The organism is Streptomyces sp. NPDC002499 (genome assembly GCF_053595415.1).
Genome location: NZ_JBSFXO010000002.1, coordinates 284,225 through 341,302, shown reverse-complemented (window position 1 = coordinate 341,302; position 57,078 = coordinate 284,225). Strand labels below are relative to the sequence as shown.

51 protein-coding genes (1 of these 51 running past the window's edge) are annotated in these 57,078 nt (G+C 69.2%); 27 read left to right on the top strand and 24 right to left on the bottom strand.

The genetic code is table 11. From position 1 onward, the window contains the following. Positions 1-83: 83 nt before the first annotated feature. The 4 genes from ACWD5F_RS06185 to ACWD5F_RS06170 form a co-directional block, all read right to left on the bottom strand. Positions 84-1,118: a Gfo/Idh/MocA family protein gene (locus ACWD5F_RS06185; protein ID WP_451251572.1), complete on the bottom strand. Its 1,035-nt coding sequence runs from the start codon at positions 1,116-1,118 to the stop codon at positions 84-86. A gap of 133 nt (positions 1,119-1,251) precedes the next feature. Continuing rightward, entirely contained in the window at positions 1,252-4,938 is a 3,687-nt protein-coding gene (locus ACWD5F_RS06180) for a S8 family serine peptidase (protein WP_451251570.1), read from the bottom strand. A 379-nt stretch (positions 4,939-5,317) separates the two neighbouring features. Then, the gene (locus ACWD5F_RS06175) at positions 5,318-7,996 is read right to left on the bottom strand and encodes a glycosyl hydrolase family 95 catalytic domain-containing protein (protein WP_451251568.1); all 2,679 of its coding nucleotides are present in this window, start codon (positions 7,994-7,996) and stop codon (positions 5,318-5,320) included. Between the two features lie 314 nt (positions 7,997-8,310). Continuing rightward, positions 8,311-9,645, bottom strand: a complete 1,335-nt coding sequence (locus ACWD5F_RS06170) for a glycoside hydrolase family 16 protein (RefSeq protein ID WP_451251566.1) — start codon at positions 9,643-9,645, stop codon at positions 8,311-8,313. A gap of 320 nt (positions 9,646-9,965) precedes the next feature. Between ACWD5F_RS06170 and ACWD5F_RS06165 the strand changes: the two genes are divergently transcribed. The 4 genes from ACWD5F_RS06165 (at position 9,966) to ACWD5F_RS06150 (ending at position 14,595) form a co-directional block, all read left to right on the top strand. Then, on the top strand, positions 9,966-10,694 hold the full coding sequence (locus tag ACWD5F_RS06165) for a response regulator (protein ID WP_451251564.1): 729 nt from the start codon (positions 9,966-9,968) through the stop codon (positions 10,692-10,694). 344 nt (positions 10,695-11,038) lie between these two features. After that, positions 11,039-11,983 (top strand): alpha/beta hydrolase family esterase, encoded by a 945-nt coding sequence (locus ACWD5F_RS06160; protein ID WP_451251562.1) that lies wholly within the window; start codon positions 11,039-11,041, stop codon positions 11,981-11,983. Between the two features lie 179 nt (positions 11,984-12,162). Then, on the top strand, positions 12,163-13,674 hold the full coding sequence (locus ACWD5F_RS06155) for a carboxylesterase/lipase family protein (protein ID WP_451251560.1): 1,512 nt from the start codon (positions 12,163-12,165) through the stop codon (positions 13,672-13,674). 60 nt (positions 13,675-13,734) lie between these two features. Further along, the gene (locus ACWD5F_RS06150; RefSeq protein ID WP_451251559.1) at positions 13,735-14,595 is read left to right on the top strand and encodes a Vgb family protein; all 861 of its coding nucleotides are present in this window, start codon (positions 13,735-13,737) and stop codon (positions 14,593-14,595) included. 312 nt (positions 14,596-14,907) lie between these two features. On the opposite strand, the gene ACWD5F_RS06145 is transcribed toward ACWD5F_RS06150, so the two are convergent. Continuing rightward, a complete protein-coding gene (locus tag ACWD5F_RS06145) occupies positions 14,908-15,453 on the bottom strand; it encodes a TetR/AcrR family transcriptional regulator (protein WP_401714831.1) in 546 nt (181 codons plus the stop codon). A 327-nt stretch (positions 15,454-15,780) separates the two neighbouring features. Here ACWD5F_RS06145 and ACWD5F_RS06140 point away from each other — a divergent pair, with 327 nt between their 5' ends. From ACWD5F_RS06140 to ACWD5F_RS06125, 4 genes are all read left to right on the top strand, one after another. After that, entirely contained in the window at positions 15,781-16,932 is a 1,152-nt protein-coding gene (locus tag ACWD5F_RS06140; protein WP_451251557.1) for a serine hydrolase domain-containing protein, read from the top strand. A gap of 340 nt (positions 16,933-17,272) precedes the next feature. Next, positions 17,273-18,340, top strand: coding sequence for an aldo/keto reductase (locus ACWD5F_RS06135; protein ID WP_451251555.1), 1,068 nt, complete (start codon positions 17,273-17,275; stop codon positions 18,338-18,340). Positions 18,341-18,639: 299 nt separating this feature from the next. Next, the gene (locus ACWD5F_RS06130) at positions 18,640-19,671 is read left to right on the top strand and encodes an SDR family oxidoreductase (RefSeq protein WP_451251553.1); all 1,032 of its coding nucleotides are present in this window, start codon (positions 18,640-18,642) and stop codon (positions 19,669-19,671) included. Positions 19,672-19,758: 87 nt separating this feature from the next. Then, positions 19,759-20,130: a VOC family protein gene (locus ACWD5F_RS06125; RefSeq protein ID WP_451251551.1), complete on the top strand. Its 372-nt coding sequence runs from the start codon at positions 19,759-19,761 to the stop codon at positions 20,128-20,130. A gap of 72 nt (positions 20,131-20,202) precedes the next feature. On the opposite strand, the gene ACWD5F_RS06120 is transcribed toward ACWD5F_RS06125, so the two are convergent. From ACWD5F_RS06120 to ACWD5F_RS06100, 5 genes are all read right to left on the bottom strand, one after another. Next, positions 20,203-20,586, bottom strand: a complete 384-nt coding sequence (locus tag ACWD5F_RS06120; RefSeq protein WP_401714822.1) for a GntR family transcriptional regulator — start codon at positions 20,584-20,586, stop codon at positions 20,203-20,205. Further along, positions 20,583-21,338, bottom strand: coding sequence for a hypothetical protein (locus ACWD5F_RS06115; RefSeq protein WP_451251549.1), 756 nt, complete (start codon positions 21,336-21,338; stop codon positions 20,583-20,585). The genes ACWD5F_RS06120 and ACWD5F_RS06115 overlap by 4 nt, the downstream gene beginning before the upstream one ends. Positions 21,339-21,691: 353 nt before the next feature. Then, positions 21,692-22,210, bottom strand: a complete 519-nt coding sequence (locus ACWD5F_RS06110; RefSeq protein WP_451251547.1) for a DedA family protein — start codon at positions 22,208-22,210, stop codon at positions 21,692-21,694. Positions 22,211-22,376: 166 nt separating this feature from the next. Continuing rightward, on the bottom strand, positions 22,377-23,045 hold the full coding sequence (locus tag ACWD5F_RS06105) for an epimerase (RefSeq protein ID WP_451251545.1): 669 nt from the start codon (positions 23,043-23,045) through the stop codon (positions 22,377-22,379). A gap of 170 nt (positions 23,046-23,215) precedes the next feature. Beyond that, on the bottom strand, positions 23,216-24,256 hold the full coding sequence (locus ACWD5F_RS06100; RefSeq protein ID WP_451251543.1) for an NAD-dependent epimerase/dehydratase family protein: 1,041 nt from the start codon (positions 24,254-24,256) through the stop codon (positions 23,216-23,218). A 228-nt stretch (positions 24,257-24,484) separates the two neighbouring features. On the opposite strand from ACWD5F_RS06100, the gene ACWD5F_RS06095 reads away from it, so the two are divergent. Continuing rightward, a complete protein-coding gene (locus ACWD5F_RS06095; protein ID WP_451251541.1) occupies positions 24,485-25,069 on the top strand; it encodes a TetR/AcrR family transcriptional regulator in 585 nt (194 codons plus the stop codon). Positions 25,070-25,444: 375 nt separating this feature from the next. On the opposite strand, the gene ACWD5F_RS06090 is transcribed toward ACWD5F_RS06095, so the two are convergent. From ACWD5F_RS06090 to ACWD5F_RS06060, 7 genes are all read right to left on the bottom strand, one after another. Continuing rightward, positions 25,445-26,011 carry a TetR/AcrR family transcriptional regulator gene (locus tag ACWD5F_RS06090; RefSeq protein WP_451251539.1) on the bottom strand — a complete coding sequence of 189 codons (567 nt, stop codon included), beginning with the start codon at positions 26,009-26,011 and terminating at the stop codon, positions 25,445-25,447. A gap of 123 nt (positions 26,012-26,134) precedes the next feature. Beyond that, positions 26,135-27,337 carry a condensation domain-containing protein gene (locus tag ACWD5F_RS06085; protein ID WP_451251537.1) on the bottom strand — a complete coding sequence of 401 codons (1,203 nt, stop codon included), beginning with the start codon at positions 27,335-27,337 and terminating at the stop codon, positions 26,135-26,137. Positions 27,338-27,699: 362 nt separating this feature from the next. Continuing rightward, positions 27,700-28,740, bottom strand: coding sequence for a LacI family DNA-binding transcriptional regulator (locus tag ACWD5F_RS06080; protein ID WP_401714797.1), 1,041 nt, complete (start codon positions 28,738-28,740; stop codon positions 27,700-27,702). Between the two features lie 84 nt (positions 28,741-28,824). Then, on the bottom strand, positions 28,825-30,573 hold the full coding sequence (locus tag ACWD5F_RS06075; RefSeq protein ID WP_451251535.1) for a discoidin domain-containing protein: 1,749 nt from the start codon (positions 30,571-30,573) through the stop codon (positions 28,825-28,827). A gap of 11 nt (positions 30,574-30,584) precedes the next feature. Beyond that, complete coding sequence (locus ACWD5F_RS06070; RefSeq protein ID WP_451251533.1) at positions 30,585-31,679, bottom strand: DUF1996 domain-containing protein; 1,095 nt, start codon at positions 31,677-31,679, stop codon at positions 30,585-30,587. Positions 31,680-31,979: 300 nt separating this feature from the next. Beyond that, the gene (locus ACWD5F_RS06065; protein WP_451251531.1) at positions 31,980-32,342 is read right to left on the bottom strand and encodes a nuclear transport factor 2 family protein; all 363 of its coding nucleotides are present in this window, start codon (positions 32,340-32,342) and stop codon (positions 31,980-31,982) included. Positions 32,343-32,367: 25 nt separating this feature from the next. Next, positions 32,368-33,153: an SDR family oxidoreductase gene (locus tag ACWD5F_RS06060; protein ID WP_451251529.1), complete on the bottom strand. Its 786-nt coding sequence runs from the start codon at positions 33,151-33,153 to the stop codon at positions 32,368-32,370. Positions 33,154-33,251: 98 nt separating this feature from the next. Here ACWD5F_RS06060 and ACWD5F_RS06055 point away from each other — a divergent pair, with 98 nt between their 5' ends. Continuing rightward, on the top strand, positions 33,252-33,770 hold the full coding sequence (locus ACWD5F_RS06055) for a winged helix-turn-helix transcriptional regulator (RefSeq protein ID WP_401714789.1): 519 nt from the start codon (positions 33,252-33,254) through the stop codon (positions 33,768-33,770). Positions 33,771-33,823: 53 nt separating this feature from the next. Here the strand turns inward: ACWD5F_RS06055 and ACWD5F_RS06050 are convergent, their stop codons facing one another. From ACWD5F_RS06050 to ACWD5F_RS06040, 3 genes are all read right to left on the bottom strand, one after another. Then, complete coding sequence (locus tag ACWD5F_RS06050) at positions 33,824-35,017, bottom strand: CynX/NimT family MFS transporter (protein WP_451251527.1); 1,194 nt, start codon at positions 35,015-35,017, stop codon at positions 33,824-33,826. Positions 35,018-35,070: 53 nt separating this feature from the next. Then, positions 35,071-35,781, bottom strand: coding sequence for a FadR/GntR family transcriptional regulator (locus ACWD5F_RS06045; protein WP_451251525.1), 711 nt, complete (start codon positions 35,779-35,781; stop codon positions 35,071-35,073). Between the two features lie 136 nt (positions 35,782-35,917). Beyond that, positions 35,918-37,123, bottom strand: coding sequence for an ROK family protein (locus ACWD5F_RS06040; protein ID WP_451251523.1), 1,206 nt, complete (start codon positions 37,121-37,123; stop codon positions 35,918-35,920). Between the two features lie 167 nt (positions 37,124-37,290). Here ACWD5F_RS06040 and ACWD5F_RS06035 point away from each other — a divergent pair, with 167 nt between their 5' ends. The 5 genes from ACWD5F_RS06035 to ACWD5F_RS06015 are packed head-to-tail and all read left to right on the top strand — an operon-like array spanning position 37,291 to position 41,871. After that, positions 37,291-38,328, top strand: coding sequence for a sugar ABC transporter substrate-binding protein (locus ACWD5F_RS06035; protein ID WP_451251521.1), 1,038 nt, complete (start codon positions 37,291-37,293; stop codon positions 38,326-38,328). A gap of 34 nt (positions 38,329-38,362) precedes the next feature. Further along, positions 38,363-39,394, top strand: a complete 1,032-nt coding sequence (locus tag ACWD5F_RS06030; RefSeq protein WP_451251519.1) for an ABC transporter permease — start codon at positions 38,363-38,365, stop codon at positions 39,392-39,394. Next, positions 39,391-40,263: an ATP-binding cassette domain-containing protein gene (locus tag ACWD5F_RS06025; protein ID WP_451251517.1), complete on the top strand. Its 873-nt coding sequence runs from the start codon at positions 39,391-39,393 to the stop codon at positions 40,261-40,263. Before ACWD5F_RS06030 ends, ACWD5F_RS06025 begins: the two co-directional genes overlap by 4 nt. Before the next feature lie 13 nt (positions 40,264-40,276). Further along, positions 40,277-41,224: a sugar phosphate isomerase/epimerase family protein gene (locus ACWD5F_RS06020; RefSeq protein ID WP_451251515.1), complete on the top strand. Its 948-nt coding sequence runs from the start codon at positions 40,277-40,279 to the stop codon at positions 41,222-41,224. Beyond that, positions 41,221-41,871: a nucleoside/nucleotide kinase family protein gene (locus ACWD5F_RS06015; RefSeq protein ID WP_451251513.1), complete on the top strand. Its 651-nt coding sequence runs from the start codon at positions 41,221-41,223 to the stop codon at positions 41,869-41,871. The genes ACWD5F_RS06020 and ACWD5F_RS06015 overlap by 4 nt, the downstream gene beginning before the upstream one ends. 63 nt (positions 41,872-41,934) lie before the next feature. Here ACWD5F_RS06015 and ACWD5F_RS06010 read toward each other — a convergent pair whose 3' ends face one another. Continuing rightward, the gene (locus ACWD5F_RS06010; protein ID WP_451251511.1) at positions 41,935-42,543 is read right to left on the bottom strand and encodes a helix-turn-helix domain-containing protein; all 609 of its coding nucleotides are present in this window, start codon (positions 42,541-42,543) and stop codon (positions 41,935-41,937) included. 47 nt (positions 42,544-42,590) lie between these two features. Between ACWD5F_RS06010 and ACWD5F_RS06005 the strand changes: the two genes are divergently transcribed. The 5 genes from ACWD5F_RS06005 to ACWD5F_RS05985 all read left to right on the top strand — a co-directional run bounded on the left by ACWD5F_RS06005 (position 42,591) and on the right by ACWD5F_RS05985 (position 47,880). After that, the gene (locus tag ACWD5F_RS06005; protein WP_451251509.1) at positions 42,591-44,195 is read left to right on the top strand and encodes an MFS transporter; all 1,605 of its coding nucleotides are present in this window, start codon (positions 42,591-42,593) and stop codon (positions 44,193-44,195) included. A gap of 75 nt (positions 44,196-44,270) precedes the next feature. Continuing rightward, positions 44,271-44,780, top strand: coding sequence for an MFS transporter (locus ACWD5F_RS06000; RefSeq protein WP_451252275.1), 510 nt, complete (start codon positions 44,271-44,273; stop codon positions 44,778-44,780). A 12-nt stretch (positions 44,781-44,792) separates the two neighbouring features. After that, positions 44,793-45,275 carry a DUF302 domain-containing protein gene (locus ACWD5F_RS05995; RefSeq protein WP_451251507.1) on the top strand — a complete coding sequence of 161 codons (483 nt, stop codon included), beginning with the start codon at positions 44,793-44,795 and terminating at the stop codon, positions 45,273-45,275. Positions 45,276-45,454: 179 nt separating this feature from the next. Continuing rightward, positions 45,455-47,431 (top strand): protein-arginine deiminase family protein, encoded by a 1,977-nt coding sequence (locus tag ACWD5F_RS05990; RefSeq protein WP_451251505.1) that lies wholly within the window; start codon positions 45,455-45,457, stop codon positions 47,429-47,431. Positions 47,432-47,481: 50 nt separating this feature from the next. After that, positions 47,482-47,880 carry a hypothetical protein gene (locus ACWD5F_RS05985; protein ID WP_451251503.1) on the top strand — a complete coding sequence of 133 codons (399 nt, stop codon included), beginning with the start codon at positions 47,482-47,484 and terminating at the stop codon, positions 47,878-47,880. Between the two features lie 3 nt (positions 47,881-47,883). On the opposite strand, the gene ACWD5F_RS05980 is transcribed toward ACWD5F_RS05985, so the two are convergent. After that, positions 47,884-48,336 carry a nitroreductase family deazaflavin-dependent oxidoreductase gene (locus tag ACWD5F_RS05980; RefSeq protein ID WP_451251502.1) on the bottom strand — a complete coding sequence of 151 codons (453 nt, stop codon included), beginning with the start codon at positions 48,334-48,336 and terminating at the stop codon, positions 47,884-47,886. Between the two features lie 107 nt (positions 48,337-48,443). On the opposite strand from ACWD5F_RS05980, the gene ACWD5F_RS05975 reads away from it, so the two are divergent. Then, positions 48,444-49,802 carry a sensor domain-containing protein gene (locus ACWD5F_RS05975; RefSeq protein ID WP_451251500.1) on the top strand — a complete coding sequence of 453 codons (1,359 nt, stop codon included), beginning with the start codon at positions 48,444-48,446 and terminating at the stop codon, positions 49,800-49,802. 71 nt (positions 49,803-49,873) lie between these two features. Then, positions 49,874-50,518, top strand: a complete 645-nt coding sequence (locus tag ACWD5F_RS05970) for a response regulator transcription factor (RefSeq protein ID WP_451252273.1) — start codon at positions 49,874-49,876, stop codon at positions 50,516-50,518. A 52-nt stretch (positions 50,519-50,570) separates the two neighbouring features. Here ACWD5F_RS05970 and ACWD5F_RS05965 read toward each other — a convergent pair whose 3' ends face one another. After that, entirely contained in the window at positions 50,571-51,449 is an 879-nt protein-coding gene (locus tag ACWD5F_RS05965; protein WP_451251498.1) for a hypothetical protein, read from the bottom strand. Positions 51,450-51,675: 226 nt separating this feature from the next. Beyond that, entirely contained in the window at positions 51,676-52,110 is a 435-nt protein-coding gene (locus ACWD5F_RS05960) for an ankyrin repeat domain-containing protein (protein ID WP_451251496.1), read from the bottom strand. Positions 52,111-52,227: 117 nt separating this feature from the next. Between ACWD5F_RS05960 and ACWD5F_RS05955 the strand changes: the two genes are divergently transcribed. The 5 genes from ACWD5F_RS05955 to ACWD5F_RS05935 form a co-directional block, all read left to right on the top strand. Next, positions 52,228-52,416, top strand: a complete 189-nt coding sequence (locus ACWD5F_RS05955) for a streptamidine-related RiPP repeat protein (RefSeq protein ID WP_124003198.1) — start codon at positions 52,228-52,230, stop codon at positions 52,414-52,416. Between the two features lie 70 nt (positions 52,417-52,486). Further along, positions 52,487-53,299 carry a hypothetical protein gene (locus tag ACWD5F_RS05950; RefSeq protein ID WP_451251494.1) on the top strand — a complete coding sequence of 271 codons (813 nt, stop codon included), beginning with the start codon at positions 52,487-52,489 and terminating at the stop codon, positions 53,297-53,299. Continuing rightward, positions 53,296-54,876, top strand: a complete 1,581-nt coding sequence (locus ACWD5F_RS05945) for a CocE/NonD family hydrolase (RefSeq protein WP_451251492.1) — start codon at positions 53,296-53,298, stop codon at positions 54,874-54,876. The genes ACWD5F_RS05950 and ACWD5F_RS05945 overlap by 4 nt, the downstream gene beginning before the upstream one ends. After that, positions 54,873-56,300, top strand: coding sequence for a YcaO-like family protein (locus ACWD5F_RS05940; RefSeq protein WP_451251490.1), 1,428 nt, complete (start codon positions 54,873-54,875; stop codon positions 56,298-56,300). The genes ACWD5F_RS05945 and ACWD5F_RS05940 overlap by 4 nt, the downstream gene beginning before the upstream one ends. A gap of 12 nt (positions 56,301-56,312) precedes the next feature. Continuing rightward, on the top strand, positions 56,313-57,078 hold the 5' portion of the coding sequence (locus ACWD5F_RS05935; RefSeq protein ID WP_451251488.1) for a YcaO-like family protein. The gene runs 560 nt beyond the window's last position; 766 of the gene's 1,326 nt are visible here — the first part of the coding sequence; its start codon is at positions 56,313-56,315; its stop codon lies beyond the right edge, outside the window.

Genomic DNA, 57,078 nt, shown 5'->3' with positions numbered 1-57,078 from the left:
CGCAAGCGGAACTTGACGCCCGTAACGTAAAGGTCTATACCAAGCCCGTCAAGCGTTAAACATCACGGTGGCTCGCAGTGGTCCTAGGAGGGGCCGGACTCGCCGCGCGGTGGCAGACCGGCCGCGCGGTAGATGTCGTCGATGATGCTCATGGTCACGACGGCGTCCCTGGCCGACGTGAGCACCGGGCCACTGTCGAGGACCGCCGAGGCGAATGCGGACAACTGGCAGGCGTAGCTTGAAGGTTGCCGGGCCACCCGCTCGCGACGCAGCGTACGTCGACCGGTGTCGCGCGGACCGCGGATGGTCAACCGGTGGTAGAGCTGCGGCATCAGGAAGTTGGTGACCACCAGCTCGCCCTTCGATCCGATCGCTCGCGCCCGGATCGACAACACCCGCCGCGACCACATCGACGCGCGGAGGTGCCCGGTCGCTCCACCGGGAAAGACGAGTTCGGCCTCCATGGCGCGGTCGACACGACGGTCCTTGCGCAGCGTCGCCATCTGCGCGGCCGTCACCGTCGGGGTCTCACCTCCGAGGAGTCGGGCGACGTGCACGGTGTAGCAGCCCGCGTCCATGGTGGCGCCGCCCGCCAGGCCGTAGTCGTAGCGGATGTCGCCGAAGCGGGGGAGCGGGAAGCACACCTCCGCCTCGACATGGCGCAGTTCGCCCAACTCCCCGCTCCGCACGATCTCCTGCATGCGCGCGGCCAGCGCGTGGTGACGGTAGTGGAAGGCCTCCATCACCACCAGGCCGCTGCGCGCGTGGGCGGCGTCAGCGGCATCGGCGACCCGTTCGGCCTCGGCGCGGTTGGCGGTGAACGGCTTCTCGCACAGGACGTGTTTGCCCGCGTCGATGGCCTTGAGCATCCATTCCGCGTGCAAGCCGTTCGGCAACGGCACGTAGACGGCGTCGATCTGCGGATCGGCAAGCAGCGCTTCGTAGTTGGGATGCACTACGGGAACGTCGTGCTTGCGGGCGAAGGCCTCGGCACGTGGCCTGCTGCGGGCCGCGACAGCGGTCACCGTGATTCGGGGATGGCTGCTCGCGGGCTTGATCAGCGCACTCGGCGCGATGGCCGCTGCTCCGACGAGGCCGACACGGAGGTTGGTGGTCATGGGGGTGAGTGTGGCGCACCACCTGGATGTCTCTGTCGGCAGGTCCAGGGTGCGAGCCGCAGGTGAGCGCCGTGACCGTCCCTTCGGCAGGAGATCGGGGTCCGCCTCGCGTGGGGCGAGGCGGACCCCTTCATCACTTCAGACCCACCGCACGCGTGATTGTCTGCTCGACCTTGTTGCCCGCGGTGTCACGGGCGTTGACGCGCAGCGACACGAAGGAGGCGTGGCGAGGTGCGTCGATCCTGAAAGACCCGTCATGCCGCGACGGCAGCCGTTGCCACGTGCGGCCGTCGTCGTACGAGGCATCCACCCGGGGCGTGCCGGTGTGCCCCGCGCCCACCGCACCGGTGAGCTGCTCGATCCCGACCGTGAACCGGGTCTCGCGGCCTGCCCGGCCCGCCTTGTCCGTGGCGAGCGTCCACTTCGGCTGGAGCAGCGGCAGCACGTCCTGCCCGTCCCCGTGCGGCGCTCGCGACGTGAAGGTCCACTCCGTGGTCGTCGCCGACGAGTAAGGGCTGTACGAGGCATCCCGGCTGGTGTCCACCACCAGTCGGTACGGCAGGGCGTCCGCGGACGGGGCGGTCGCGCCGACGATCGTGCCGGTGCCCTGCGCGAGCCGTGTGGATCCCTGATACAGCGCCAGCGTCTCCTTGCTGCGGTCGTAGTCCATCGACATGCCGACGCGGTCACCGCCGCCGTAGCCCGGGATGTCGAAGCTGAGCCGGCTGCCGCTGCGCGTGGGCGGCCGGTAGTTGTCGTTGAGGTAGGGGCGGGCCACCGGCTTGAACCACTCCTGCGCGTCGGTACTGCCCGGCCGGTAGGAGGTGCGCGGTGCGATCTCGTACAACAGGCCGTCCACGTAGGCCTCTTGCCCCCATCGGTAGGCGCCCTCCGTGGAAACCCAGTCGGTGCGCTCGCTGTTGACCGGCAGTCGCATGGTCGTCCCGATGCCCCATTCGGAATACGTGGGCCAGTCGAAGCGGAACTCCCCGCCACCGCGCGTGGGATCGGGACTGACGAAGGTCTCGTCGACCCGGGCGAGGTTTCGTGCGGAGCCCTGGACGAACAGGTCACGCGGCACCTCGTTGTGCCAGGTGCGCATCAGGTCGTACACGTACGGAGTCGTCGTGGACGATTCGACCGACACCGTCGCCCCACGGGCCTGGGCCTGGCGGGCCAGGCGATCGCCCTCGTCCGGACTGAGCAGCCCCACGTCCACCGAGGCGGGCTCGGCCGGGTCGTCGCTGTAGTCGAGGTACTGGCGTCCCTTCCGGTCGTTCACCACCAGCAGCAGCCTGGCTCCGGCGCGTGCGGCGGCCGACGCCTGGGCCGCGTCGCCGACATCGGCGGTACGTCGTACCACCACCGCGGCACCGCGGGCCGACAGCCCTTGGTACGAGGCGTCCGTGCCGTCGCCCGCGTAGACCAGCGGGAGGCGGTGACGTCCCGTCGGTAGCGGGGTCACCCGGTGCTGGCGCAGGACGTCCGAGAACGCGCCGCTCCGCGTGGCGACGGTGAGCGCGGGCTTCTCCTTGCGCCAGCGGGCACCCAGGTAGAAGTCGCCGTGGCGGACCTTGCCGGCCAGGGGCTGCGCCCACAGGCTGTCGTAGGAGGTCTGCGTCTCCATGAAGTCGCGCCAACTGGCTCCGCCCATGGAGCGGTTGTACTCCAGGCGCTGATAGGTGGCCTCTGTCGGCTGCGGCGTCGTCATCTCGACCCGTGTCGCCTTCGAGGCGTCCAAGGTGACCGTGCGGTCGCGGTCGAGCGCCACGTCCGGGTCTCCGAGCAGCGCCATGCCCAGTGAACGCGGTCCGTGTACGCCTTCTACGTCCTTGAAGGACAGCACGGAGTACACGGTGTCCGGCAGGTAGGCCTGTGCGGTGCCGGAGGCGTCGACGAGGTAGAAGTCGGGCTGGTACTGACCGGACTGGAGCACCTCCACCACGCCCGACATCGGCTTTCCGTGCCCGTCCTTCAGGACGAGGGTCAGCCTGTGCGTGATGTCACCGAGGCCGACGGCGGTGTGTGCGACGGTGCTTCCGTCCGGGCGGGCCGCGAGGATCTGGGCGCTGAACCGGCCGCTGTCGACGGTCGACGGGTCGACGGCGACGGAGACCTGCGCGGTGCCGTGCGCCGGGACGACGACACGGCCGGCCGAGAGCCGGAACAGGCCGTCCGGTGCGCCGGAGGCGGCCACCGACAGGTCGAGCGCGATCGGGGCGGCGGCGAGGTTGGTGTACGTGACCGGACGGCTCACCGATCCGGCCTGCTCCCGGCCCACGGACACGGCGGCGGTGGCGAACAGAGTGGAGTCCACGGAAGCCGCCGCGTCCACCCGGCCGCTGCCCGCCTGGAACGCGTCGTACTCGGGTGTCCGCGCGGACGTGCTCGTCAGGAGGTCCTTGACCTGGGAGCCGGTCAGTTCCGGGTGGGCGGCAAGGGCCAGTGCGGCCGCACCGGCCACATGCGGAGTCGCCATCGAGGTGCCGCTGAGCGTCTGGTAGTCGCCTTCGCCTTCCGGGGCGAGGTGCGAACGCGCGGCGAGGATGTCGACACCCGGTGCCGAGATCTCGGGTTTGAGGGCGCCGTCGCCGACGCGCGGACCTTGGCTGGAGAAGAAGGCAACGTTGTCATCGCCGTCCACGGCGCCGACCGTGAGAGCCGAGTCGGCCGCACCGGGTCCGCTGATGGCGCCCGGCGCGCCGGCATTGCCCGCGGCCACCACGAACAGCGCGCCGGTCTGCGCGCTCAGCCGATTCACGGCGACGCTCTCCGGGTCGGTGCCGTCCGAGGGGGAGTCGGTGCCGAGGCTCATGTTGACGACGCTGGCGTGCTGTTCGACCGCCGCCCATTCCATGCCCGCGAGCACCCAGGAGTCCTGCCCCGAGCCGTCGTCGCCGAGGACCTTGCCGATGTGCAGCGCGGCCCCGGGCGCCACGCCCCGCTCCTTGCCGCCGGATGCCGCACCGTCGCCCGCGACGGTGGAGGCGACGTGTGTGCCGTGTCCGTTGCGGTCCTCGACGTCCTGGCCGGGAACGAAGCTCCTGGTGGTGGCGATGGAGTGGGACAGATCGGGGTGAGCGGTGTCGATTCCGGTGTCGAGCACCGCCACGTCGATGCCCTGTCCGGTGTCCCCGCCCGACCAGACCTCGGGGGCGCCGATCTGGGAGGTGCTCTCGGAGAGGTCGGCGTGGACTTTGCCGTCGAGCCAGACCCGTGTGACGCCCGCGCGGAAGTCGGGCGTGGACGGCGCACGGAGCGCGGGTCCCGGGGAGGCGGACGGCGCGGTGATGGCGGCCCAGAAGTCGCCGGCGTCCTCGTGGGACTCGGTGAGGGCGGCACCCTGGACGCTGTCGAGGCTGCGCCGCACGGTGACTCCCGGCAGCGAGGACCGTGCGCGCAACGCGGAAGCGCTGCCGTCGGTGGCCACGATCAGGGGGAGGTCGTCCCGGTGGGCGTCGTCGTAGCCGTCGCTGATGAGCTGGGTGACGTCGAACAGGCGCCGGTCCAGCACCTTTTGACCGACGTAGGGGAGGGCCGCGTCGGGATAGACGTAGAGATGACCTCCCGCCTCGATGACCCTGGCCCGTGCGGGAGAGCCGTCGGGGCCTTTCACCGTCACCGTTCCGCCGTCGCCGGTGCCGCGGGTGGTGACGACGGCACCGGTGATGAGGGTGACCGTGTGAGTGCCCTCGGGCACGTGCGGGGTGGGCGCGGGCGCCGCTGCGGCCGCCGTGCCCGAAGGGATGGACGTGGACAGGGCCAGGAGCGACAGCGCGGTGATGACCGGGCCGCGCCGAGGTCTGTGACGTGGATTCAACGGAGTGTCATGTCCGATCGTGATCTAGGGACGGTGGTCCCATGGATGAGTGGCCGCCCTGCGGAGTCTGTGGGTCCGCTGAGGGTGATCGCGATGAAGATACGGTCACGCCGCAGAGGTTGTGAGCAGTTGGTGACCCACGTCACATTGACCCACCGGCGTGCACCCGACCTGCGGTTCTCGACCGTGAACAGACCCTGTGAACCCGGGAGTTGAGGGTGCGGCACGTACCGCGCGGACAACGGGAGGGCTCCTGATTGGCGATGGTGAACCGCCACGAAAGTCCGAACGACGCGTCGGCGCGGGCGTGTTCAGGGGGCACCGGGTGGACGGCCTCCGGTCGAACCGGAGACCGTCCACGGTGGACGAGGCGGCGGACCTACGGTGTGATGCGCAGGGCGTCCACCATCCCCACCGAGGTACTTCGGTTGACGATACGGATGGTGTGCGTGCCCCGCGTCAGCCCGGTGCGCTGCCACACGGTCTGCTGCACCTGGCGCGCGCCGGTCACCCGCAGGTCCACCGTCGCCTGAAGGGTGCCGTCCAGGTAGACGTCGACGGGTCCCATGTCTCCGTTGCGTTCGGAGAGGTAGGCGACTCCCGTCCCGGTGAACGTGTACTGGGCCACGGCGTTCACCGTCGTGCTGTGGTGGGTGTCGTCGTTGTAGTCGCCGTAGCCGCGTCCGCTGGTGGCGTGCCAGTTGCTGTCGTAGGTCAACTGGGTGTTGTTCACCATGGGGTTGGGGGCCTGGGCCATGCCCAGGGTTGAGCTGGTGCCGCTGAGGCTCTTCTCGCTCTGGTTCGCGGACCCGGTGAGTCGTACGGGGGTGTAGGAGGACAGCGGCTTCGCGGTGCGCTCCACCACGTACACCGCGCCGGAGGTCGTCGCGAGGTCGAACTCGGCGGCGCTGGTGGTGAGTACGGTGGCGCCGTCGGAGACCCGACGGACCCTGAGCTGTTGGGTGCCCCACGGGTTCACGACCCGTGTCGAGTTGCCAAACTGGCTCTTGATCCCGATGTACTTCACCTCGCCGGCCTCACGCTCCGAACTGACCGTGAAACCACCCTTGGCCAGCAGGGTGAACCGCCCGACGAAAGAGGAGTCGGTCGGCGGTGCGGGGAAGACCCGGATCTTGTCGTTGTAGGACTGGAGGAGCGACTCGTTGAGGGCCGTGAGATGCACCCCGAGGTACTCGAAGACGCCGTTGGTGTTGTCGGTCATGCCGTTGGGATAGGTCTGGTACTTGCGGAGCATCGTCTTCATGCCCTGGTAGGCCTGGTCACCGAGCCCCAACCGGGCTGCCTGCACGGCGTCGTTGGCCCACACGTTGTCGTACGGGAAGGGCCGCGCGTTGAAGGTGTTCACGGCCTTCTGCTGGTCCGGGAAGCCGATGCCGGTCCGGTCGTAGGGCCAGATGATCTCGCTGGCGACGTTCTCCCCGTTGCGGGTCTGCGCGAGCGGCGGGGTATGCGGCAGGTAGACGTCCGCGGTGGACGGATACGCGATCAGGTTGTCCACGATCCGCTGCCACTGGGGGCGCAAGTCGGCGTCCACACCGAGGGATTGGGACGTTCGGATGGCGAGGGGGAACAGCGTGCGCACCGCCGCGAGGTCGGTGATCGCGTTCGGCACGTTCCAGTACGTCTCGTGCGCGTTCGAGGTCGCCACGTAGTACTTGCCCGCCGAGTCGACGGAGAGCTTCGCCGCGTAGAACTTCACCACGTCCCGCATGAAGGGGTAGACGGTGTCCCGCAGATAGGCGGAGTCATTGGTGTACGCGTACTGGAGATACATGTTGTACGCGGCCTCGGTGCCCGTCGACCAGATGTTCTTGGTGTAGTCGCTGTTGACCGTGCCGCGGGCGTTGCCGTCCCAGCCCATGGTCTCCGGCACCCACAGTCCGTCGACGTTGTACCGGGTTCGCGTGTACGCCTTGAGCGCCGTCGCGTTGCGGCTGTAGAGCCGGTTGAAGCCGGCCAGCAGGTCGGCGTGGTTGGAGGCGAGGAAGGAGTTGTACACATCGCGCTGGTTCCAGTACCAGTAGGCGTTGCTCCACTTGGTCTGGTCACCCGTGGCGCGGAAGACGCCGTTGATGAAGTGGAACGGGTTCGTCCCGTACCCGCCGGCGGCGATCATGTAGGTGCTCAGGTAGTAGACGTTCTCCAGGTAGTCCGCGTCGCCGGACAAGCCCGAGTACTGCACGAACGACTTGCCCCAGAAGTCGTGCCACCAATTGCGGAAGTCGCTGAGCGTCGCGCTGTAGCCACGGCTCTTGGCCGCTGCCAGCGCGCGTTTGGCCTGGGCCACCGAGTCGTGCGAGGGCGCGTTGAGCCGGCTGCTCGCGGTGAACCAGATGGTGTAGCTGCTGGAGGGTGTGATCGTCAGCCGGACGGTACGGCCGTCGACGACTCGTGCGGTGTACGGCGTGCCCTCCACCGACGCGGCGAGCGTGTAGCCGAAGTTCTGTGCGTCGGTCTGCCCGCGGCTCAGTCCGGCCCCCGTGGAATCGGCGTAAGTCGCCACCGTCTTCCAGGTGTTGAGATCGGGGACATCCCCGCTGTTGCCCAACTGCGAGGTGTCCCACAGGCTCAGGTCGAGGGTGACCGCGGAGACTCCGGAGCGTGAGTCCTCCACGTGGACACCCATCACCTCGGAGTTCGGCGCGCCCATCACGGTCACCGTGCGGTTGGCGTCGTACTTGGTGGTCAGAGTGCCGTCGTACAGCGACAGGCGTTGCTGGTAGGTGCTGTAGCCGCTCTCCAGGGCGGGGGAGGTGGAGAGGTTGAGCAACCCCGCGCCGAACGCGGTCTGTTGTGAGGTGTCCACTCCGGAGACCTGCATGGTCAGCCCATTGTTCTGCCACGCCATGGCCCCTGTGCGGCCGTTGCCCACGGTCAACCCGTGGAGCGGGTTGGTGGTGGGCCGGTTGTAGACGAGGTCGTGCTTGGACAGGTAGGCGGCGCGGTCCACGTTCAGTTCTCCGGTGGTGGAGTTGAACGCTGCGTCCGTCGGAGCCGCCACAGCGGGGGTCGAGAGACCTACCGCCGTTCCGCTCATGATGCAGACGGCTGCGAGTAAAGCTCGGACGAGTCTTCGTTGTCTCATCGAGTGCCCTCCCTGTTGGTCATGGGTCTTGAATGATCCGATGACTTGCAGCGGGACAGGTCGTTGAGTCGCAGACCTTGGATACCGCAAAATCTGCGCCTGGCAGGGGTGATCCGTTATCGACATGTCCGCGTCACTTGCAGTGAACATCGGATGTCTGGCTCGGTCAACACTCTCTGCGGGATCTGGTCATCAGGGGTGCGCGGGGGAGGGACTGATGAGGATTCAGGTTCCCGGGCCGGTATGGGGGGCCGGCCCGGGGGGTCTCACTGAACGTACGTGTAGTGCGGACTGTCGTACTGAGGGCCGTTCTTCTCGTAGGTGAACCAGTACGTCAGGGTGGAGCCGGTGGCGATGCTGACGTTCTGTGTCCAGGTGCCACCGTTGTTGGTCATGCGGAAGTTCTGCTGGTTGGCGCCGTTGATGAGGTAGTGCACATCGACATAGGCAGCGGGCGTTGTCGGGTGGAACGTGATCTGCGCCTGACTGGCGCTCACCCGCGTCACGCCCGCGGTGTAGTCCGGCGTCTGGGTGCTCCCGCCGGTGGTTCCGCCGGTCGTGGTTCCGCCGGTCGTCGTACTGCCGGTGGTACCGCCGGTCGTCGTGCCGCCGGTCGTGGTCCCGCCCGGACTCTGCTGGTAGACCGCGAACCAGTCGACGCTCATGGCGGCACCGGAAGTGATGCTGCCCGCCTGGGCGGCAGAGTTGCAGCCGCAGACCTTGTCGGGGTAGGAACCGGCGATCGCGAGGTCGAAGATGGCCATGAAACCGTGGTCGATCGCGGCCTGCCAGGTGGGTACGGAGACCTGGTTCTCATTGACGGTGAAGGTCAGATTGCCGTCGAGGTAGAAGCGCAGCTGCTCCGCGGAGGTGTTGGTGCGGTCGATGATCGCCGAGTAGGTGTGGTAGCTGGTCTGGCAGCCCGCGCACGGCTGAAGATCGCTGGTGATGCCGTCGGGATCGTGGCACTCGCCCGCCCACACTCCGCAGTGGAAGGTGGTGGAGTGCTTGCTCAGGGCATTGACGTCCTCCATGATGTCGAACTCGCCGATACTGGGCCAGTTGGTCGCGCCGACCGGGCGGGCGGCCCCGCCCATCGCCCAGAACGCGGGCCAATAGCCCAGTCCGTTCTGCGGGTTGGGCTGGAGGATGGACGCGCTCATCTGGAGCTGTCCGCCGGCGGGGGCGGCGAAGTCGGTGCGCTGGGTCTCGATGCGCCCGGAGGTCCAGTGGCCCGACCCGTCCCGGATCGCGCGGATGACCAGGTGGCCCTGCCCGTCCTGGTACACGTTGTTGGTGGAGTCGGTGGCCGTCTCGATTTCGCCCGTTCCCCAGTTTGGCGCTCCTCCGGCGTATCCGGTGCCCAGGTCGTACAGCCAGTTGGTCCGGTTCAGCGCGCTGCCGGACGAGCCGGTGAAGTCGTCCGAGAAGAGGGTGGTCCAGCCTGCCGGAGGAGCCGGTACGGCCGCCGAGGCGCTGCCGCCGGTGCCGACCAGGCCTACGAGCACACCGATGACCAGCAGCAATGCGCTGCCGAGAGCGAAGAGGATGGTTCTCTGATTGCCTGCCGGCGTACTGGCCGGCGGTGAGGTGGTACTCATCGCATGGTTCTCCCTGTCGACGTTCGTGGAACGCGGGGACCAGCTGCCCTGAGAGCTGCTGGATGAGAGCGCTCTCAGGGCGTGTCGCAAGCAGGAGTGTCCGGCGCGACCGTTTATGCGTCAATGGCTTCAACGTGATCGACTGAGGACAGGCGATCTGGCGACGCTAGATGGAGCCTCGAAAAAGGTCCGAACCAAGGGCAGTTGAGCTGTGGACACGCCTCGGGCGAGCGGACGGCCGCAGCCTCGCCGCCGCTGAGCTGCGGTTATGCGATGAAGGCGGCAGGAGAGAACCTCCGTCGCCACGAGTGCGGTTCTGGATGTCCTTCGCCGAACTCGCAGGGCGACTTCAGGAGTTGAAGACGAAGGCGCGGCGCCGCGCGCCGGATGCGGCCGTCGACCATGCGGGCAGGTTCATTGAGAAGGTCCCGCGACAGACAGGCATCGGGGAGGCGGCCGACGGCATGGAGGCTGTACGCCTCGCGGAACGGCTGCGCCCCGACGTGATTCTGATGGACCTCCGCATGCCGCGACTCGACGGGATCGAGGCCACCCGCCGCATCCTCAACTCCCTGCCCTCGACGCGTGTGCTGATGCTGACCACGTTCGACGACGACGCCGACGTATACGGTGCGTTGCGCGCCGGGGCGGTGGGATACCTCCTCAAGGACGGTGCCCCCGACGCGATGATCGACGCGGTGCGCAGGGCCGTCCAGGGCGAACCGCCGCTGGCTCCCGCCGTGCCGGCCCGTGTCCTTGAGCGTGCGGTCCAGGCCCACAGCGACACCTCGGCGCGTGCCGGGGACAATGCGCGGACCACACGCGGCGATTCCCTGACCGAGCGAGAGCGAGAGGTGCTCGCCCTGGTGGGTGCCGGTCACTCCAACGCGGAGATCGGTGCGGCGCTGCACCTCGGAGTGACGACCGTCAAGTCACACATCGGTGCCATCACGCGGAAACTGGATCTGCGAAACCGGGTTCAGGCAGCGGTCGTTGCGCATCGGCTCGGTCTGGTGGACGACGAATTCCGTCCGGTCGGAAGCGACTGACGGGTGTTTCGTTCATTAAGTTCGCAACCTCAACTCGATGCGCCCACGATGGCTCTTCCACGGGGTAGGCGACGTTGCTGAGCTGCGCTTTTCGACCGCACGAACGGTCAGCGGAGCAGACCGTCAAAAGGCCTTGCTTTCAAGAGGCGAAGGCACATGGTGGGAAAGGCGTGTCCGGGGCGTATTGCGTGGCCATGAAGTGGCACTAATGTCCCGGCCGACGGCCCCTCGCGAGAGCCGCCGTCGACACGATCGACGCTGTGCTTCATGCGCTCCACCCCCACCCGCATCGCGCCGCCGGGCCCAGGCCTGGGCCGGCGCCTCCGGCCCCGATCGGAGAGCACATGTCCCGCCACGCCCGGATGATCGTCACCACCGCGGCCGCCGTCCTCCTGAGCGCCGCCGCCTTCACCCCCACCGCCTCGGCAGCCCTGTCCCAGCCGGCCGCGGCAGCGGGCTGTTCCGGCCCCAACTCCCAGATCCCACCCGGCAGAACGACCAGCCGCACCCTCACCGTCGGCGGCCTCCAGCGGACCTACCGGGTCCACATCCCCGCCACCTACACCGGCACCAACCCGCGCTCCCTCATCCTCTCCTTCCACGGCCACGGCCGTACCGCCGCCTTCCAGGAAAGCCTCACCCAGCTCTCCACCGTCAACGCCCTCCTCGTCTACCCGCAAGGCGTCACCGGCACCGACGGCGACACCGCCTGGCAAGGCGCCCCCTACTCCGCCCCCGGCGTGGACGACATCGCCTTCACCCGAGCCCTGATCACCCAGCTCCAGACCGACCTGTGCGTCGACCCGCGCAAGATCTACGCCTCGGGAAAGTCCAACGGCGGCGGCTTCGCCGCTCTCGTCGGCTGCCGCCTCGCGGACCGGGTCGCCGCCGTGGCCACCGTCGCGGGCGCCTTCTACCCGCAAGGCGGCACCTGCCAGCCCCAACGCCCTGTCCCCGTCCTCGACTTCCACGGACAGGCCGACACCACCATCCCCTACAACGGAGACGCCTCAAAGGGTCTGCCCTCCCTCCCCACATGGCTCTCCGCCTGGGCCCAACGGGACGGCTGCGCCGCCACTCCGCAGAACACCCGGGTCAAGACCAACGTCGTCCACCAGGTGTGGCCGTCCTGCGCCGGCGCAAGCACGGTCGAGCACTACCGCATCGAGGACGGCGGCCACGTCTGGCCCGCCACCACACCCAACGGCGACACGGCCACCCCCACCACCATCGACGCCACACCGCTCATCTGGGACTTCTTCCAAGCCCACCTCAAGCCGACCGCATAGGCACTCCACGGCACGCCCCAGCCTCAACGCCTCGACCCCCACGCACTGGAGCACTCATGCCGGCATCACGGAGCCACCCTTCTCCTGTCCACCTCCTGGCCGTACTTCTCACGGTGCTCGTCGTCCTTCTGGCAGCCGCTCCGAGCGCATCGCCAGTCACGGATACGGGCCGTTCACTCGTGCTGCGCACAGCCGAAGGGTCCTTGCGGGGTATCGCCCTGGACGGCACCGACCAACTGCTCGGGGTTCGTTACGCCGCCGCCCCCACCCACGGCCTGCGCTGGCAGGCCCCCACGGCTCCTCCGACCTGGACGGGTACCCGCAGTGCCGGAGCGAAAGCGGCGGACTGTCCGCAGCAGGGCCGCTCCGGCTCCGAGGACTGCCTGTTCCTCAATGTCTACCGCCCTCACCACCCGCACAGCGGAGGGGCGCTTCCGGTCATGGTGTGGCTGCACGGTGGCGGCTTCACCGGCGGAGCGGGCAACGACTTCGACCCGATCGAGCTCGTCACGGAGAACGACATTATCGTGGTCACCGTCAACTACCGGCTCGGAGCCCTGGGTTTCCTCGCGGCCCCCGCACTGAACCCCGGCGCGGCTTCGGGCAACTACGGCCTCATGGATCAACAGGCCGCACTGCGCTGGGTACGGGCCAACATCGACGCCTGGGGAGGGGACACCTCACGCGTCACCCTCGCAGGCGAGAGCGCCGGCGGCGGCTCCGTGTGCGCGCAGCTCGCATCGCCGCGAGCACGGGGCCTGTTCAGCGCGGCGGTCATCGAGAGCGACGACTGCATCCACGACGTCGACACCTACGAGGAAGCTCAGGCACGCGCCTCGACGATCGTCACCGCTTTGGGCTGCGACCGTGCCGACCCCACGGAAACCGCCGCCTGTCTGAGAGACGCCGACAGCGGCCGGATCGTCTCCGCCACCGGATACATGGCCCCCAACATCAGCGGCATCCTTCCCCTGCTGCCGGCCACCGCCATCGCGACCGGACGCTGGAACAAGATGCCGGTCCTCATGGGCAGCAACCGTGAGGAAGGGCGAGCCTTCGCCACCGACCATCTCCGGGACACCCAGGCCGACTTCGACCGATGGCTCACCACCGCGCCCGCCTGGCCCCCGCTGTCGACAGGCGCCCCCGTGTTCGGCAACGCCGAGACCGCTCGCGCCATCGCGAACGCCTACCCGATCGGCGACTTCCCCGAGCCCTACCCCGCCGCCTACGCCATCGCGGCCGTCATCACGGACAGCGGCACACGGGGTCTCGGCGGCTGCACCTCCCTGCGGACCGCCCGGACCATCAGCACCCAACAGCCCCTCTACTACTACCAGTTGGAGGACCCGCACCCGCCGCGCATGGCCGACGGACCGGCCGGCTACGACTACGCCGCCGCCCACGCCTACGAGTTGCCCTACCTCTTCCCAAGGCTCACCGACTCCCGCGGCGTGCCGTACGCGGACCGGATGACAACGGAACAACTCCGGCTGGCTCACGACATGCGCGGTGCATGGGCCGACTTCGCTCGCAGCGTCCGTTCGGCGCGCTCCCTCAGCGGCGGATGGACGCCCCTCGGCCACGGCGACGCCTACCTCCCCTTCCGCACCGGCGCCATGAATCCGGCTCCGGTGACCAGGTTCGCCCAGCAGCACCGATGCGATCTCTGGGACCGCATCACTCCCTGAATCCACTGTCGCGGAAGCCGGATGCGGCGAGCACTTCGACCAGAACAGGAAGTAGCGAAAATGATTCTTCGTGGAATTCGCAGTCATGGAGTCGCTGTCGCCGCATTGTGCGCGCTGACCGCGAGCGGTCTGGTCACTCTGGGGGGCGGCGCCGCCTTAGCCGCGGATGCGCCCCCTGCCCGGATCAACTGCCCGTCGGTGGACTGCCAGAAGGTGACCGGCGCGCTCGGCAGTTCCCCGGTCTCCGTGGCACTCGACGGCCGCGGGAGCGCATACGTGACGGTCATGAGTGGCGAACTGCGCAGAGTGGACCTGGCCGGCGGCTCGACGAGCACCGTCGCCGCGGGGCTCGGCAATCTCCGTGGACTTGATCTGGACGGACAGGGAAGCGCCTACGTGGGCTCGTTCGAAGGCGTTCTGCAGAAGGTGGATCTGCTCACCGGCGCCAGAGAGGAGATCGCCAGAGGGCTCGGCCCCGTCCACGGCGTCTCCGTCGCGGGCGGACGCGTCTACGTGGCCAGCGGCGACGGCAGCATCTACAAAGCGGAAAAGGGGCAGCGGACCGAACGGGTCGTAACCGGCTTGGGCCTGCCCCTCGACCTCGTCGCCGACGGCGACTCGGCCTACGTCGCCGACGTCATACGGGGCACGGTAGGGAAGATCGACCTGGCCGATGGCTCGGTCACGACCCTCGACTCGGGCGCCTATGAGCCCCAATCACTGTCGCGGGGCGCGGACGGGGCGGTCTATTTCCTGGCCGGAGGGGAATTCCACAGAGTCGACCCGGTGACCGGGCGCAAAACGATCGCGGCGCGCCTCACATCCCTCTCGGCCTACGACTTCACCCTCGCCGCCAATGGCGATGCCTACGTCACGAGCTCCGACGGCTCGCTCTGGCGGTTGACCGGCCTGGCTCGCTGAAGCGAAACCGAGAAACTGCGCATGAAAACGGCCAGTCCTGCACGCACCGGGGGATGGGCGCGCAGGACTGGCCAAACCGACACCAAGCCTCTTCGGCGGGTGTCGGTCGTCTCGGCGAAAGGAGGGAACCGTCCCCACGTTTTCCCGCCTCCACAGTCGAGCCGCCGCTCCGGTCCGACTGCCGAGCAGAGCCGGAGACCTCTCCGGTTCGCTTCGAACGCTACCGGAGACCTCTCCGCAAGGCAAATGGGGTCACGCGAGGCGGCTCAAGGCGATCGCCGTCCGGCGCTCGGGTTTCCCCGGGGGCTCCGCCTACTGGTGAGTGCGGACGCTCTCCACGGCGAGGTCGAGCAGGCGTTGTGCCTGATCCTTGCCGGCGGAGTCCTTGGGTACGCGCCAGACGCTGCTCATCAGCATGAGGACGTCGTCCGGGTCCAGACCCGGACGAATGGTGCCGTCCGCCTGTCCGGCCTCCAGCAACGTGCGGATGGCGCCGGTCACCGGGCCGTGGGACTCCCTGGTCACGGCGTCGTGGACGGTCGACGTCAGGGCGTCGCCGAGGCCCTGCTTGATGGTGATGTGCGCGGCCAGCCGCTCGAACCAGAGGCGCAGTGCCTGCAGGGGCGGCTCGGTGAGCAGCAACTCCGAAGCCCAGTCGACGAGTTTCTGCACTTCGGTGCGGAACACTTCGAGAACGAGGGCCTCGCGGTTGGGGAAGTGCCTGTAGAGGGTCCCCGGTCCGACACCGGCCCGCTTGGCGATGGAGTTCAAGGACGCGGACTCGTCCTCGGTGAGCGCCTCGCGAGCGACGTTGACGATCCGGATGCGGTTCTGCTGCGCGTCGCTGCGCTGGCCCATGACATCCCCCAATCTGTCGCCCGAACGTACAGCAGATTCAAACATGAGACATGCGGCGACTGTTAACCGGCGTGAACCGCGGCTGGGGGAAGTCGTCCCATGGGAGTGGGCGCCCCTGGGGTCGTCGCACAGGGGGCCGGTGAGCGCTCAGGCTGGTCGACACTCCTGTTGAGGTGGTCAATTCCCGGAATCGGAGAGCTCTCCATTCTTGCTTGACCAAGCGGAGAGCTCTCCGTTAAGTTTGGTCCGTCGACGCGGACGGTCCTGGAATACGTCAGTGACCGGAAGGGCGTAACTCCTGATTTCATCGATCACCTGAGGAGAGTCATGTCTGTTTTCGGCACCGTGCAGCCTGGCTATGAAACCGTGCGTGAGGCATTCGCCATTGGCCAGGAAGAAGACGAGGGTGACGCACAACTGGCCGTGTACCGCGATGGCCGGCTCGTCGTCGATTTGTGGAGTGGATCCTGGTCGGGAGATTCGGCCGTAATCCTGATGTCGTGCACGAAGGGCCTTATGGCCACTTGCGTGCACATGCTGGCACAGCAGGGGCAGCTCGACATCGACGCCGCGGTTCAGGCGTACTGGCCGGAATTCTCCTCACCGGACGTGACAGTTCGCCATCTCCTGACGCATTCGGCCGGTCTGCCCGGGTTCGCCAAGTCGACGGGCATCGATGCTCGGAAGATTCTGGACTGGGAAGCGTGCACGGACGTCCTCGCCGCGTCCGAGCCCCTGTGGAAGCCGGGCACGGCCTATCGCTATCACGCGCTGACCTTCGGCCACCTGGTCGGAGAGGTCATCCGGCGCATCACCGGTCAGACGCCCGGTGAATTCTTCCGTTCCTCGGTGGCCGAGCCGCTCGGACTCGCTCTGTGGGTGGGACTGCCGGCCGACGAGGAACACCGGGTCGCGCCGATCTTCAGTACGAACCCGCTGCCCGGTGTCGACGAGACTCTCGCGCAGCTCGCCTCGCTGGGGATCGATGTCGACGAGCCGGTGCTGCGCACCGTGATGGAGGACCGTCAGGCCGGCGAAGGGGCCGAGTCGCTGTTCAACCGCCGGGAGGGGCATGCCGCGGAGATCCCGGCCGCCAATGGCATCGGCAACGCACGGTCGCTCGCGCGCATGTACGCCGCGCTGATCGGAGAGGTGGACGGAGTCCGGCTCCTCGACCCGGACCAGGTCGCGATCGCCGCCACGCCCCAGACCGACGGCCTCCCCGCCGCGGGCGCGTTCGCCGCGATCCCCACCCCCAACCCCCTTCGCTTCGCCCTCGGCTACGAGGCACCCCGCCCCGGCAACCCGATGCTGGGTTCCACCAGTTTCGGGCACTCCGGCCTGGGCGGCAGGCTGGCGTTCGGCGACCCCGCGAGCGGGATCGCCATCGGTTACACCTGCACGAACGGATCGTGGAACGTCTACGAGGGGGCGGACCCGCGCTGGCTTCCCTGGCTGGCCGCCCTCGGCGACCTCTGACGGACGGGCGTCCGGCGTTCATGATCGAGTTTCTCGACTTCCGAGGTATCGCATGCCTGGCTGCGAGGGGCGGCGGGCGCGGTTGCGAAGAGGAGAGCTCTCCGTTACTGTCGTCACTAGACGGAGGACTCTCCGTTTATCGCTCGGGCGGCCGTGCGGGTCACTGTCTGTCGGTCCTGCTCGCGGACACCACTGGTGCCCGCTGCCCTGACCCGCGGAGGCTTCGGCTGCCGCTCGCCGCGATACGTCCGACCGCGGACGCACTGCCGACCAGTAGTCGGCACCGAATGGCCGACATGGCCTTCTCCCACGAAACGCCAGAGATCCGAGGACGCAACCCATGCAACTCGACAACTACCGCACCCTTGGCCGCTCCGGACTCCGCGTCAGCCCGATCACGCTCGGCACGATGGCCTTCGGCGACCCGGCCTGGGGGTCGGACGACAAGACGTCCAGCGACCTCATCGGGGCCTACCTGGAGGCCGGCGGCAATGTGATCGACACGGCCAACGGATACACCGAGGGCGCCTCGGAGCGGATCATCGGCGCCTATCTTGCCGCGCACCCGGATCTGCGGGACCGGGTGGTGATCTCCACGAAGTTCGCCCGTGGAATGTTCCCAGGTGACCCGAACGGCGGAGGGGCAGGACGCAAGGCGGTGATCCAGCAGGCGGAGGCGTCCCTGCGGCGTCTCCGTACCGACTACATCGACCTGTACTGGCAGCACTGCTGGGACCGGCACACGCCGCTGGAGGAGACCCTCACCGCGCTCGACGACCTCGTCCGCAGTGGCAAGGTCCGCTATGTCGGCCTGTCCAACACCCCGGCATGGGCCGTCGCCCGCATGGCGACGATCGCGGAGTACCGGCACCTGGCTCCCGTCGTCGCGCTGCAGGTCGAGTACTCCCTGGTCCGCCGCACCGTCGAGGGCGAACTCTTCGGCGCCGCCCGTGAGTTCGGCCTGGGTGTGCTCGCCTACAGTCCGCTGGCCAGTGGCGTGCTCTCCGGCAAGTACTCCCGCGAGGACCGCAACCCGCAGGACTCGGGGCGGGGCGCCCTGGCGGAGGCCCAGCTGGGCGACCGGACCTTCGACATCATCGACGTACTGCGCCGGGTGGCCGACGTCAATGAGTGCAGCGTCGCCGCGGCCGCTCTCGCCTGGGTGAGGCAACAGCCGGCACTGACCTCGACCATCCTGGGTGTCCGCTCGCTCAAGCAGCTTCAGGCCAACCTCGACTCACTGGCCGTGACGCTGCCGGACGAAGCGCTCCAGGAGCTCGACAAGGTCAGCGCACCCGACCTCAACTACCCCTTCCCGTGGCTGGCCACGATCGCCACTCCGCTGCAACAGGGCGGAACCGAGATCAACGGCATCGGTGCGGCCGTGTACCGACGCAATGTGAAGTAGCCGAAGGTCGGAAATTCGCCATGGTGCGCGAGTGCCGCCGGCCCATCGGCCGGCGGCACTCGCCTTACGCGCACTGGAGAATCCCGCACTGACCAGTTGTCCCTTGATCGTAGGGGCGGGCGACCAGTCGGGGGCATTCGCTGTCACCGACCCTTGATCGCAGCTCGCGCCCTCCTCCGAGCCACCACCTCGTTCCACGCCCCGGTCGCGGGCTCCGGGCTTGCTAACCGGAGAGTTCTCCGGTAGCTTCGACTCAAGCGGAGAGTTCTCCGATTCGTTTCGGCAAGGAGGCAGGGATCATGGCAGAAGTACTGGTGACAGGCGGGTCCGGATACATCGGCAGCTGGTGCATCCTCGCGCTGCTGGAAGCGGGACACTCGGTGCGCACCACGGTTCGCAACCTGTCCCGCGAACCCGAACTCAGGGCGATGCTCCAGCGCGGCGGTGCCGCTTCCGACGCGCCGCTGCAGGTGGTGGCCGCCGATCTCACCAAGGACGAGGGCTGGCCGGAGGCGGTGCGGGGATGCGACTTCGTCCTGCACGTCGCGTCACCCACCCTCACCAGCGTCCCGCAGTCCGACGACGACATGGTCAAGCCGGCCCGCGACGGAGTCCTGCGGGTCCTGCGCGCCGCCCGCGACGCAGGCGTCCGCCGTGTCGTCCTGACCTCCGCCATCGGGGCCATCGCCTACGGCCACCCCGACCGCGACACCCCCTTCACCGAGGACGACTGGACCGACGTCGACGACACAGGCATCCAGCCCTACCAGAAGTCCAAGACCCTCGCCGAACGTGCCGCCTGGGACTTCATCAAGACCGAGGGCGCCGGCATGGAGCTCGCCACCGTCAACCCCACCGGTGTGCTCGGCCCGGTCCTGGGGCCCGACTACTCTCCCTCTCTCGGCCTCATCCAGCGCATGCTCGAAGGCAAGATGCCCGTCTCGCTCAAGTTCGCCTCCGGGTACGTCGACGTGCGCGACGTCGCCGACCTCCACCTGCGCGCCATGACCCACCCCGCCGCGGCGGGCGAACGCTTCATCGCCACCTCCGGACACAGCCTCTGGGTCCGCGACGTCGCCGCGATCCTCCGTGACCGCCTCGGCGAACGCGCGCACAACGTACCCACCCGCGAAATGCCCGTCTGGGCCTCCCGGGGCATCTCCCTCGTCAACCCCGACATGCGGATGCTGCGCAAGCTCCTCGGCAAGAACCTCGACGCCACCTCCGCGAAGGCCCAACGCCTTCTCGACTGGCACCCCCGCCCCGTCGAAACCACGATCACGGAAACCGCCGAGAGCCTCCTCGGTCTCAACGCCACCCAGGCCGCCTGACCATCACCGCACACCACCTCTCCGGCCCCGGTGGACCACCCGAGGCCGTGGCCGGATCGGACACACGGAGCATGGAGTGGATTCCACATGACCGAGCCCATCGGACGCCTGGGATCAGTGGCCCTGGACTGCGACGATCCCCGCGCGCTGGCCGCCTTCTGGGCGACGGTGCTCGGCGGCACCATCCGCATCGAGACCGACTCCTTCTGCGGGGTCGCACTCGACGGTCTGTTGCTGGTCACCGTGCGCGTTCCCGACTACCGGCCGCCGCAATGGCCCGACGGTGAACCGAAGCAGTTCCACCTCGATGTGGCGGTCGAGGATCTGGACAAGGCCGAGACCCTGACGCTGGCCGCCGGCGCGACCAAGGCCTCCCGGCAGCCCAATCCGGAGAGCTGGCGGGTGCTCCTGGACCCCGCCGGCCACCCGTTCTGCCTGACGACGCTCATCCCGGACTGACGAGATCGCGCAGTGCTCCTCGGCTGAGGATCACGTGCTCTTCTCCGGACGGCCCGCGCCGGCGCAATGGCCCTATTCATGATCGGTCGTGAGCGCCAGTCGCACCGCGGCGAGAAGCTGGTCGTCACTCGCGGCCAGACCGCGTCCGGTGGTGACGAAGACGCGGGCGGCCTGGGCGAGTTGTTCGTCCAGGGCCGGCGTGTTCCGCGCGGCGAACGTCACGCGGGTTCCGGCTCCACGTCGGCTGGTGACGAGGCCGGCCGCTTCGAGCTCTCTGTAGGACCGCGCCACAGTGGCGACCGCCAGACCGAGGTCGGCTGCGAGCTGCCGCACGGTGGGCAGCCTCTCGTCCTGCGGCAGTTGGCCGCTCAGGATCAGGTCGGCGATCTGGATGCGTACCTGTTCGTAGGGAGGAACGGCACTGGAGACATCCACACGCACCAGGACGGGCGTCACGCGGTGGCCCCCTGATGGGGCTTGGCCAGATTCGCGAGGCGCGCGAGCAGGTAGACGAGCGCGACGGCGGCAGCTATGGCCAGAGTGAAAGTGGCGACCTGCAAGGGCTCCAGCCACCAGGTCGAACAGGATTCGTCCAGGCCCCTGTCGAAGAGGGAGAGGGGGAAGGCGCCGGGTAGGGAAGTGCTCGTGTGGAGAGCGGACGTGAACAGGGACGCCGACATCATGCAGCCCCAGGCGTAGGTCACCGCACTGGCGGATGTCACGCGTTGTGCCTCGTCGAGTCCGTGCCCTTCGGGGCCGTCCGTGAGGGCGGGGCGGGAAACGATCTTCCGCAGAACCAGCAGGCACGCCCCGGATCCGACGATGACCGTGGCCACCGTGGCGACGGCGGCGGGCAGGCCGATCCAGCCCGAATCCGTCGAGACGCTGTCTCCGCAGACGAGCCGGACCCCTCGCGAGCTCATCCGCGAAGAGGCGATGGCGGTCGTGATGGCGAGCAGCCCGATGAGCGTGAACAGAAGTGTGCCGAGCAGCGGGTTGTGCGCGCGGGAAAGGTAGTTCGGGATCCTGCGGGGTGAGAGAGAAGCCGTGCGTACGGAGCCGGCCGGAGGGGCGGTGAGGATCTCTCCGGCGAGCACTCCCGTGAGCAGACACAGGCCGAACGCGGTTCCGGCGAACATCACTCCGTGCCGGACCGGCAGATACACGAGCAGGACGGCGACCACGAGACCGAGGGCCAGTCCGCCCATCCTCCATCTCGTGGCTCCTTGGACATACCAATGAGGCCGACCGGCAACGAGGTTGGGGACCAGGAGCAGGAGTCCGATGACAAAGGGAGTGCCTACAAGAAGGCTGTAAATGAGGTTCATGACATCTCCGGCAGCGGAAGCACGACCGTGTCACCATGTCACGCACTGTGAAGTTGTGTCAATGTGTTAGAACATGTGCTCATCTTGGAGGCTGTCGAACCCGCCGGGCGCAGCCGCATCGGCGGGCTCGGTCGAATCGGTGCGCTCAGAAGGGCAGTTGGGCGGTGCTGGTGTAGATGGGTACGGCGACGGCCACCGGCCAAGGAGTCACGCCTGGTGACCCCTTCCGGGAATCATGGGCTCTGCAGAGGATCTGCCCGCCGGTGCCGGCGCCAGAGGCGGATCACGTTCCGCACGCCCGCGCTGAGGAGAACGGCGAACAAGGCGGCGAGCCCGACGGCGGTCAGGACGCTGATCCACTGTCCGGCAGCGTTTCCGAGGAGCTGCACCGCGGCGACGTTCGCACCGGCCCAGACGGCAACGCCGACAGCCGTCACGGTGAGAAAGGGAAACCGTTTCGTCCCCAGGGTGCCGCACACCGGGGCGATGGTGTTGCGCAGGACGGCGGAGAAGGGAGCCGCGGCCACCACCCACAGACCCAGCCGCTCCGTGACGTTCTCGAGCGAGGCGATCCGGCTCCTGGTGACGGGACCGCGTTCCCTGTCGGACAGTCTCTGGAGAAAAGCCCGGCCCGTACGGGTTCCGAGTCGGTGGCCGACCGCCCCGCCCGCGACCGCCCCGGCTGCCGCCGCCAGGACGGCGGCCACGGGGTGGACCGGACCGTCGACCGTCAGGAGTGCGGCGGTGGTCATGGCGATGCCTCCGGGTGCGGGGAGACACACGTACTGAAGAGCGATGGTCAGGGCGAGACTGACGCAGACGAGAGCCGGGGGAAGCGTTCGTAGCCACTGGTCCATCGACATCTCCTGGAGTGTTCCGGCGTGCTGGTGGACTGGCGGGCCGGCAGGCGGGGCGGGGTCACATGCCGGCGAGTCTGTTGATGTCCCGGCTGGTCAGAATGGCGGGCTCCGTGTTCGCGGGGCGGCTGAGGGCCACGGCCGCACGTCCGATGGCATCGGTGGAAGTGGCCCAGTCGGGGAACACTCGGCGCAGTACCGGGAACAGCGGGCCGGTGGCCGTGTAGAACGCCCGGGCAGCCGGTGAGGAGGCGCGGGCGCCGTTGCGGGGGCGGATGTAGCCGGGACGCAGGACGTGCGTACGCATGGGCAGAGCAAGGAGGGCGTTCTCGGCCGCGCCCTTGACGCGAGCCCACATCACGGAGCTCTTCTCGCTGCTGTCGGCGCTGCGGCCCGAGACGTAGACGAAGGCGGGCCGGTCGCCCACTTCGAGCAGCGTGTGTGCCGCGGCGAGCGCGTAGTCGACGGTCACCCTTGTGTAGTCCGCTTCCGTCACACCCCCGGACGAGGTCCCGATCGCGTAGTGGCAGGCGTCGATGCCCTTGAGTTCGGCACGGAGCGGAGAGAGATCGGCGAAGTCCTCGTGGATCAGTACCCGGACCTTGGGATGAGTGAGAGTCGGTGTGCGGCGCGCGACGACGGTGACGGACTCGACATCGGCGTCGGCGACGCACGCGTGGAGCATCCCGTGGCCGACCATGCCGGTGGCGCCGAGAAGGAGAATTTTCACGGGGGTTTCCTCTGTCCATGGACACTCGGAGGGCGTTTCCCGGCTGTGTCGCCGTGGCGGCCGCTCCGAGAACGGACGCCGTCGCGAAGCCGAGCAGTCCTGTACGGCAGGTGCGGAAGCTGCGTGGGCCCGACGCCCGTCGAGCCCGGAGACGACCGACCGCTCGGCGGTCAGGCGGTGGTGGCGGGTACGACACCGTGGGCGATGAGGCTGCGGGCGCAGTCGATGACGGCTTCCCGCCCGGAGCGGGGCCGCCAGCCGAGCACGCGGCGGGCCTTGTCGGTGCTGTGCAGACTGCGACGTCCGAGTCCCGGCAGGATCTCCCGCATCGAGGTGTCCGTCTCGGCTGCCTTGCGCACGGCCTCGTCGTCGAGCTGAAGGGTCGTCACTTCGGCGGCGGCCGAGCCGAGTTCGTCCCGCAGGGCCTCAGCGATGTCGGCCATCCACATGAACTCCCCGGTTGCCAGGAAGCGTTCGCCGGCGGCCTCCGGGGTGGTCATGGCACGGATGTGGGCGTCGGCGAGATCGCGGACGTCGACCACCTCCAGCCCGATGCGGGGGATGCCGGCAATCCCGCCGGTCAGCAGGCCGGCGATGATGCCGACGGACCCGATGGTGGTGTCGGACAGCAGCGGGCCGAACACGGCGCCGGGCAGGACCGTCGTGATCTCCGGGCCGTCCGGGTGGGCGGCGGCGAAATCCCAGGCAGCGAGTTCGGCCACGGTCTTGGAGCGGCGGTAGGGGATCAGGCCGGGGTCCTCCGGGTCGGTCCACAGCGTCTCGTCCGTGACGCCGTCTTCCGCGTAGGACGACGGGCTGGAGGCGTTGGCCGCGGAGGTCATCACGACGCGTCGCACCCCGGCCCGAGCGGCGGCCGCCAGCACGCGCTCGGTGCCACCGCGCGCGGTGTCGACCAGGACCTGTGCGCCGGCGCCGCCCAGGCCCATCGGCGAGGCCACGTGCAGGACATGGTCGACGCCGGCCATGGCCGTGTCCCAGCCCTCGTCGTGGGTCAGGTCCGCGGAAGCGAAGGCCAGGCGATCGCCGGGGTCGGTCTCGGTGGCGACCGCGTTCCGTACGACCTGCTGCTTCGCGGCCGTACGCACCGTCGTGCGCACCTGGTACCCGTTCTTCAGCAACTCGGCGACACATCGGCCGGCCACATAGCCGGTGCCTCCGGTGACCAGGACGAGTTGGTTGCTCTCTGGCATGAGGAGTGGTGTTCCTTCCCCGACTCGATGTCTACGACCGTATACTTTAATGTCTACGAGTGTATACATGATGTCGGCCGCTGACCAACCGAGCTGCTCCGCGCGTCGCGCGACGGCTTTGACGGGCAGGGGCGGGCTTTGGATAATCACCGGTGACCAGCGCCTTTGTGCGGGACACAACAGTGCTCGGCCACGTCCGACCGATGGACCACAGCTTGGAGTCGTTCCGTGCCTGAGGATTCACGTCCGAGACGCCGAGGCGCAGCCGCGACGCGGAAGGCGATCCTGGAGTCGGCCCGCAAAGCCTTCGCCCGCTCCGGATACGACGGCGTCGGAGTACGGGAGATCGCGGCGGACGCCGGCTGCACCGCGATCCTGGTGAACCGCTACTTCGGCTCCAAGGAACAGCTGTTCCAGGAGGTCGTCGTCGACGCGATGAACTCCGCGGAAGTACTGCGCCCGGACGTCCTCGGCGACAAGGACAGGGCGCGGGCACTTGCCGAGGCCTTGGTCGACCGCACCGCGTACGGCGAACCGGCCCTCGAGGGGCTGCTGATCGTCCTGCGGGCTCTGTCCAACCCGGCGGCGACTCGGACGGCCCGGGAACAGATCGAGAACCACCACCACCGCCAGTTGACCGACGTCGTCCGGGGGCCGCACGCGGCAGAGCGCGCCGCGCTCATCGTCTCCGTCATCGTGGGATTCCAAGTCATGCGCCAGATGTACGGCATTGAGGCCCTCGCCGATGCCGACCCGCAGGTCCTCACCGACCTGCTCACTGCCCAGCTGGAGCAGCTCTTCCTCGGAGACTGACGGCACTTCGGGCTGCAAGGCGGAATCTTCTCAGGACGGTCAGGCCTGTGGTGTTGAGCGTGACGTGCCGCGCGTGGGCTTCTTGCGCTGCGGAGGAATGAGACGAGGCCTACGAGGTGTAGGCCGCCTACATCGAGTGGTTCGAAACCCTCGCCGGTTACATCCGGCTGAAGCACGGCCTCGGTGTCGCGCTGCACAGCGCCGCCGCCCAGAACGTCGTGGTCGAGGCGTGGGGTCCGACGAGCGAAGCCGTCGGCAAGCTTGTCGACGCCTGCGTCGCCGAGGGGCGGAGATTGATCGCGATGGTCTTCAACGGGATCCGGGCGGAGCCGAGGAATCTCTGAAGGCCGGTGGAGGCGGCTGGGGTGTCGAGCGTCAGGCGGCGCGTGTCGAAGGACGGAATCCTTCGATGGCCAGTTCCATCAGCCGGTCGGTCTGGGCCGCGCCCTCGGCGTTGTCCGGGGTGCGCCACAGACAGCTCATGAGCATGATCACGTCGACGGGGTCGATGCCGGGCCGGACTTCGCCCGCGTCGATGCACGCGTCCAGGAGTTCCTTGACCGCGGCGGTGACGGGTGGCCACGAGGCGCTGACGAGTTCTTGGGCGGCGGCGGAGTGCAGTGCCTCGCCGAGGCCGTGCTTGAGGCGAACGTAGGAGGCGAGGGTGGTGAACCATTTTCGCAGCGCGTCGAGCGGGGTGTGGTCGGCGAGGACTTCCGGTACGGAGCGGACCAGGCGCTCCATGTCGTGGCGGTGGACCTCCAGGATCAGGGCTTCGCGGGTCGGGAAGTGCCGGTAGAGCGTGCCCGGTCCGACCCCTGCCCGCTTGGCGATGGAGTTGAGCGAGGCGTTGGGGGACTCGGCGAGCGCGTCGTGGGAGACCTGAAGGATGGCTTCACGGTTCTTCAGCGCGTCGGACCGTTGTGGGGTGGCGTCGGGCATGCGACCTCCTGAGGTGCACCAGCACCACCCATTCTATCCGGAGATGTCTCCGATAGTCTGGAGAGGGATGGGGCCGAGCCCGGCGTGACCCGCCTTCGCCTCGCCGCTCGGCCACAGGGCCGGCTACTGCTGCGAGGGTGTGCTCGTCCAGTCCGGCAGACTCGTTACCGCCGCCTCAAGGACCTCATGAACCTCGGTCAGCAGGGCATCCGGGGAGGCGAAGCCGCAGGCGACCATCCGCAACTGTCCGCCGAAGGTGATCACACCGATGAGGTCCTCGTTCTCCACCAGGCACGGCAGGAAGGGACCCCAGAGAGCGGCTGGCTTGAGGCTTCCCTCGATGTTCACCACTCCCAGATTGCTGACAAGGACGTCATAGGCGAAGGAGCCCATGACCGCCGTCGCGGTGGCTGCGTCGGCGTCCACGGGAACGTACTTCTGGATCGCTTCACTGGCCGCCGCTATTCCGGCGGCCGATCTGGGCCCGGACAGCGCGTTGCCCACGGCGCGTGCCTGATCCCAGACCGACTCTCCGTCGAATGGTTCCGATCCCGTCCGTGTCGCGCCGTGATAGTCGACGCACAGTCCGTCTCCGCCGATCTGCTTCCGGAGATCGAACGGAGTCAGCACGCGCACGAACTCCTCACCGCCCACGACACTCCTCGCCCGGGATACGGCCGCGACGAGGATCGAGTGCACCGTGGTCTTTTCCTCCCGGCTCCGCTGAATAAGGATCTGGGTGAGTTCCTTGTTCAGAGCGAGGGTGGCCACCGAGGGGGTCGCGCCGTCGAAGGGGCGTGGTGCGACGGGCACTCCCATCCGTGGATCGTCCGCAGGAGGCGGCCCCGCCTCGTGACCTGTCGGTGCGGTCAGGGTGCCGGCGACAACGTCTTCCTGTGACGGAGGGACCGGGAGGATCTCCAGTTCCTGGCCGTTGAGTGCGCTCACCACGTCGTTGAGAACGGCCACTCCGCCGATTCCGTCGACGACGCAGTGATAGAAGGTCAGCAGCAGTACCGAACGGTCCCCATCGCCGACCAGTACCGCGCGCGCCAGAGGGGCTTGCGACGTGTCGAACTGCCGGCCGACCTCTTCGGCCGCCACCTGTCGCCACGTCTCCGCAGGTCGGTGCAGCACCCGCAGACTGCTCGGAGGTACCGGTGCGGACCGATGGAATCCGAGCCGGCCTTCCGGGTGGTCCTCGATGTGCACCTGCAGAAGAGGATGGCGATCCTGAACCGCGGCGAGGGCTGCCGATACCTGTTCCTCGGTGATTTCCACCGGGAATTCTGCGGCCACAGTGAACAGCATGGACAGTTCGTCCATGTTCCGGTGGTACATGCGCTCGACAGCCCCAAGTGGCCTCTGCAGTGCGCTGCTCATTGAAATCGTCCTGCCCTTTTTCGTTCAGTGCTGACGTCGACCGCATATTAAGCGGAGACCTCTCCGGTCCGTGCCGACCGTAGTGGAGAGGTCTCCGCATTGCAAACCGGGAGTGGGGACGGCCCTGGACCGAGCCGACCGGCGTCGGCTGGCCGCACAGCTTCTGCGCGGGACGGACATCGGCCTCGCCGCCGGCCTGGATTTCGCCGCGCCGAGCTCCTTGAGTCACGCCTCCGGCGCGAGGTGGGCTCCACCCCGGCCACTTCCGGGCGGCGGCTCGCGAGGAAACCGTGAGCGTCCCTGCGCTACGCCGAGTCCCGCACCACCAGCTCCGGTTCGAAGATGACCGACGTCGCCTCGGTGCGTACGCCGTGGATGTGTTCGTCGAGCAGGCGGGCCATCTCCGTGGCCATCTCCTCGACCGGCTGGCGGATCGTGGTCAGCCGGGGCCGGCAGGTCACGGCGATGCTGGAGTCGTCGAAGCCGACCACCGCGACGTCCTCGGGCACCCGGCGTCCGCGCTCCCGTACTACCTCGCAGGCGCCCTGCGCCATGAGGTCGTTGGCGGCGAACACGCCGTCCGTGTCGGGGTGGCCGGACAGCAGGTCGGACATGGCCGCCAGACCGCTGTCCAGGGTGAACCCGCCCTCGACGACCGGGACATAGGGGTGGCCGTGGCGCGCGAGCGTGTCACGGAACCCGGCGAGTCTCTCCTGGCTGGCCGCCACGTCCAGCGGGCCGCAGATCGTGGCGGGCCGCCGGCAGCCGCGGGCGAGGAGGTGCTCCGCGGCGAGGCGCCCGCCGTCCCGGTGCGCCAGGTCCACATAGCTGAGCGGGACCGGACGGGAGGGGCGGGCGAAGAGCACGGCGGGCAGGCGGGCGTCGGCGAGGAGGGCGGGCAGCGGGTCGTCGGAGTGGGTGGAGACGACGAGGGCGCCGTCGGCACGGCCCTGGCGCAGGTAGGTCAGCACCTCCTCCCGCGTCTCGGCCGACTCGGCGAACATCAGGACGGGGTGCATCGAGCGTGGGCGCAGGAAGCCGACGATGCCGCCGACGACCCGACCGAAGAAGGGATCGGCGAAGATCCGTGTGGCGAAGGCGTTCTGGCCGGCGTCCGTGATGTCCCCGGCGCCGGACACCACCAGGGCGACGGTCTCGGCCCGCCGGGTCACCAGGGAACGGGCGGCCCGGTTGGGCGCGTACCCCGTCCGTTCGATGGCCCGGCGGACCACTTCCTGGATCTCCGGATCGACGTTGCGGACGCCGTTGACGACCCGGGACACGGTCGCCCGGGAGACGCCTGCCTCGCGGGCGACGTCCTCCAGTGTCGGGGCCTGTCTGCTCATGCGGGCACCCTAACGGACCTGCGGTGTCCGGCAATAGAGCGCTCTCCCGGAGCGGGGCCGTACGCTCCGGGAGAGGTCCGTGGGTCAGGCGTACACGCCGAACTCGTACAGCGAGTACCCCCAACCGGTGCCCCGCGCCGTGCCGTTGACGCGGACGTAGCGGCCGGTCCCGGTGACGTCGAAGTCGTCGATGCCTCCGTTGCCGTCGGAAACGGTGCGCACGGTCTGCCAGTTCTGGCCGTCGTCGGAGGTCTGGATCGTGTATCCCTTCGCGTACGAGGCCTCCCAGGACAGCTGGACGTGCCGGAACGTGGTGCGGGTGCCGAGATCGACCTGGAGCCACTGGGGGTCGCTCCAGTCACTGGCCCAGCGCGAGGCCTGGTTGCCGTCCACCGCGTTGGCCGCGGTGCACGGGCAGTCGCCGTAACTCGCCTGGAAGGACGAGGCGGTGGCCGGTTTGCCGCGTGCCACATTCGTGCCGGACGGCACCGGCGGGACGACCCGGATCGAGCGCGTCTCGACGCCCACGTTGCCCCGGCCGTCCGTCGCCTTGACGTACACCTTCCAGACACCCGGACGGTCGGGCGCGGTGACCCGGAGACGACCGCCACCGAGATCGGTCGACGGCAGCGAGGCCAGATTCTTGCTCTGGTCGATGTAGTTGCTGTTGTCGAGGACCTCGTACGAGATCCGGTCGCCGTCGGGATCGGTGGCCCGCACGGACAGCACCAGGTCGCGTCCGGCCTGCACCTGGCCCGCGCCGCCCTCGACGGTCAGGTCGGAGATGACGGGCGGGGTGTTGTCGTGGCTGGTGTCGCCCCCGTAGGCCCGCTTCACCGCGTAGTACGACAGCCGCTTCTGACCCGCGGGCAGCAGGTTGAACCAGATGCCGCCGAAGTCGTACTCGGTGCCGTAGTGGAACATCGTGGCGCCGAGCGCGACCCCCTGGTGCCCCGTGATGCAGTTCCAGGCGCGGGTGTAGCCGTCGGCCTTGGCCTGGTCGGAGGGCTCCAGCGGAACGCCGTTGGCGTCGTCGGGGACCTCCCATTCGCCGGCCGGCCCGGTCTCGGTGACGATGTACGGCTTGGTGTAACCCCCTTGCTGCCAGGCGGACTTGATGTCGCAGACCGCGTTGTAGGAGTTCACCGCGTACAGGTCGAGATCCGGCGCGTTCCGCTTGTAGTAGGGCCAGGCGCCGACCCACGCGTCGGTGGACGTGACCGGGTGGTTGGGGTCGACGGCGTGGATCTTCTTGGTGATGTCGTTGACGAGGGTGGTGTAGGCGTTGCGCTGTCTCTCCAACTCGTCGCCGCTGTAACAGTTCTGGAGCCCGAGGACCGACTCGTTGCCGACGTCCCACATGAGCACGCCGGGGTTGTCCTTGTAGGTCTGCACCCACTTGGGGAACTCGTCGAGCATCTGGTTCTTGTAGGCGGTGTCCGTCAGGTAGTTGACGCAGCCGCCGCTGCCGGGGCCGCCGCCCGGCTGGAGCCAGAAGCCGGCAACGACCTTGATGCCGTGGGCTGCCGCTGAGTCGAACAGCGGCTTGCTGCTCGCGTCGGTGCCCCAGGTGCGGATCGTGTTGACGCCCATGGACTGGAGGTCCGGCATGTACCTCTCGGCGTCCGCGACACTCGGGCCCCAGGTCAGGCCCTTGAGCTGGTACGGCCGTCCGTCGACCGTCAGTTGCCAGGCGCCCTGGCCGCCGGTCACCTTGACGACACTGCCCGCGGCCTGAGCCTGGGCGGCGGGCAGGGCGGCGAGGAGTCCGGCCGTCAGGACGCCGGCCGTGAGGGGTGCCGCGATGCGGCGGGTTAGGGGTCGTGGGGTCATGGGCGCGGTCCTCACGGCAGTCGGTAGTTCTCGTCGAGGGCGGCGCCCGCCTCCGGGTGGGTCTCGTCGTAGCCGCGCGCGTTGCACTGCAGTCCGCCGACGACGCAGTGGTCGACGAGGGCCTTGAGGGTGCGGTCGTCCCAGGCGTTGAAGAAGTCGTAGTGGAAGCTGTGACCCGTTCCGCTGGCCAGCCGGACCTGGGACATGTCGCCGTTGACGGGGAAGGCCATCTTGAACTCGATCATCGGCAGCGCCACCGGGTGGTCGGCCGGGCACATGTTGTCGTTCGTGCCGGGCTTGACCACGGGGTAGGCCATGTGGCTCTTGTGGTCGGGCGTGTCGAGGTACTTGCCGTCCCAGCAACTCGGCGCCTGGAAGCGGATGTTGAGCTGGACGTCGGCGCGGTTCGGGCAGGTCGCGGGGAACTCGGTGTTGAAGAAGCTGTCACCGCACTCCCAACCCTCGACGAAACCGCGGTGGTTCCGGAACTCGTCGGCGCTCTGCGTGGGGCTGCCGACGACGAAACGCAGGCCCTTGGGGAAGGGCCGGACGCTGGTGTAGTCGGTGACGCCGGTCTTGTAGTAGATGACCTGCGGGCCGACGGGAAGGATCTGCTGGTTGCCCTTGTAGAGCGTGGGCATCCAGTAGCCGGACAGGTCGCCGGGTGCCTTGCAGGTGGTGCCGCCGGCCGACAGCGAGGCGGTCGTGCTGTTGGCGTCGGTCGTCGTGTTGCCCATGAACGTGTGGTCGTGGGACTTGCCCGGCTGCTGCGGGTAGACGATGGGGTCGTCCGGCCTGGTGTGCGTGACCGAACAGTTGGCCTGGAACTCGTGGAAGTAGCGGTGCGGCGGGTTCTGCGTGGACGGCGTCACGCCGGTGACCGGCGGGTTGGCGAGGATGTAGCCGTCGCCGTCCGGATCCTCCGGGGAGTTGGCGGTCGACACGGCCATCGCGTGACCGGAGTGGGTGGCCGCGAAGGACCGCTCGGCGGCACTGTTCGGTGCGGGTGGCCCGGCGCTCATGGCGATGCCGCCGAGGCCGAGCGAGGTCAGCAGGAGCGCGCCGGTGATCAGCGTGGCTGACAGGCCTTTCGATCTCCGTGACATGGAGACCTCCTCCTGAACGGTGGGGGTGTCAGAGGTCGTCGCCCGGCGTCCCCGTGACATGGCGTCAGGTGAGCCGGTGCGAGGGCGCCGGGAGACGGTGGGAGAACGGTCTGGGAGAGCGCTCTCCCGCCGAGGAGTGTTGAGGGCATGTCAGCAAGGTGTCAAGGGATCCGGCGGAAGTGGGGTCCGGAAAGGTTTCGCATCCCGAAGGCTTGCGGAGAGTTCACCTCACGATTTAAATCAAGACATGAACTAAGCACCGCAGCTGGGACCTTGGTCGGTCACGCGACGAGAGCGGGCTCAGGGCTCGATGACGAGGTGCTCGATGAGGTCGCCGCGCAGCGTGAACCGATAGTGGAGATCGACGGTGCCGCCGGGGAAATTGCCTTCGAGGTGGTGCGTGGCGATGTAGTGGGCCGCGTCGGTCTCCTGGGCGTCCGTGAGCTGGATGGTGTACGTGAATTCGGTGGCCGCCCGGTCCAGCCACCCCTCGATCGCGGCGCTGCCCCGGTAGGTCCTGCCGTCGTCGATCACGGTGGCGTCGTCGGCGAACGTCGTGACCGCGATGGCCGTGTCGTGGGCGCGGTGCGCCGTGAGGTAGCGCGTGATCACCTCGGGCAGGTCGTTCGGGCTGATGGTCCGGGGCTGGTTGTTGTCGGGCATGACACTCCTGAAGGTGGTGGTGGGTTCAGACGGTCGGGGTGGTTCCGCCGTCGATGACGTGTTCGGCGCCGACGATGGCCGAGGCGCGGTCGGAGACGAGGAAGGCGACGAGTTCGGCGACCTCCTCGGGCCGGTTGGGGCGGCCGAGCGGGATGCCTCCCAGGGAGTCCATGAGTCTGCCCAGCGCCGCTTCCTGACTGATGTCGGCCTCGTCGGCGATCCGGGCGACGAGATGCTCGGCCGCCGAGGTCTGGACGAAGCCGGGCGAGACGGTGTTGACGCGGACGCCGTGCGGGGCGAGTTGGTTGGCCAGGCCCTTGCTGTAGGTGGTCAGCGCGGCCTTGGCGGCGGCGTAGGCCAGGGTGCCGTTCCACAGCGGCAGGCGGCGCTGGATGGAGGTGACGTGCACGACCGCGCCCTTGCCCGTGGCGATCATGTGGGGGAGGAGAGCGCGGTCCAGACGGACGGCGGCCAGCAGGTTGGTGTCCAACTCCCTTGCCCAGTCGTCGTCATCGAGCGCGGCGAACCCTCCCGCCGGTGCCGCGGAGCCGCCGAGGGTGTTGACCAGGATGTCGACGCCACCCATGCGGGCCTCCACCTCGGAGGCGACGTGGGAGACGCCCTCCGCACTGGACAGGTCGGCGCCTATGAACGTCTTCTCCTCGACGTCGTCGGGGCGGCTGCGCGCGGTGACCAGCACAGTCGCGCCGGCGTCGGCGAGTCGTCGGGCGATCGCGGCTCCGGTGCCCTTGGTGCCGCCGGTGACCAGAGCGCGTCGGCCTTCGAGCGATTCACTGCTGGGTGTGCTCACGTTGTGCTCCGTTCCAGGGCGCGGGCATGCAAAGCACCGCTCCCGTGTTGCTGCTAAAATAGAAGCTAGTAACTTCGACTTTAGCAGTAACTGAGGAGATGGCCGCCGTGGCAAGTCGGATCAGGCTGGAGGACCGGGAGTGCCCGCTGTCCACGACGGTCGAACACGTCGGTGAGTGGTGGACGCTGCTGATCCTGCACGACGCCTTCGACGGCTACACCCGCTTCGACCAGTTCCAGGAGAGCCTCGGCATCTCCTCCAGCATGCTCACCACCCGGCTCAAGTCCCTGGTCGCGGACGGGTTGTTGGAGCGCAGGCCGTACCAGACCAACCCCGTGCGCCACGAGTACGTACTGACCGAACTCGGGCGCTCCCTGCGCCCGGTGATCGTGGCCCTGGCCGCGTGGGGCAACTCCCGCCTGGCGCCGGGGGAGCGGAGCATGATCCTCGTCGACGCGCACAGCGGTCAGGAGGTCGAGCCCGTGGTCGTCGACGCCAGGACCGGTCGTCGCCTCGACGACAGTGAGACGTACGTCTTCACGGCCGGGCCCGCGGCCAGTGACGGGATGCGCAGCCGGTACGCGGGACGTCCGGCCGCTCCCACGGACGAGGGGTAGGTCGGCCCGGCGAGCGGGATCGGACGTTTTGGCGGGCCGAGCGGCAGCGCGGGTCAGCGGGAGGGCTGAGCTATGTGGCGATCCTGTCCCGCACCGTGCCCGGCGACTGCCGTGGCGATGCCGAGGACGGCCAACACGGTGAGCGGAATGGTCCAGCTGTGCGTGGCGTCGTGCACGATGCCGAGGAGCAGGGGTCCGGCCGCGGCTACGAGATAGCCGATGGACTGTGCCATGCCCGCCAGCGCGGCGGCTTCGCCGGAGCTGTCGGCGCGCTGGCTCTGGAAGGTCAGCGCGAGGACGAGGCAGGCGCCGCCGCCGAGTCCGAGCAGGGTGCAGGCCAGGACGGACAGCGCGGGGGCCGTGACGAGAAGGGTGAAGCCGCCTGCCGTGAGGATCGAAGCCCCGGCCGCGGTCCAGCGCTGGTCGTGCCGGCCTCGGGTGAGCAAGGGCAGAAGGCTGCTGGCGGCCAGCGAGACCACCTGGTAGTAGAACAGCATCCATCCGGCCGCGGTGCTGCTGGTGCCGCGGTCGGCCAGGATGCTGGGCAGCCACGCGACGGCGGTGTAGAAGGCCAGGGACTGCAGGCCCATGAAGAGGGTGACCTGCCAGGCGAGCCGCGACCGCCAGGGCACCGGGCTGTGGGTCCCGCCGCTGGACGCCTGTGGCTTGTCCCCCCGCATCCGCGGCAGCCAGGCGAGGAACGCCGCGACGGTGAAGGCGACGCCCCAGGCCAGGGCGGTGTGCCAGGAACCCGGCACGGACTGGGCCAGCGGCGCGGAGACCCCGGAGGAGACCGCTGCCATGAGGCCCATGACGGTCACGTAGAGAGCACTGACGCTCTGGATGCGGTGTGCGGGCACGCTGCGCCTGATCAGCGCGGGCAGCAGCACGTTGCCGAACGCGATGGCCGCGGAGAGCAGCACCGTTCCGGCGAACAGACAGATCACCGAGGGAAGCGAACGGATCACCGTTCCGACGGCCAGCACGCCGAGGGCCGCGACCAGCAGGCGGGCGCTGCCCCATCGGTGGGAGGTCCGGGCGACCAGGGGCGACGTCGCGGCGAACGTCAGCAACGGGAGTGTGCTGAGCAGCCCGCCCCAGCTCGACGTCAGGCCGCTGCCGTGCTCGATCTCGGGCAGCAGGGCGCCGACACCGGTGAGGGGGGTGCGCAGGTTGGCCGCCACCAGGCAGATGGCGATGATGAGCCCGACCGACACGGCGGGCCGGGCCATGTCGGCACGGTCCATGAGCGGTGGCTCCGTGGCGGAGTGCTGACGGGAGTCCGAAGCCGGCTGCGTGCTCACTGTTCCTCCGCTGCGCGTGTCGTCGTGGTCTCGTGGTCGCGGGTGAGCTGGACGATCGCGGCGGCCGCGTCACGGGCGCCGCCTGAGTCCCGGGACTCGATCGCGTCGACGAGTCGCCGGTGCAGGAGGGCGTGCTCCTCGGCGTGGGTGGCGTCCCAGGCCAGACCGCCCGGGGACGCGGTGAGTGCCGTCCCGAGGTAGTCGTACACCTCGACCAGCAGGTCGTTCCCGCTCGCCCGGACGACGGCCCGGTGGAACAGCGCGTCGACGTTCGTGGCCGCGGACGTGTCCTCGCCGGCGCTGGCCTCGTCGGCGTCGGCCAACAGCTCCCGCAACTGCTGCAACTGCGTCTCGCTGCGGCGCAGGGCCGCGGCTCCCGAGGCGTACTCCTCCAGGACGGTCCGCAGCTCCAGTACCTTGCCCCTCTCTACGGAGCTGGCCCGCCGCACCATGACCGACTGGAGCTCGCTGGAGGAGCGGACATAGGTGCCGTCCCCGGCCCGGGGCTCCAGCAGCCCGAGGTGCACCAGTGCGCCGATCGCCTCGCGCAGCGTGCTGCGTCCGACCCCGAGCTCCTCCATGAGGTCCTGCTCCGGCGGGATCCGTGTCCCCACCGGCCAGCCCCCTGCCTCGATGTGCGAACGGAGACTCTCCACGAGCTGAGCGGACAGGCTGGCGGTCCTTCGTGGTGCGCTGATGCGTTTCATGGAAGCACTCTATGACAAACATCAGACGTTTGAACATCACATCCGATTGCTCGGCATGCGGGCGCTGATCGGCGAAGCCGAGTACGGACCGGTCGCAGTCGTCCGTCCGCAGTCGCCCGACCGCCCGCGCCGGACCTCAGCGCTCCCGGACGTCGATGAGTTCCTGGACGCGGTGCGGCGCGTAGATGCCGTCGACCAGCAGTTGGGAGAGCCCCATGACTCCGGCGCGTGGGTCCAATGTGCTGCGGACGATCTGGAGGTTGCGGGTGGCCAGAGGGAGTGAGCGGCGGTAGACGACCTCGCGGATGCCGGCGAACAACTGCTCGTCGGTGTGGGCGAGTTGGCCGCCGATGGCGATGACGCGGGGGTTGAACATGTTGACCGCGTCCGCGACGGCGATGCCGAGAATGCGTGCCGCGCGCCGGGCGAGGCGTACGGCGGTGGGGTCGCCGGAGCGGATCAGGCGTACCGCGTCGTCGACGGTCGTGACGTCGTGTCCCGCCGTCCGCAGGTCGCGGACCAGGGCCCAGCCGCCCGCGAACGCCTCGACGCAGCCGGTGTTGCCGCAGCGGCAGAGCGGGGGTTCCTTGGTGTCCTCGACGGTGACCTGGATGTGGCCGACGTCGCCGGCCGCACCGTCGGCGCCGCGGTGGATGCGGCCGCCGGCGATGATGCCGGTGCCGACGCCGGTGCCGATCTTCAGCATCAGCAGGTGGTCCACCTCCGGGTAGCGCAGCCGCTGTTCGCCGTAGGCCATGGCGTTGACGTCCTTGTCGACGAGGACGGGACAGCCGTACGCGGGACCCAGGCGGCCGGGGATGTCGTAGCGATCCCAACCGGTCATGATCGGCGGGCTGACGACCCGTCCGGTGGCGAAGTCGACCGGCCCGGGCACGTCGATACCGATGCCGAGGACGTCGGTGTCGGCGTGTGCGGTCTCCGTCAGCAGTTCGCGGAACTGCTCCTCGACGACGGACAGCACGGCCTCCGGTCCGGTGCTCACGTCGCACGTGGCCTCGCGCTCCGCACGCACCTCGCCTGCCAGGTCGCAGATCGCGGTGCGCAGCCCGGTGGCGCCGATGTCGGCGAGGAGCAGGACCCCCCGGTCGCGGTTGACGACGAACCGTCCGGCCGGGCGGCCGCGGGTACGGGCGTCCTCGGGGGCCGGGACCAGCAGGCCGGCGCCGAGCAGGCCCTCGAGCCGCTGGTTGACCGTGGTGCGCGACAGGCCCGTCTGCTGTACGACGTCGGTCTTCGTGAGGCCGTCGGTCACGTCACGGAACAGGGCCAGTATCCCGCCGGGACTGGTCTCGGCCCGGGCGGCGGTGTTCGTCGTATCCACCTGGACACTCTAGCTATGACGGTGACTAAGTGAAAGTCTCTCTTCTTATGACTGAAAAAGTCGAAAGAAGTATTGTCAGCCTCCGGAAGGGGTCGTACCGTCAGGCGTATCCAGTGGGAAAGGGACACCCCATGCGTACACAGCACAGAGCCGTCAGAAGTGGGGCAGTGTTCGGCACGTTCAGCGCGCGCCGCACCGCCGTATCCGGCATCGCCCTCGCCGTCACCGGGGTGCTCGCACTCAGCGCCTGCGGCTCCGGGGACTCGTCGGGCTCCGGCTCCTCCGGCAGCACCAAGTTCGCCGCGGTGATCAAGGGGCTGGACAACCCGTTCTTCCAGAGCATGCAACAGGGCATCGACGCCCAGGCGAAGACCGGCGGGGTCGATGTCACGGTGCAGGCCGCCAACTCGATCACCGACACCACGGGGCAGGCGGACAAGCTGACCGGCCTCGCCGGCCAGGACTTCGGGTGCTACATCGTGAACCCGATCTCCGCCACCAACCTCGTGCAGGGCCTGGCCAAGGTCGCCCAGTCGAAGAAGACCGTCGTCAACATCGACAGCCCCATCGACGCGAAGGCCGCCAAGGCGGCCGGCGCGACCCCGGCCACCTACATCGGCACGGACAACACGGCCGCCGGAAAGACGGCGGGCGCCCAGATGGCGAAGCTGCTGCCCCAGGGCGGCAACGTCGCGGTGATCGGCGGTATCGCCGGTGATGTCACCAGCGGCGCCCGGGTCACCGGCTTCAAGGAAGGTGTCGGCTCCGGCATCAAAGTCGTGCAGACCGCCGCCGCCGACTGGGACCGGCAGACCGCGCTGACCGCGGCCACCGACCTGCTGCGCGCCCACCCGGACCTCAAGGGCTTCTTCGTCGCCAACGACGACATGGGGCTCGGCGTCGCCAGGGCCGTCGCGAACGCGGGGAAGACCGGCAAGGTGCACATCATCAGCGTCGACGGCATCAAGGACGCGTTGAGCGCCGTCAAGGCCGGGACGCTGGACGCGACCGTGGCCCAATACCCATACGCCATCGGGCAGATGGGCGTGGAGGCCTGCCAGGCGGCGGCGAAGGGCAAGACGCTGCCCAAGAACGTCGCGGCTCCGGTGGAGCTGGTCACCAAGGCCGACGCGGACAAGGCGCTGGCCAGCACTCCGAAGCCGTTCGGCAGCTATGACGATCCGTTCAAGACGCTCGCCAAGTGATCCGGCGGCCCTCCCGCCGGAAGAAGGAAACACCATGAGTGAGGCAACGCTCGCGGCCAAAGAGGGTGAAGAGGGCAAGGGCGCCGAGGTGGCCAAGCAAGCCCCGGACCAGGGATCGGGCCCCCGGGCCTGGGCGGCGCGTGCGCGTGACGTCGGCTTCTGGGCCGAATGGGCCGCGTTGGTCGGACTCGTCGTCCTGGTGATCGTCTTCCAGAGCGCCGACTCCACGTTCCTGAGCACCGGGAACGTGGAGTCGATGCTGGTGTCCGCGGCCATCCTGATCATCCTGGCCGTCGGGCAGACCTTCGTGATCGCCACGGCCGGCATCGACCTGTCGATCGCCTCGACGATGACACTCGGCGCGGTCGCCTTCGGACAGGCCTACCAGGCCGGCTGGGGGCTCGGTCCGTCCTGTGTGCTGGCCGTGGTCGCCTCCGCGGCGGTGGGCGTGGCGAACGGCGTGATCGTGGCGCGGGGAAAGATCACCGACTTCATCGTCACGCTCGGCACCCTGTCGGCGGCCTCCGGACTCGCCCTGATCCTCTCCGACGGCAAGCCCGTCACGATCGTGAACACGACCCTGCTGAAGCTGTCCACCGGCGGGATCGGCGTGCTCGGCTGGACGTTCCTGATCGCCGCGGGCGTGGCTCTTGTCGCCCATGTCGCCCTGTTCCACACCCGGTTCGGCACCCACATGCTCGCCACCGGCGGCGCGCCCGAGTCGGCGTCCGCGATGGGCATCAGCACGGCACGCGTCAAGATCGCCGTGTACGTGGTCTCCGGCGCCCTGGCCGGACTCGGGTCCGTCCTGCTGGTGGCCCGCGTCGGCGCCGCCGAACCCGCCGCCAACACCTCGTTCCTGCTCAACTCCGTTGCCGCGGTGGTGCTCGGCGGGGTCAGCCTCTTCGGCGGGCGGGCCACGATCGTCGGCCCGGTGATCGGTGCCCTGCTGCTGACCGCCCTGGTCAACGGGCTCACCCTGCTGGGCGTCTCGCAGTTCTACCAGCCGCTGTCCGTCGGCATCGTCGTGGTGCTGGCCGCATTCCTGACGAGGTTCCAGCGATGAACCAGCCGCAGCCCTCCGAATCCTCCACGCCGGCCGGGTCCTCCACGCCGGCCGGGTCCTCAGCGCCCGCCGGATCCTCCGCAGCCTTCGACAAGGCCGCCGGACCCGCGAAGTCCACCGCGGTGGCCGAGCCACTGATCGCCTGCGAGAACGTGTCGCTGTCCTTCGGCAACGTCCGTGCCCTGGCCGACGTTTCGCTCACCCTGCGCCCCGGCGAGATCACCGCCCTTGTCGGCGACAACGGCGCCGGCAAGTCCACCCTGGTGCGCTGCATCTCCGGAATCCACCGCCCGGACAGCGGGCGTGTCCTCTACGACGGCACACCCGTCGACTTCCACTCGCCCGAGGACGCGCGCGCGGCCGGTATCGAGACGGTCCACCAGAACCTCGCCCTGGTCGAGGACCTGACGGTGTGGCAGAACCTGTTCCTCAACCGGGAGTTGGTGCGCCGCTTCGGTCCGATCGCACTCCTGGACCGGCGGGCCATGCAGAAGCGGGCCAGGGAGATGGTCTCCACGCTCGCGGTCAACGTGCCCGCGGTCGGCTCGCGGGTGCGCCGGCTGTCCGGCGGGCAGCGCCAGGCGGTGGCCATCTGCCGTGCCGCGGGCTTCAGTTCACGGCTGGTCATCATGGACGAGCCCACCGCGGCTCTTGGTGTCCAGGAGACCGCCAAGGTCGAGGACCTCATCCTCAAGCTCCGCGACGACGGCCACACCGTCCTTCTGATCAGCCACAACTTCGCGCAGGTCATGCGGCTCAGCGACCAGGTGTGGGTGATGCGCGCGGGCCGCTGCGTCGGCGGCCGCCGCACGGCCGAGACCACCGGCGACGAGATCGTCGCCCTCATCACGGGGGCCCGCCTTGACTGAGGAGTTCACTTCCATGACCGCCGTACCCTCGACCGCCACGGCGGTACCCTCGGCCGCGGCTGCCCCGGCTTCGACCGCCGCCCCCGCGACCCCCACCAACCCGATCGGCGTGCACGCGCTGGTCTGGGCCGGCGACACCTCGCCCGCCTCGGTGAGCCACGCCGTCGCGCGGACCAAGGCAGCCGGCTTCGACCTGCTGGAGCTGTCCCTGCACGACTCCGTCAGCCTCGACGTCGACGCGGCCCGCAAGGAACTCACCGCGGCCGGCCTCCAGGTCGCGTGCTCGCGCGGACTCGCCTTCGACGCCGACGTCTCCAGCACCGACCCGGCCGTCGTCGAGCGCGGCGAGAAGCTGCTGCACGACTCCCTCGCCGTCACCCACGGCCTCGGCGGCACCCATTTCACCGGCGCCCTCTACAGCGCGCTCGGCAAGTACGGCGCTCCGCTGACCAGCGCCGGCCGCGCCAACGTCGTCTCCGTCCTGCGCCGCCTCGCCCAGGAGGCCCGCCCCCTCGGCATGACCCTGGGCCTGGAGATCTGCAACCGTTACGAGACGAACGTCGTCAACACCGCCCGCGACGCCCTCACCCTCGCCGACGACATCGGTGAGGACAACGTCCTCATCCACCTGGACACTTACCACATGAACATCGAAGAGGACGATCTCGTACGACCCGTACGCGACGTCGGCGACCGTCTCGGGTACGTCCACATAGGCGAGAACCACCGCGGCTATCTCGGCGCGGGTCACCTGGACTTCACCGCCTTCTTCCACGCCCTCGCCGACATCGGTTACCAAGGCCCCATCACGTTCGAGTCGTTCTCCTCGGCCGTGGTGGCACCGGGTCTCTCAGCCGACCTCGCCATCTGGCGCAACCTCTGGTCCGACGGCGACGACCTCGCCCGTCACGCCCGCGGCTTCATCGCCCAGCAGCTGGCGGCGAGCGGCGTGCGCGCATGACCTTCGACGACCTGCTGCGCCGCGCGGGGTCCCTCGTCCGTCCCGGCCGGCGGGCCGTCCTCGGCATCGCCGGTGCTCCCGGGGCGGGCAAGACGACGCTCGCCGAGCACCTCGTGCGTGAGCTCAACGGCGAGGGGCAGCCCTGGGTCGCGCACGTCCCGATGGACGGCTTCCACCTGGCCGACACCGAACTCGACCGTCTCGGCCGACGCGACCGCAAGGGCGCGCCGGACACCTTCGACGCCCTCGGTTACGCGGCGCTCCTGCGGCGGCTGCGCGAGGAGACCGACGACGTGGTGTACGCACCGGGCTTCGAGCGCGTCTTGGAGCAGCCGATCGCCGGCGCCATCCCCGTACCCCCCACCGCCCGCCTGATCGTGACCGAGGGCAACTACCTTCTGCTGGACGCCGATCCCTGGCCGCGGGTCCGCCCGCTCCTGGACGAGGTGTGGTTCTGCGACCTGGACGAACAGGAACGCGTCCGCCGGCTCGTCGCCCGCCATGTGAAGTTCGGCAAGCCCCAAGACGCCGCCCTCGCCTGGGTCTTGGGCACCGACCAGCGCAACGCCGATGTCGTCATCGCCACCCGTGACCGGGCGGACCTGGTCGTACCACCCACGGCACTGAACGTGGCCGTCCGCCCTTAGCTGGTTATACGGCGCGTCCGAGGCAGCCGGCCCGATGATGTTCCCGGGCCGGCTGACGGGTGTTCACGCGTCGGCGTCGTGCGCGTCGTCGCCGCCGGCACTCTTGCCGTCGCTGTCGCGCTGGTGGCCCCGGCGGGCGTCGCGATCGAAGATGCCCATGATCTCGCAGGGGCCGCCTTCGGCACCGATGGCGTGCGGGAGCATGGTGGGGAACTCCGCGGCCTGGTTGGTTTCCACGCGGTAGCGGCGGTGGCCGAGCATGAGCGTCGCGGTACCGGACAGCACGACGAGCCACTCCCGGCCGGGGTGAGCGCGCATCCGTGCGGGATTGTCCGGGGGCGGTTCGGTCATCCGCTGTCGTACGACGCTCATGCCCGGGTTGCCCTTGACCGGCCACCGCATCAGCCCATGAGCACCGTCGATCATCGGGTTGGTGACGACATCGTCGCTGGCGGTCTCCACCAGCTGGTCCAGGGACGTGTCCAGCGCGCGGGCAAGGGTGACCAGCTGATCCAGTGCGAGCCGACGCTGACCGTTCTCGATGCGGGAGAGCGTGGACTGGCTGACATGGGCGCGAGTGGCCAACTCCTCCAGGGACCACCCCTGCGCCACGCGCAGAGCCCGGATCCGTTTGCGTACGAGGCTGTCCAGCTCACCGTCATTTTGCGTCATACGCAAGATGGTATGCCCATGAGGCAAGGCGACCTCATGGTTGACCCATGAGTGCGAACAAGAATTCACCGGCGACTCCCGGAAGCGGCGTCGGCACGCCGGACGCGCAGCAGCTGCGCACGATCCTGATCGCCGTCTCCCTGGCACTGATGGCCGTAGTCGCATCGGTGTCCGGGCTGAACGTCGCCCAGACCCACCTGGCCGTCGAGTTCGATGCCTCGCAGAGCACGGTTCTGTGGATCATCAACATCTACACCCTCGCGCTGGCTGCTCTGCTGCTCCCGCTCGGCGCCATTGGCGACCGACTCGGCCGCAAGCCCATGCTGGTCGCCGGTCTGGGCATCTTCGGCGCCGCAAACGTCGTGGCGGGCGTGGCCCCGACCGCCGAGGTGATGCTCGCCGCGCGCGTGGCCGGCGGCATCGGCGCCGCGATGATCATGCCCATCACCCTGGCCGTCATCACCTCCACCTTCCCTCAGGAGCAGCGCGGCAAGGCCATCGGCGTGTGGACCGGGGTCGCCGGAGGAGGCGGCATTCTGGGCATGTTCCTCTCCGCCCTCCTCGTCGACGTCGCCGACTGGCGCTGGCTGTTCGTCCTGCCCGTGATCCTGGTCGTCGTGGCCCTGGCCATGACACTGAAGTCGGTCCCCAACTCCCGCGAGCGCTCTGCTCATTCCTTCGACAGCGTCGGCGCGTTGCTGTCGTCCGTCGCCGCGGTCGGCCTCATCTTCGTCCTGCAAGAGGGCCCGGAGCACGGCTGGACCGCACCCTTGACGCTGCTCAGCTTTGCCGTAGGAGTGATCGGCGCAATCGGCTTCGTGGCCTGGGAGTTGCACCGCCGCGACGCCGCGCTGCTCGACGTACGCCTGTTCCGCGAGCGTGGCCTGGCCGGCGGCTCGATCACGCTGCTGGTGGTCTTCGGTGTCCAGGCGGGCATCGCCGTGGTCCTCTTCCCGTTCTTCCAGGCCGTGCTCGGCTGGTCCGGACTGCTGTCCACGCTCGCGCTGATGCCCATGGCCGTGATGATGATGGCCGCCTCCGGCGCCGCCGCGAAGCTGGCCGCACGGATCGGCCCCCGCCCGACCATGGCGGCGGGCATCGCGCTGACCGCCGCCGGCCTCGCGCTCATGGCGCTGTTCGTCTCGGCCGACGGCGGCCACCACGGCTACCTGACCGTCCTGCCCGGCATGCTCGCCATGGGTGTCGGCATGGGCCTGTCGATGACCCCCTCCACCGAGGCCATCACCGGCTCCCTCTCCCACGAGAAGCAGGGCGTCGCCTCGGCACTCAACGACGTCACCCGCGAGTTCGGCACCGCCCTCGGCGTCGCCCTGCTCGGCGCACTGGTCTCCGCCGGTTACCGCAACGCCATCGACGACAAGCTCAACGGCATCCCCCAGAGCGCCGCGGACATCGCGCGCGACGGCATCGCCAACGCGGTCGAAGTGGCGCCCAGTACCGGCGCGCACCAGCAGGAACTGCTCCACGCAGCCCAACAGTCCTTCATCCAGGGGTGGCAACAGGCCATGTGGGCAGGCGTCGCCCTCTTGAGCGCCCTGCTCGTCTACATCTCCCTGCGCGGTCCGAAAACCGCCGCCCTCGCCATGGACGGCACCGACACCGAGGTCCCGGAAACCGTCACCGCCGGCTGACGCCCGCACTCCCGGAGGTGCCGCCGGACACACCTGACTGTTGTCACCAATAGCCAGTGGTGTAGCTTGCTGACTATGGTCAGCAAAAGCCAGATGATGAACGCGACCACCAACTCGTCCTACGCCTCCACTTTCTCTGCCTCCGCCCAGCGCTCGCGCGCCGCGGTACCCGGCGAAGAAGCAGGCGTCCGCCGGTGGTCGAGGCTCATGGTGGTCTGCCTCGGTGTGCTGATGGCCTTCGTCGACGCGTCGTCCGTCATCTCCGCCCTTGGTGACGTGCGGAGTGATCTGCACGTCACGGCGAGCACGCTGGTTTGGATCACCGGTGTCTTCGGTCTGGCCGTGGTCGGCTTCGTGACGTCGACCGGAACTCTCGCCAACTCGGCGGGACGACACCGGGTGTTCACCGCCGGCGCCTCCGCCTTCCTCATCGGCAGCATGCTGGCTGTCTTTGCCGACAGAGCCACAACGCTGATCTCCGCGCAGGCGGTCATGGGCGTCGGCGGTGCCGCCCTGCTGTCGACAGGCCCGGCCATGGTGAGCGCCACCTTCAGCGATCGGCGCATGCGCACCGATGCTCATTGAAAGGACAGTCCCATGCCAGAAACGGCGACACGGATCATCCGCGTCGAGCACATCACCCTGGTGTCAAACAAATCGTTCGATGAAACGAAGGCGGCGTTCGAGAGCGCCATGGGCCGCTTTGACGAGAGCATCTTCACGCGACTCGGCGCGAATGATGTCGCGGGCGCGATCGAGGCCCTGGAAAACCTCGCACCACTCGTCATCGCCGGTGAACGCAATCACGGGGTCCTGCTCAAAACGGTCGGACTGGACAGGCGCGCGATCCAGTACGACTGCGGCAACGCACTGGTGGCGACGCACATGACCCGGCATCAACTCTCCGCTTCCCTCTACGCTCCGATCCGCGTCCTCCTGCGCGAGATCCAGGGTGAGGTCGCATTCGAGTACGACCGGCCGAGCACCGTTTTCGGGCAGTTCGGCGACGCCGAGGTGGACAAGGTGACAGCCGACCTCGACTCGCTGGTCGACGAGGTACTGCGAGGCGCGGCCTCCTGAGAGACCCTCCGCCGCGAAGCTCCTTCAGTGAGAGCAACTCAGGGCAGGCGCCCGGCCGGTCACGGCCGACCGGTGTCAGAGTCGGGCATTCAAGCCTTCCGCTTTCCCTGGGCCTTCCCTGACAGACGCCAAACAGGTCCCTGACGGGAATCGAACACAGGCCTGTGAGGATCCGGCGCATGAAGATCCACACCCGCGGTATCGCGATGGTCGGTGCTGTCAGCGTCGGCATCCTCGGCCTGACCCTGCCCGCCTCCGCCAGTGGCATGCCCTCGGCCGGACTGACGGCACATCAGCCGGCGGGCGCCGGGCCCGAGTTGCTCTTCCTGCCCAACATCGACGACGACACCGGTCGTTGCCGGGATCGGGCGCGGAGCCTGGTCGAGGACGCCGTCGACCGGGAGGCCGCCAACGACGACGCGTTCTACAAGAGGAGGGCCGAACTGGAGGCGGACCCGGACCGGGAGAAGGCCGAGGCGGAATGGGCCGCTCTGGTCCGCTCGCATCGCTGGGAGCAGAACAAGACCGACCGCGACCTGGCCGCCTGCAACGACGCCGCCGACGACGTGGTCGACGGAGCCGCCGACGAGGCAGACCTGGCCAGGTTCCGCACCCGCCCCTGGGCCGGCGCGCCCGACTCCGCCACCGGCCGCATCGCCGTGCCCGCGGCGGTCACGGACCGCATCCGGCTCTTCGTCCACCGGCCCGGCGGAACCGCCCCGCGCGGTTGGGAGGTGGTCGGGCCGCAAACGGTCCTCTCCGCCCAGGAGTTGAGGGACGGAGTGGAACTCGCGGTCGAGGGCCGCGACATACTCAGGGACACCACGACCTGGAACGGTCGATCGACCATCACCCTCACCGTCTCCGCCGACGGCAAGAGCTCCTCGGCGCACCTGCGGATCCGCCAGGCCCCGGTGCTCACGCAGCTCAACACCGCGCCCGTACAACAGGTGTTGAGAGCCAGCACCAGCGACGGGGACACCTACACCGACGCCTTCGTGAAGGAACTGGACGCCGCACTGCCCGCCGGGGGAGTGCAGGGCCCCTCCGTTGCCCTCGACACCAAGGGCGACGCATGGGCTCAGGACATCTTCGAGCCCGCCTACACCGCCGTCCCGGGTCCCGACGGCCGTCCCCACGGCATGCGGGTGCTCATCACCTCCGTCAACGACGACCGTCGCGTGGCCGCCCGCACCGCGTTCACCGAACTCGCCGGCCACGACGTGGCGGCCGTCCACCTCACCCACGTCCCGGACGTGAACGAGAACAACAGCTACGACTCGATGGGCAACCTGGAGACCATGCCACCGACGCCGGGCAACCCGCACGGCCGGGTCGTCATCGGCGGAGACGGTCTCACCCCCGGTCCGACCGGTCCCGCTCCCGAGATGCTGGCCTTCCTGCGGGCCCAGGGCATGCAGGACCCGATCTCGCTGGACACCTCATGGCTGACCATCGGCCACGTCGACGAGTTCGTGCAGTTCCTGCCCGCTCCCGGCAGCCGGCTGGGCTGGCGGGCCGTGGTCGCAGACCCCCGCGCAGGTCTGGCCCTGCTCCGCGACGTCCGGGCGAAAGGCCATGGAGGCGACCTTCTGCACGGCCGACTGCCCACGCTGGAGTGGCCGTACGACGAGCGGATCGACCAGCGCACCGTCGACCAGTTCCTGGTCGACACCCAGTTCACCGGCACCAACGAGCGGGCCGCCGACCGGATCGACGCCAATCTCGCCGTGCTCCGCTCGAAGACCGGTCTCACGGACGCCGACATCGTGCGCGTCCCCGCCCTCTACACGGCCCGCTCGATGGACTACGGAATGCTGGAGACCGAGATCCGCGGCATGGACGACGGCCCCGAGAAGGAGGCCAAGAAGCAGCAACTGGCCGCGATGAGAGACGCGGTGGCGGAGATTCCCGGCACGGTCAACGGTCTCGTCCTCAACAACGGTCGATACGTCGCACCCAAGCCGTACGGTCCCGTCGTGGACGGCAAGGACGTCTTCGCCGAGGCCATCACCGCGGCCTTCCGCAGCACCGGCTATCGGGTGACCTACGTCGACGACCTGATCAGTCCCCATGTCTCCGAGGGCGAGATCCACTGCGCCACCAACACCCTGCGCGACGTCTTCGGCGCGGATGCCCGCTGGTGGCGCGACTGACAGCGACCCGGGCTCCGGGTCGACATCCCAGCAAATCGTATGATCATGCGATGCAGATCTGGACGGAGCCTCCTGCCACGAGTGACATCGAAGCGGTCGTTCGCGACTACTTCAGCCTGCTGCGAGCCGGGAAGATCTCCGAGGCCGAACAGGCCATCGACCACCACTCGATGCGGCATGTGCTCAAGGCGCTGTGGTCCGGTTCCGTCGAGGCGAACGCCGAGGATGACGAGGACGAGGCGAGCGACGGTCCTGCTGCCGACCAATGGGAGCAGGACATGTCCTGGCTCGGCGAACTCGAACTCGCCGACTTCGTCTGGGGCCACACCGGCAGCAGCGTCTACGTCAAGATCACCTACCACGCGCAGATCATCGAGGTGGCGCTGGGCTTCCAGGTCAGACCCACCGACACCGGCTGGGTCCTGACGGGACCGGCCACGTACTGGTAGGTCTCACGCGGTCAAGTGCTCGGGTTCGAGCACGAAGACGGGGATCACGCGGTCGGTCTTCTCCTGGTACTCGGCGTACGGCGGATACGCGGCGACCGCGCGCTGCCACCACTGGGCCCTCTCGTCCCCGGCCAGCTCACGGGCCGTCATGCTCTGTAGTTCGGGGCCGTCTTGGAGATCAACCCGGGGTCCGGCCTTGAGGTTGAAGAACCAGACCGGGTGGCGCGGGAAGCCGGCCTTCGAGGCCACCGCCGCGTACCGCCCCTCGTGCTCCACGCGCATCAGCGGAATCTTGCGGATCCTGCCGCTCTTCGCGCCGCGCATCGTGACGATGACGACCGGCAGGCCCGTGTCCCAGAGCGTTGTGCCCTGCGTGCCACCCGAACTCTCGTACAACTCGACCTGTTCGCGTATCCACCCCATCGGACTCGGGTCGTACTCGCCCTCGAGAGGCATCGCAGTCACCCCATCGTCGTGTACGGATCATGTGGGGGTAGTCCAGCACAAGCCCCGCGCGAAGGGGAGACCGCCTTTCCCGATCCGATCGCGATTAGGCTGGACGCATGGCTGACTCGATGTCTTCCGTGGTCACAGGCGTGAACGTGGGTGTGGCGACGGGGCGGTGGCGGTCGGGTGGCCGGTTCGCGGTGCGCTTGGGACGCCGTACGTTTCTGGACTCGCTGTACCTGCTGACCGCTCCGGTGACTGCCCTGTTCGGCCTGCTGTTTGTGCTCGGCGCTCTGTGTCTCGGCACGGCCGGCCTGCTGCTCCCGAGCCGGTCCTCAGTCAGGATCCGTGCCGCGGAACTGGCGCGGTGGCCCGCCGACTTGGAGCGATGGCGGATCGCCTTGGTGCGCTCCCGGGGCGGCGAGACGCGGGGCACGCGTCGACGGTCAGGGGAGGGAGCCGCGGCGTCGGACCCGGGGTTGTGGCTGGACCTGGCGCACACGGTGCTGGTGCTCCCGGTCGTCGTAGTCACCTGGGTTGTAACGGCGTTGTGGGGGTTCATCGGCGTTGCTGCCGTCACGTGTCCCGTGCGCAACCCGTACGCGACGCCTGGGTCGATGCGGCCGATGAACCTCTACCTGGGCGGTTCGGAATCCCACATCTCCTTGAGTCTGGGGCTGACTTCGCCGGACGAGCGCGTCGCCTTCGCCGTCACGTTCGGTCTCTTCATGCTGGCCACCCTGCCGTTGGTGACGCGCGCGTGCGTCGGCGTTCAGGCCGGGCTGGGGAAAGCGCTGCTGTCCGACCTGTCGGCACTGCACCGCAGGATCAAGGGACTTGAGCAGGAGCGCGACACCGCTCGCGCGCAGACCGTCGCCGCGGTGACGGCCGAGGCGGCGGCCCTGCGCCGCCTCGAACGCGACATTCACGACGGCCCCCAGCAGCGCCTGGTCCGCCTGTCGATGGAACTCGGTCGCGCCCAGCACCATTTCGACAGCAGACCGGACACCGCCCGGGAGGCACTCGCCGACGCGATCGCCCAGGCGCAGGAGACGCTGGAGGAGCTGCGGGCCCTGTCACGCGGCATCGCCCCGCCGATCCTCGCCGACCGGGGCCTGCACGCGGCCCTCTCCGCGCTGGGCGCCCGCTGTGTCGTACCCGCCGACCTCGACCTCGGCCCCCTGGACCGTCGGCCGGAACCCGCGGTCGAGACGGCCGCGTACTTCGTGGTCGCCGAGGCCCTGACCAACGTCGCCAAACACAGCCGCGCCCACCGGTGCACCATCGGAGTGCGCCACGGCGAGGGCGTCCTGCGGGTCTGGGTGACGGACGACGGCCTGGGCGGCGCGGCTGTGGCCAAAGGGCACGGCCTGCGGGGCCTCGACGACAGACTGCACGCGGTCGGCGGCCGGCTGCGGATAGCCAGCCCGGACGGCGGCCCGACGACGATCACCGGAGAGCTCCCATGTCCCTGACCCCGGGCTCGCCCAGAACAGCTCCCGGTCCGGCCGCCGAAGCACCACAGGACCACGGGCCCCGCAGGCCGCTGCGGATCGTCCTGGCTGACGACGCGGTCCTGCTGCGCGAAGGCCTCGTCCGCCTGCTCACCGACGACGGCCACATGGTGGTGGCGGTAGTCGGCGACGGTCCTTCCTTGGTCGAAGCGGTGCTCACGCACCGCCCGGACGTGTCGGTCGTCGACGTACGCATGCCGCCGACCCATACGGACGAGGGCCTGCGCGCGGCGATCAGCGCCCGCGCGCAACTGCCCGGCAGCCCCGTACTGGTGCTCAGTCAGTACGTGGAGGAGTCGTACGCCGCCGAGTTGCTCGCGGACGGCTCCGGCGCGGTCGGCTACCTGCTGAAGGACCGGGTCGCCAAAGTCGAGGAGTTCCTGGACGCCCTGGACCGGGTCGCCCGTGGCGCGACGGTGCTGGACCCCCAGGTCGTCGCCCAACTCCTGGCAGGGCAACGGCGTAAGGCCCCGCTGGAGACACTGACCGCACGCGAGCGGCAGCTCTTGTCGCTGATGGCCGAAGGCCACTCCAACACGGCCATCGCCCGGCAACTGGCGCTCTCCAACAGCGCCGTGGAGAAGCACATCGGCAACGTCTTCGCCAAGCTCGGCCTACCGCCCGACGACACCCAGCATCGCCGGGTCCTCGCCGTGCTCGCCTACCTCGGATCCTGATCCGGTCGATGTCGTCGGTCCGGTCCGTCCGGCTGATCAGCCACGCGGCCCGTCACCAGCCGCCCTTGTAGAAGTCGAGAAGGGCCGGCGCCGGGTCCGCCGCGGTACCCGTGTTGGCCACCGCGACGACGATCACAGCCAGCGCCAACAGGGCCGAGAGCACACCGAACCACCCCATCGTGCGCCGCGTTCGCCCCTCGACCGCGCCGTCACCGGACGCGCCTGCCGCGGCGAACCGCCTCCACGCCATCACGCTCAGACCGATCAGGGCAACGGCCACGATGGACGCCAGCACGGCAATCACCTCGTGGTACAGGCCGAAGTCGTCGACCATCACCCGAAGGGCGACCGCGTTCTGCCCTCCCGTGTCCGGGTAGTTGGCGAGGCCCTGCCTGATCTGCTCGACCGCACCGGTGAGTTGGCCGCCAGGAGCGCCAAGCGGAAGCATCGAGGTCAACGAAGAGAAGGGAGCTATCGCACCCTGCACATTCGCCATCACCGCCGCCAGCGACACCAGCGCGAGCACGCTGACGACGGCAGCGGCGGAAGCGAGAGCGACCCTGCCTCGGGCTACGGGCCCACTGGACCTCAGGAACGCCTTCCAGAGCAGGACGCCGAGTACGACGAGCACGATCAGCAGAGCCGCGGCGAGGACGGCCTTGACGACGTGGAAGCGGAACCAGTAGTCGACAACTCGTTGCAGGTCCGAGGGGAATGCCCGGTCTCCGGACCGCCAGTACGCGACGAACGCCGGCCGCAGGGCATCGACCAGGTTGTGCTGTTCGGCGAACCCGCCCTCCGAACCCTTCGCCGCCAGCCTGCCCGGGGCGAGGACGAAGGCGGCGCCGAGTGCCATGGCGAGAGCGACGAGCACAGCCAGTGCCCGACCGGGCACCTCCGCCGATTGCGACGGGACCTTGTGAGCGCGCATGGAGGATCCTTCAGCTCGATCGGGCATCGGGGCAGCGCCCGAACCAATTGGTGGGCGGGCCCCTCGTCATGCCGATCACGATGTCGCGCCGTCGATCCCCAGGTCACTGCGGTACGCCATCCATCTGGGGTGTGGCCAGCCACACCCCACCCGAGCAGAACAGACGGGCCTCGCGTCGCCGCCTCCGCCCGCCTCCGACCGTCCGAGGCGATGGTGAACGCCGCTGCTACATCGCTCGTCCGCCGGTGACGGCGCCGGCCGCGGTGAGGACAGAGACAGTTGTGGGGTGGCGGCCATTGTTCGCCCACTCCAAGGGGGACCACCCGGTGCCGTGATCTTCACGCGCATTCGGATCGGCGCCGTACGCCAAGAGTTCGCGCACGGTCTCGGTGTGCCCCCAGCATGCGGCTGCGCACAACGGCGTTCCCTCCGCGCCGATTCCGCTGCTCTCGATGTCGGGGGAGGCGCCTGCTGCCAGAAGCAGGCGGGCGATCTCGGCCTGACCTTGCACGGATGCGGCGTACAGAGGAGTGGTGCCTTCGCCGTCGACTTGCTCAGGGTCGGCCCCAGCCCGCAGGGCCGCCTTCACGGCGGTGGTGTCACCTACCGGGATCGCGTTGAACAGGCGCCGGGAGAGCTTCTTTCGCTGCCGATGGTTCACGAGGGCTGAGATTAGCGCTCGAACGCGATCTTGCCGATGGGCCTTGCAGCCACACGCGGAGTCTGTCTAATCTCTCCCTTGAAAACGACAACCGTTTTCAAAAAGAAGGGGAAACGCATGCTGTCGCTCGCCTTTGAGGAGCTCAAGTCCGACGGTTCGCTCGCGGCGCCGCAGGGTCCGGGCACCAACGCGCTGGTCCACAACCCGTTCGCGTTCGAGGAACTGGAGGCCGACGGGTCCCTGGCCGCGCCGCAGGGTCCGGGGACCAACGCGCTGGTCCACAACCCGTTCGCCTGGACCGCCTGAGCAGTCACCGACGCCGCCCGCCCCGTGACTAGGTCACGGGGCGGGCGGCCCCTCCTGGAAGGCACTTCCTATGGATCGCATCGCACCCGGACACCATCTCTACGAAGGCCCCGACGGAAGTTGGCGGCACAGTTCGCCGGACGGAGGCTTCACCCGGATCCGCGGTCCGCAGGAACTCCTCACCGCCGCCCAGCGGTTCGCCTACGGCACCGACGGCGAACGGACCGATCCAGCCCTGGAGAGCGAGCACGGTCGGGCCCTGCTCAGTGCACTCACCGAACGCGGGACACTGGCCGCAGGTCAACAGCTGCTGGTTCCTGGCGCGTTGAGCTTCCACGTCGAGGGTGACAACCCGATCTCCCGCGCGGTCGTCGCGCTGCTCCCTCCCGCCACGCGCGTGACCACCGGTCCGGTCGACGAGGACATCGTGCGGACTGCTGACATCGTGGTCTGCTGCGCCGGATGGCTGCCCGACGCGCACTGGCAGCGGGTGGACGCCTGGTGTGCGCTCCACTCGACGGCCTGGCACCGCTGTCACGCCGAAGGGCTGCGCTTCGTCCTCGGCCCCATGTCCGTCCCTGGGCGGACCGTGTCGTACGCCGACACCCGCGGTCGTCTGCTGGCCGCCGCCGACCTGCCCGACGAACTGGCCGCGTACTGGGCCCACTTGGACGGGGACAACCTGCCGCCGGTGCCGTGGCCCGGGGCTCCCGCGGTGGCCGTCCTGGCCGGGCTGTTGGTGGAGGACGTACTGCGGTGGCACGAGTCCGGTATGCCGGCCGGCCGTGATGTGCAGCTTGTCGTGGACTCCGCGAACGCCACTGTCGACCGGCACCGTGTTCTGCCACTGCCGGTCACCATTCCCGCGGAGGCCGTGCGATGAGCGTGCCTCCCGTGCGGGCCAACGAACGCGTGCCCGGCTGGGACGGCACTCCGCTCGCCGTCGACATCCACCTCCCGCCGCCGCACACCTGGCCGGTACCGGCCGTGGTGACCCGCACCCCGTACGGCCGCAGCGGACACCTCGCCGAGGGCGCGGGCTGGCGGAGCCGGGGTTTCGCCTACGTGGTCCAGGACGTGCGCGGCCGGTACGACTCCGACGGCACGTGGCTGCCGTACCGCAACGAGCGCGGTGACGGCGCGGCCCTCGCCGACTGGGTCCTCAAGCAGCCGTGGAGCGACGGACGGCTCGTCACCTACGGCGGTTCCTACGCCGGACACACCGCCTGGGCCCTCGCCGCCGAGCGCCCGGACGCGGTGCGGGCGGTGGTGAGCATGGGCCCGTCGATGGCGCTGGGCCGCACCAAGTTCGAGCGCAGCGGAATCCTGCGGCTCGCCGAGCACGCCGCCTGGTGGCTGGAGCGCGCCGACGGGCGGACCAGCCGCGACGGCCTGACCGCCCATGTCTTCAAGGAATGCCCGGACCTGCTCGACCACCTGCCCGTCATGGAACTCGCCGACCGACTCGGCGCGAGCCTTCCCGGCTGGGCCCAGGTCATCAGGGACGGCCCCGACCACCGGGCGGAGGGCCCGGAACTCGCCGAACTGGAACGGCTGCCGGCGGCGGCCCTGCACATCGGCGGCTGGTACGACCTCCTGGTCGACGAGGTCCTCGAACACTTCCACCGTGCGGGCGCCGCCCTCGATCCGCGTCCGTCGCGCGCGCTGGTCATCGGCCCGTGGGGACACGACCTGGCCTACACACCCGGAACACGAATCGGGGACCGGGACCACGGACCCGCCTCGCGCATCGACCTGGGCGCCCGCCAAGTGGACTGGCTGTCACGGGTGTTGGGCGGTAGCGGGCACGGCGCGAGCGAGGCCGAGGTGTTCACCGTCGGCACACACCAGTGGTGGACGGGCCCGTCATGGCCACCGCCGACCGTCGACGCCGTCTGGCACGCGCACCCCGACGGGACACTCGCCCCGCGCCACCCTCCGACCGGTGGCGAGGCGCGGTTCCGCTACGACCCCGCCGACCCCTACCCCTCGCGGCAGCCGGGCGTCGACCGGGCGCCACTGGCCGCTCGACGTGACGCCGTCCGGTTCACGAGCGCCCCGCTCCACGATCCGATCACGATCGCCGGGAGGCCGGTCGTCGTGCTCGATGCCGCCTCCAGCGCACCGGCCACGGACTGGATCGTCCGCTGGACCGAGGTCACCGCCGACGGCCGCTGGCTGGAGCTCGCGCACGGAAGCCTCGACACGGCTCGTACGCGAACCCACGGCCCCCACTCGATCGAACTCGGCCCGGTGGCCGTCACCGTGCCCGCCGGGTCCCGTCTCCAACTGGAGGTCACCAGCAGCGACTTCCCCCGGCTGGCCCGCTCGCTCGGCACAGCGGAGGACCGCTGCACAAGCACCGCGTACGCCGTCGCCGAGCAGACCGTACGCACCCGGCCGGTCGACGGAACCCGCCTGATCCTGCCCCGCACCACGCACGAGGAGTCGACCGAGTGAGCATCACAACAAGGGGGAGCGGTACGGGTGTCGGCCAGGGCGTGGTTCCGGCGGGCTTCGCGGAATCAGTTCTGCTCGACGCGCGGACCGGCCTCATCACCCGACTGGAACGGCAGCGTCGTCGCCCGGGACTGCCCCGGATGTGGGTCGGTTACGGCGCCAGCGTGGCCCGTACAGATGTGTTCGCGCCGTGGCTCGCCGACCGCTTCGGTTTCGGCGCCTCGGCCGGTGACGAGGAGCGCGCCCGCCGCGCCGCCGTCGGCGAAGCCGTCGAACGCTACTGCGGCAACGCCGTCCCGGTCGCTGCGCGCAGGGGTTCCTACCAGGAACTGACCGGGCTCGGTCTGCGGGCGCTCGATCCGGACACGCTCGCCCTCTACTCGGCGGCCCAATACGCCACCCCTGGCTTCCCGTTCACGCCTTTCACCCGTGATCTGCCCGTCGCCTGGACCCCGGGCCGCGATCTGCACGACGGCGCAGAGGTGTTCGTCCCCGCCTCGCTGGTCTGGCTCGACTACTTCCACGGCCTACGCGCCGAAGAACCCGCCACCCACTCCCTCGTCTACTCCGGGATCGCCGCCGGGGAGAACCGCGCCCACGCCGAACGCTTCGCCCTCGAAGAGCTGTTGGAGCGCGATGCCACGACCATCTGGTGGAGCACGGGGGCCGAAGCCGCCGAGATCTCCGACGCGGCAGCCGTCATCGCGCGCCTCGGAGGACCCGCCCCCGGCGAGGGACCGGGCCCGTCCGTGCGCCTGCTGCACATCCCCTCCGAGTTCGGCGTACCCGTGGTCGCGGCCTTCCTGGAGGACCGGCAGCGGCGCATGGTCGCCTTCGGCAGCGCCTGTCGGGCCGAGCCCCAACTCGCCGCGGAGAAGGCCCTGGTGGAGGCGTACGGGCTGTACTCGCTCACCCGGCAGCTCGCCGAACCGGGCAGTGAGGTGTGGGAGGCCGTCGCCGCCGGCACGCTGGAAGGCCATGTCTTCCGGCCCTTCCGCGCCGACCGCACCTACCGGGACGCGTTCCGCACCGACTACCGCGACCTGACCGACCTCCCCGCCATCGCCCAGCTCTACCTCGACCCCCGCATGCAGGGACAGCCGCTCGACCGGCTGCGGGGACCGGCGCGTATCGCCTTCCGCGACATCCCGGCCGTCGCCGAGGCAGATCCGCACGAGGTGTATCTGGGGCGGCTCGCGGCCGAGGGGCTGCGGGCCTACAGCGTCGACCTGACGACTCCGGACGTCGCGGCGGCCGGACTCTCGGTGGTGCGTGTCGTCGTACCGGGGCTGGTCGGCAACGCCCCTCCCGCCTTCCCGTACCTGGGCGGAGAACGGCTGTACCGGACTCCGCCCCAACTCGGCCTCGTATCGCGCCCGTTGAACGAGAACGAGCTGTACCCCCACCCCCTGCCGCTGGCCTGACGAGGACTCCGCATGCCGTACCCGTTGCTGACCGACCCGCGTACCGGAATCGTGCTCCGGCTGGCCCGCCCACCCATACCCCAGCACTTTCCCGCGGGTTTCCAGCTCATCGCCTCCCGACTGAGCGACACCACCCGCTTCTGCCCCTGGCCCGCCGACTCCGCCGGCGCGGGCTACGCCTTCGCGGACCCCGACGCCGCCCTGGGCGCCGCGCTCGGCGAGGCCGCAGAGCGGTACTGCGGCAACCTGGTGCCCGACCGGCTCATCCGCGCCTCCTACGAGGAGTTGCGGGGGAGAGGCCTGCGGGCGATCGACCCCGACTCCCTCGCGCTGTACGGCCCGGAGCAGTACGCGGACCCAGCGTTCCCTCTCACCCCCTTCACGCGCGACCTGGTGGTGGAGTGGACCGAGGGCACCGACCTGGCCGACGGCGGGCCCGTGCTCGTACCCGCGTCCCTGGTCTGGGTCTCGTACGTCTCCGCCGACGTCGAGCCGCGCGGGCCGCGCACCAACCCCGTCATCCAGGCGGGTCTCGCCGCCGGAGCCACCTACGAAGACGCATGCCTCGGCGCCCTGTGCGAGGTCGTCGAGCGGGACGCCATGACCGTCGCCTGGCACGGCAGAGCTGGCCTGCGCGCTGTCCGACCACCGGACTGGCTCGACCATCTCGCCCGTGGCCCCCGCGACCGGCTGAACACCCGATTCCTCACCTTCGGCCGCCCGTTCGGGCTCTCGGTCACCGGGGCACTGGTCCACGACACGGTCACCGGCTACCTCA

Bases quoted from the DNA above. Each gene is read 5' to 3' on its own strand.
- ACWD5F_RS06075 (WP_451251535.1), bottom strand. From the start codon at position 30,573: ATGACCCCACGACCCCTAACCCGCCGCATCGCGGCACCCCTCACGGCC.
- ACWD5F_RS06135 (WP_451251555.1), top strand. From the start codon at position 17,273: ATGCAACTCGACAACTACCGCACCCTTGGCCGCTCCGGACTCCGCGTC.
- ACWD5F_RS05995 (WP_451251507.1), top strand. From the start codon at position 44,793: ATGCCAGAAACGGCGACACGGATCATCCGCGTCGAGCACATCACCCTG.
- ACWD5F_RS05975 (WP_451251500.1), top strand. From the start codon at position 48,444: ATGGCTGACTCGATGTCTTCCGTGGTCACAGGCGTGAACGTGGGTGTG.
- ACWD5F_RS06085 (WP_451251537.1), bottom strand. From the start codon at position 27,337: ATGGACGAACTGTCCATGCTGTTCACTGTGGCCGCAGAATTCCCGGTG.
- ACWD5F_RS05985 (WP_451251503.1), top strand. From the start codon at position 47,482: ATGCAGATCTGGACGGAGCCTCCTGCCACGAGTGACATCGAAGCGGTC.
- ACWD5F_RS06015 (WP_451251513.1), top strand. From the start codon at position 41,221: ATGACCTTCGACGACCTGCTGCGCCGCGCGGGGTCCCTCGTCCGTCCC.
- ACWD5F_RS05980 (WP_451251502.1), bottom strand. From the start codon at position 48,336: ATGCCTCTCGAGGGCGAGTACGACCCGAGTCCGATGGGGTGGATACGC.
- ACWD5F_RS05965 (WP_451251498.1), bottom strand. From the start codon at position 51,449: ATGCGCGCTCACAAGGTCCCGTCGCAATCGGCGGAGGTGCCCGGTCGG.
- ACWD5F_RS06065 (WP_451251531.1), bottom strand. From the start codon at position 32,342: ATGCCCGACAACAACCAGCCCCGGACCATCAGCCCGAACGACCTGCCC.
- ACWD5F_RS06010 (WP_451251511.1), bottom strand. From the start codon at position 42,543: ATGACGCAAAATGACGGTGAGCTGGACAGCCTCGTACGCAAACGGATC.
- ACWD5F_RS06185 (WP_451251572.1), bottom strand. From the start codon at position 1,118: ATGACCACCAACCTCCGTGTCGGCCTCGTCGGAGCAGCGGCCATCGCG.
- ACWD5F_RS06125 (WP_451251551.1), top strand. From the start codon at position 19,759: ATGACCGAGCCCATCGGACGCCTGGGATCAGTGGCCCTGGACTGCGAC.
- ACWD5F_RS06005 (WP_451251509.1), top strand. From the start codon at position 42,591: ATGAGTGCGAACAAGAATTCACCGGCGACTCCCGGAAGCGGCGTCGGC.
- ACWD5F_RS06055 (WP_401714789.1), top strand. From the start codon at position 33,252: ATGGCCGCCGTGGCAAGTCGGATCAGGCTGGAGGACCGGGAGTGCCCG.
- ACWD5F_RS05955 (WP_124003198.1), top strand. From the start codon at position 52,228: ATGCTGTCGCTCGCCTTTGAGGAGCTCAAGTCCGACGGTTCGCTCGCG.
- ACWD5F_RS06020 (WP_451251515.1), top strand. From the start codon at position 40,277: ATGACCGCCGTACCCTCGACCGCCACGGCGGTACCCTCGGCCGCGGCT.
- ACWD5F_RS06100 (WP_451251543.1), bottom strand. From the start codon at position 24,256: ATGCCAGAGAGCAACCAACTCGTCCTGGTCACCGGAGGCACCGGCTAT.
- ACWD5F_RS06115 (WP_451251549.1), bottom strand. From the start codon at position 21,338: ATGGGCGGACTGGCCCTCGGTCTCGTGGTCGCCGTCCTGCTCGTGTAT.
- ACWD5F_RS06150 (WP_451251559.1), top strand. From the start codon at position 13,735: ATGATTCTTCGTGGAATTCGCAGTCATGGAGTCGCTGTCGCCGCATTG.
- ACWD5F_RS06165 (WP_451251564.1), top strand. From the start codon at position 9,966: ATGTCCTTCGCCGAACTCGCAGGGCGACTTCAGGAGTTGAAGACGAAG.
- ACWD5F_RS06080 (WP_401714797.1), bottom strand. From the start codon at position 28,740: ATGAGCAGACAGGCCCCGACACTGGAGGACGTCGCCCGCGAGGCAGGC.
- ACWD5F_RS06030 (WP_451251519.1), top strand. From the start codon at position 38,363: ATGAGTGAGGCAACGCTCGCGGCCAAAGAGGGTGAAGAGGGCAAGGGC.
- ACWD5F_RS06025 (WP_451251517.1), top strand. From the start codon at position 39,391: ATGAACCAGCCGCAGCCCTCCGAATCCTCCACGCCGGCCGGGTCCTCC.
- ACWD5F_RS06050 (WP_451251527.1), bottom strand. From the start codon at position 35,017: ATGGACCGTGCCGACATGGCCCGGCCCGCCGTGTCGGTCGGGCTCATC.
- ACWD5F_RS06140 (WP_451251557.1), top strand. From the start codon at position 15,781: ATGTCTGTTTTCGGCACCGTGCAGCCTGGCTATGAAACCGTGCGTGAG.
- ACWD5F_RS05990 (WP_451251505.1), top strand. From the start codon at position 45,455: ATGAAGATCCACACCCGCGGTATCGCGATGGTCGGTGCTGTCAGCGTC.
- ACWD5F_RS06130 (WP_451251553.1), top strand. From the start codon at position 18,640: ATGGCAGAAGTACTGGTGACAGGCGGGTCCGGATACATCGGCAGCTGG.
- ACWD5F_RS06170 (WP_451251566.1), bottom strand. From the start codon at position 9,645: ATGAGTACCACCTCACCGCCGGCCAGTACGCCGGCAGGCAATCAGAGA.
- ACWD5F_RS05945 (WP_451251492.1), top strand. From the start codon at position 53,296: ATGAGCGTGCCTCCCGTGCGGGCCAACGAACGCGTGCCCGGCTGGGAC.
- ACWD5F_RS06000 (WP_451252275.1), top strand. From the start codon at position 44,271: ATGGTCAGCAAAAGCCAGATGATGAACGCGACCACCAACTCGTCCTAC.
- ACWD5F_RS06110 (WP_451251547.1), bottom strand. From the start codon at position 22,210: ATGACCACCGCCGCACTCCTGACGGTCGACGGTCCGGTCCACCCCGTG.
- ACWD5F_RS06175 (WP_451251568.1), bottom strand. From the start codon at position 7,996: ATGAGCGGAACGGCGGTAGGTCTCTCGACCCCCGCTGTGGCGGCTCCG.
- ACWD5F_RS06070 (WP_451251533.1), bottom strand. From the start codon at position 31,679: ATGTCACGGAGATCGAAAGGCCTGTCAGCCACGCTGATCACCGGCGCG.
- ACWD5F_RS05950 (WP_451251494.1), top strand. From the start codon at position 52,487: ATGGATCGCATCGCACCCGGACACCATCTCTACGAAGGCCCCGACGGA.
- ACWD5F_RS06045 (WP_451251525.1), bottom strand. From the start codon at position 35,781: ATGAAACGCATCAGCGCACCACGAAGGACCGCCAGCCTGTCCGCTCAG.
- ACWD5F_RS06090 (WP_451251539.1), bottom strand. From the start codon at position 26,011: ATGCCCGACGCCACCCCACAACGGTCCGACGCGCTGAAGAACCGTGAA.
- ACWD5F_RS06145 (WP_401714831.1), bottom strand. From the start codon at position 15,453: ATGGGCCAGCGCAGCGACGCGCAGCAGAACCGCATCCGGATCGTCAAC.
- ACWD5F_RS06160 (WP_451251562.1), top strand. From the start codon at position 11,039: ATGTCCCGCCACGCCCGGATGATCGTCACCACCGCGGCCGCCGTCCTC.